Here is a 56,618-nt window from a genome sequence, read left to right as displayed (position 1 = left end):
TCCTCGAAGGGCGACTCTCCGGTGATGAGCGTGTCGAAGACCGGGTCACGCAGTAGTTCCAGGGCAAGCGTGAGGCGGTCGGCCGCGGTGTGCCGAGCGCGCTGTGCGGGCGCCAGAGCCCCGACCTGACTGCTGCGCAGCGTCAGGCGCCGGGTGTGGAAGAGCTCACCGAGCGGCAGGCTCACGGGTTCGTCGCCGTACCAGCTGAGATCCACCAACGTCCCTTCAGCCGCCAGCAGTTCGATGCCTCGGCGTAGTCCCGACCCGGTGGCGCTGGCGTGGAAGACGAGGTCGCAGCCGTCGGCCGCATCGGCCGGCGAGGCGAAGGACAGTCCCAGTGCGGCAGCCACCGCCGCCCGGGAGGGATCGGTATCCACGAGCTGGACGCGTAGGCCGGGAAAGCGGGCCAGCAGGGCGGCCACGCAGCAGCCGACCATGCCTGCTCCCACCACCGCGATCCGGTCACCGATGCGCGGCGGCGCATCCCACAGCGCGTTGAGCGCGGTCTCGACGGTGCCGGCCAGGACGGCACGGCCGGGGGGCACCTCGGCGGGCACAGGAGTGAGGGCCGCGGCGGGAATGTGAAAACGCGTCTGGTGCGGGTGGAGGGAGAAGACCGTGCGGCCGACCAGCTGCGGGGGGCCGTGCTCGACGCGGCCGACGTTGAGATAGCCGTACTTGACCGGCCCGGGGAAGTTGCCCTCCTGGAAGGGGGCGCGCATCGCCGCATACTGGCTTACCGGGACGCGACCTCGGAAGACAAGCGATTCCGTACCCCGACTGACGGCCGAGTAGAGCGTACAAACTGTTGCGTGACCGTCATCAACGCAGGCGGGCAGGCGGGCAGGCGGGCAGGCGGGCAGGCGGGCAGGCGGGCAGGCGGTCGAAATTATCTCGCCTCGGCCTGGAGCTGTTATCCAGAACGAGCGTATGAGGCTCGGCATCGATGATCCTCTGCTAATACGTCCGCTGATGGGTCCCTTCCTCGGAGCGTGATCCTAGGCGATCACATTCGGAGGGAACAGCGACGGCAGGGGAACGGCGCCCGGGTGCGGCCCTCCTGCGAGGGGTGCCCGGGCGCCGGTGGTGGATGCGGGTCAGCTCAGGTCGTAGCGGCCCAGGTTCATGACCTTGTGCCAGGCGGCCGTGAAGTCCCGGACGAACTGCTCCGCCGCGTCGTCGCTGGCGTACACCTCGGCCAGCGCCCGCAGTTCGGCGTTGGAGCCGAAGACCAGGTCGGCGCGGGTGCCCTGCCACCTCGGGCGTCCGGCGGCGTCGCGGCCCTCGAAGAGGGTGGCGTCGTCCGTGACCGGGGTCCAGTCGGTGTCCAGGTCCAGGAGGTTGACGAAGAAGTCGTTCGTCAGGACGCCGGGGCGGTCGGTGAAGACTCCGTAGGGCGTGTTCTGGTAGGTGGCGCCCAGTACGCGCAGGCCGCCGACCAGGACCGTCATCTCCGGGGCGGAGAGGTCCAGCAGGTTCGCCCGGTCGAGCAGGAGGTGCTCGGCGGAGAGGGGGACCCCCTTGGCGACGTAGTTGCGGAAGCCGTCCCAGGCGGGCTTGAGCGCCTCGAAGGACTCGATGTCGGTGGCCTCCTGGGTGGCGTCCACCCGGCCCGGTACGAAGTCCACGGTCGTCTCGTGGCCGCCGTCCCGCGCCGCCTGCTCGACCGCCGCGTCGCCGGCGAGGACGATCAGGTCGGCCAGCGAGACGCGCTTGCCGCCGCTCTGGGCCTCGTTGAACTCGCGCTGGATGCGCTCCAGTTCGCGCAGGACGACGCGCAGTTCGGCCGGCTCGTTGACCTCCCAGCCGTTCTGCGGCTGCAGGCGCAGCCGGGCGCCGTTGCTGCCGCCGCGCTTGTCGCTGCCGCGGAAGGAGGCGGCCGAGGACCAGGCGGTGTAGACGAGTTGGCGGATCGTCAGGCCGGAGGCGAGCACCTGGCGCTTCAGCCCGGCGGCGTCCGCCGCGTCGATCAGCTCGAAGTCCCGTACGGGCAGCGGGTCCTGCCACAAGAGCTCCTCGGCCGGGACCTCCGGGCCGAGGTAGCGCACCAGGGGGCCCATGTCGCGGTGGGTGAGCTTGAACCAGGCGCGGGCGAAGGCGTCGGCGAACTCCTGCGGGTTGTCCTTGAAGCGCCGCGCGATCGGCTCGTAGACGGGGTCGAAGCGCAGGGAGAGGTCGGTGGTGAGCATCGTCGGCTGGTGCCGGACGTCCGGGTCGTACGGGTCCGGTACGGTGCCCGCGCCGGCGCCGTCCTTGGGCCGCCACTGCTTGGCGCCCGCGGGGCTCTCCACCAGTTCCCACTCGTAGCCGAAGAGGATCTCGAAGAAGCTGTTGTCCCAGCTGATGGGGGTGTTGGTCCAGATCCCCTCCAGGCCGGAGGTGATCGTGTCGGGGCCCTTGCCGGTGCCGTAGGCGTTCTTCCAGCCCAGGCCCTGCTCGTCCAGCCCGGCGGCCTCCGGCTCGGCGCCGACGAGGTCGGCGGGGCCCGCGCCGTGGGTCTTGCCGAAGGTGTGGCCGCCGGCGATGAGGGCGACGGTCTCCTCGTCGTCCATCGCCATCCGCTTGAAGGTCTCGCGGATGTCGATGGCGGCGGACAGCGGGTCGGAATTGCCGCCGGGACCCTCGGGGTTGACGTAGATGAGGCCCATCTGGACGGCGGCGAGGGGCTTGTCCAGCTCGTGGTCGCCGCTGTAGCGCTCGTCGCCCAGCCAGGTGGTCTCCGGGCCCCAGTAGACGTCGTCGTCGGGCTCCCAGGCGTCGACGCGCCCGCCGCCGAAGCCGAAGGTGTCGAAGCCCATCGTCTCCAGCGCGACGTTGCCGGAGAGGATCATCAGGTCGGCCCAGGAGAGGCTGCGGCCGTACTTCTTCTTCACCGGCCACAGCAGCCGGCGCGCCTTGTCCAGGTTGGCGTTGTCGGGCCAGCTGTTGAGGGGGGCGAAGCGCTGCTGGCCGGAGCCGCCGCCACCGCGGCCGTCGAGGGTGCGGTACGTGCCGGCGCTGTGCCAGGCCATCCGGATGATGAAGGGGCCGTAGTGGCCGAAGTCGGCCGGCCACCAGTCCTTGGAGGTGGTCAGCACCCCGGCGATGTCCCGCTTGACCTCGGCGAGGTCGAGGGATTCGAAGGCCGCGGCGTAGTCGAAGCCGGCGCCCAGCGGGTTGGCCACGGCCGGGTTCTTGGCCAGGACCTTCAGGTTCAGCTGCTTGGGCCACCAGGGGCGCTCGCCGCCCCGCTCGGTGGGGTACGGGTACTCGTTGCGCCCGTGGACGACGGGGCACTCGCCCTGCGGGTGCTCGAAGTCATCGATGTCCGACATGCTGTTCCTCCGGTGTGAGGCGGGTGTCAGGCGGATGTGATCGGCTCTCTGGCACTTTCCTGGCAGGCGGGGCAGGTGCCCCAGTAGACGACGTCGGCCTCGTCCACCGCGAAGCCGGCCGCGTGCACCGGCTCCAGGCAGGGTGCGTGGCCCACAGCGCAGTCGACGTCGGCGACCGCGCCGCAGCTCCGGCAGACGAGGTGGTGGTGGTTGTCCCCCACCCGGGTCTCGTAGCGGGCCGCGCGCCCCATGGGCTCTATCCGGCGCAGCAGCCCGGCCTCCGTGAGGGCGCCGAGCGCCTCGTAGACGGCCTGGGTGGAGACGGAACCGACCCGCTCGCGCACCCGCGCCGCGACCTGCTCGGCGCTCTGGTGCTGCTCGCCCCGGAGCGCCTCGATGATCGCGGAACGGGCGGAGGTGACCCGCAGCCCGGCTCCGCGCAGGAGCGCGGCGGGGGGGACGGGGTCGGAGGGATCGGTCACGAGGATCACTCAACAACCCAAAGGCGAGAAAGTCAAAGAAATTGTCGTGTCTTGTTTTGGCTCTTGTGCCGGCGGGCGTTTTGGCTCTTGCGCCGGCGGGCGTTTTGGCTCTTGTGCCGGGCGGGCGTCAGTCCTCCCGCGCACCGTCCCCGCCCCCGCCGTGGCGCCGCGCCGCCTCGCGGGCCCGGCTCAGCAGGCTGCGGCGGCTGCTGGGCTCGTCGGCCTCGGGGGTCACCTCGTAGCGGGTGATGTACGCGCTCAGGAACGCCTGCAGGGAGGCCGTCGCCGGGATGGCGATCAGCGCGCCGACCGGGCCCATCAGCGCCGCGCCCGCGATCACCGAGCCGAAGGCGACGGCCGGGTGGATGTCGACGGTCTTCGAGGTGATCTTCGGCTGGAGGACGTAGTTCTCGAACTGCTGGTAGACGATGACGAACCCGAGCACCCACAGCGCCGCCCACGGGCTCACCGTGAAGGCCAGCAGGAACGGCAGCGCACCGGCGAGGTAGGTGCCCACCGTCGGCACGAACTGCGAGACCACGCCCACCCACACCGCCAGCGCCGGCGCGTACGGCAGCCCGAGGATCACGAACAGGATGTAGTGCGCGACCCCGGAGACCAGCGCCATCAGGCCGCGCGAGTAGAGGTAGCCGCCGGTCTTGACGACGGCGATCTCCCAGGCCCGCAGCACCTCCGTCTGGCGCGCGGGCGGCAGTACAGAGCAGATGGCGCGGCGCAGCCGGGGACCGTCGGCGGCGAAGTAGAAGGTGAAGAGGGTGATCGTCAGCAGCTTGAAGAGGCCGCCGATGACGGCCGTGGAGACCGTCCAGACGTTGTCCGCGCTGTTGCGCAGGTAGTTGCGCACCCAGTCGGAGTGGAGGAAGTCGTCCCGCAGCCGGTTCGCGTCGAGCCTGGTGTCGAAGCGGCTGTTGAGCCAGCCCACGGCGGAGTCGATGTAGGCGGGGAAGTTCTCCACCAACTGCCGCACCTGGTCGGCCAGTACGGACCCCAGCAGCCCCACGAAGCCGCCGAAGAAGACCAGCACCCCCAGGAGGACCAGCGCGGTGGCGAGCCCGCGCCGCATCCCGCGCGCGGCCATCCGGTCCACGGCCGGCTCTATCGCCAGCGCCAGGAACCACGCCACCAGGATGTTCAGCAGCAGCCCGAGCAGCTGGTGGAAGGCCCAGCGCGCCAGCAGGAAGCAGCCGTAGAGGGCCAGGGCCAGCACCAGCGCACGCGGCAGCCAGGCCGGCATCCGGTCCCGGAGGGGGGCGGGCGGCCCGGCGGCGGGCCCGGCAGGCGGCCCGGCGGGGGCCCCGGTCTGTTCTTGCTCGTCTTGGTCCGGCACCCGGCAAGTCTGTCAGCCCGGCCCGCGGCCACTGCGGTACGGGCCCGCCGGCCCGCGTTTCAGCAGCCGCCGGGGCCGTCCGCGTCCTGCGTCCGCTCCCGCTCGCAGACGCCCCGCAGCTCCTCGCCCATCCCGTCCATGATCTCCCCCAGCGTCTTCAGCTGCTCCGGGGTCAGCAGGTCGAAGAGGTACCTGCGCACCTCCGTCACATGCCCCCGCGCCGCGGCGTCCAGCACCCGCAGGCCCTCCTCCGTCAGGCGTGCGACCTGGCCGCGGCCGTCGCCGTCGGCGGCGCACCGCACCACGTAACCGGACTTCTCCAGCGCGGAGACCGCGTGCGAGAGCCGGCTGCGCGAGGAGTTCACCTGCTCGGCCAGCTCGCCCATCCGCATGGCCCGGCCCGGCGCCTCGGAGAGCATGACGAGGATCTGGTAGTAAGCAACCGGTATGCCCGAATCACGCCTGAGCTGGCGGTCCAGATGCGCGTTGAAGTCGCGGGAGGCGTGCATGAAGGCGCGCCACACCCGCTGCTCCTCATCCGTCAGCCAGCGGAAGTCACTTTCGGTCATACGCCCAGCATAGCGCCGGTTGAGCTTTCAACAATCTCTTGCTACGGTGGATGAGCGTTCAACAACCGGTCCGAACTCCTGAGACGAGGCCCACCTCATGACCAGCACCCCCGCCAAGATCCCCGGCTACCTCACGGGCACGTGGACCATCGACCCGGTCCACTCCGAGGCCACCTTCACCGTGCGCCACCTGGGCGTCACCAAGGTGCACGGCCGCTTCGACGACGTGGCCGGCACGATCACGACCACGGCGGACCCGCTGGACTCCACGGTCGAGGCGACCATCGTCACGACCTCGGTGAACACCCGCAACGAGGTGCGCGACGACCACGTACGGGGCGAGGACTTCCTCGACGTCGAGAACCACCCGGCGATGACCTTCCGCTCCACCGGCATCCGCGCGCTGGACGACGGCTCCTTCGCCCTCGACGGCGAGCTGAACCTCCGGGGCGTCGCCAGGCCCGTCACGCTCGCCATGGAGCTGGGCGGCTTCGGCGACCACCCGATGGGCGGCAAGGTGGCGGGCTTCGAGGCCACCACCGAGATCAACCGCTCCGACTTCGGCGTGACCGGCGGCATCGCGGGCGCGGCGGTCGGCGAGAAGATCAAGATCACGCTGGACATCGAGGCCGTGTCCCAGGACGCCGCCTGAGGATCGTCCGCCCCTTGAGGGGGGCGGGAGGCGATCGCCTCCCGCCCCCCTCAAGCATGTCCGGATTCCCCCCTGGCCGACAGGGGCCGCCGCCAGCATCCTGGAAAGGTTCCGCTTCACCCGTACCGCGGTTCGCACCTTCCGACCTGTCATGAACAGGACACTCTATGAAGGGAGCGCCGACCATGGCGTGCAGCAACAACTACCTCTGGGCAGGCGAGACCACCTGGTTCTGCTGCGGCGCGGCCTGGGGGCCGTGCGGCAGCGCGGGCGGCGGCGCCTGCGGAAACTGCCGATCCGGCTCCTACCACGGCGCCTGGCCCAACGCCTCGCAGGCCTGCTACGACATCACCCGCCCCGACCTGTGCTCGGGCGAGGGCGGCATCCCGCGACGCGGCTGCGGCTCGGTCATGAAGATCGTCCAGCAGTGCAGCCGCAAGGCGGTCTGCATCACGATCACCGACTGCGGGCCCCGTACCAAGAGCTTCTGCGGCGAGAGCGTCTGCTGCAACGGCGTCTGCCGCACCAACCGCATCCTCGACCTCACCCCGGCCGCCTACTCGGCCATCGCGAGCCTCAGTTCCGGTAAGACCGGCGTCCAGATCTACGAGTGAGGGGCCCGCGATGACTGCCAAGGACTTCGACCGGCGGCGCTTCCTGTCCGCCGCCGCGCTCGGCGGCGCGACGATCGTGGGCGCCACCGCCCTGGGCGGGGTGGACCCCGACGCCGCCTTCGCCGCCCCCTCGCCGCCGCTCGACCCGGCCGTGCCCGCCTCCTCGTTCGTCGAGGGCCGGGTCTCGGCCATCGACGACGGCACCCTGCTGCGGGTCGCCGGCTCCCACGGCGAGCGCACCTCCGTCCGCCTCACCAACGCCACCAGCGTCTGGAAACTGCACCCCGTGCGGCCGGACGCGGTGGAGGTCGGCGACGGGCTCTACGCGCGCGGCGTGGAGATGCCCGACGGCTCGATCGCCGCGGACGCGGTGTGGGTGAACATCGTCAACATCGACGTGGTCATCCGCGGGATCGGCCGCGACCGCCTGGTGCTCGGCCACCACAGCGGCGAGCTGATCGGCCGGCTCTCCCGCGAGCACACCACCGCCTCCTACGCGGGCGGGGCGCTGACCCAGGACCTCTCCCGCGTCCGCATCGGCCAGCACGCCCTGGTGCTGGGCGCCTGGCGGCCCGGCGACGGGGCGATCGACCTGGCCCGGATCACGGTGGGCCACTGATGGCGATGGTGTCCGCGGACGCCCTCGGGCTGGCCGCCGTCCTGCTCGGCGCGCTGCTCGGCGCCACGGGCGGCGCCAAGCTCCTCTCCCCCGCCCCCCGGCTGCGGGGGCAGGCGCTGGACACCGCGCTGGAGCGGGCACTGGGGCGGCTGGACCGCGCCGTGCTCGCCCTGCGGCTGGTCGGCGGCGTGGAGCTGCTCGCCGGGCTGGCGCTGCTCGCCGCGCCGGGGGCCGCCTCCGGCGCGGCGGCGCTCGCGCTGGGGCTGGGCTTCAGCGGCTATCTGGCCTGGGCGAGGGCCACCGCGCCGCAGTCCTCGTGCGGCTGCACGGCGGGTGACGACGCGCCCATCGGGGTACGGGCGTTCTCCCGGGCCGGGCTGGTCGCGGTCGGGGGCGCCGCCGTGCTGGCCGCCGCCACGCCGTGGTGGTCGTACGCGGGCGCGCATCCGGGGTGGGCCCTCAGCCTGCTGGCGCCGGGCGCGGCGCTCGTCGTCGCCGTCCATCGCGACCTGCGGGTGCCCGCGCGCCGGCTGCGGCTGCGGCTGCTCGGCCATCCGCTCGGCGGCGACCCGGCGGCGGTGCCCGTCGAGGGCTCCGTGGAGCTGCTGGAGCGCTCCCTCGCCTGGGACACGCTGAACACCGTCGTGCGCTCCGGGCTGCTGGACCACTGGGAGGACGCGGACGGCTGGCGCTTCCTGCGCTACTCCGGCCTGCACGAGTCCCCGGCCGGGGTGCGGGCGGTGTCCGTGGTCTTCGCGCTCTCCGCCCGTGCGCGGCTGGGCGGCGGGGACCCCGTGGTGCGGGTGGCGATGGTCGACGCGGAGTCGGGGGAGGTGCTGCCGGTCCCGGAGGCGGTGGGGGCGGGCTGAGCCCCGGGGGCGATCGGGTACGGGCGCTACTCGGCGCCCGTACCCGGTCGGATTCGGTCAGACGGCTCCGTTCAGACGGCTCCGCTCACACGGCTCCGCTCACACGGCTACGGCGTCCCCGCGCACCAGGCCGCTGCCCGCCGGGGCCTCCGCCGCGTCGCCGCCCTCGGCGGTGATCGTGTTCGCCTCGTCCACGAAGACCACGCTCGGTACGAGGCCGCGGGCCTGCGCGTCCTCGATCTGGGCGTAGCTGATGATGATCACCAGGTCGCCGGGGGCCACCAGGCGGGCCGCGGCGCCGTTGATGCCGATCACGCCGCTGTCGCGGGGGCCGGGGATGACGTAGGTGGTCAGGCGGTTGCCGTTGTTGATGTCCACCACGTCCACCTGCTCGCCGGGAAGCAGGTCCGCGGCCTCCATCAGGTCCTCGCTGATCGTGATCGAGCCGACGTAGTGCAGGTCCGCCTGGGTCACGGTGGCGCGGTGGATCTTGGACTTGAGCATGGTTCGCAGCATGGGGGTCTCTCCAAGGGGCTCCGGCTCCCTGCCCGGGGGCGGGTCAAGGGCTTTCGACCGTCCAGGGTACGCGCGGGGGATCGGCCGGCGCACCGAGAGACCCGTCACCCCGGCCGTGCCCGACCGGCACCACCGGCCCCGGTTTCGCCACTTCAGCGCGTCCGTGCGGGTGCGATCGGGCGGGCGGGGCGCGGGGGGCGTGTCGATCGTCACCGCGGTTCGGTCCGCGTGAGACCTAGTTGGTCATGAAGTATGACAAGTACGGAAAAAGGCTTCCCGCGCGCCGGGGCATCCTGGCCGGAGCCTTCTGCCTCACCCTCGCCGGGGCGTACCGCCTGGCCACGGAGCCCGACGGCGCTCCCCGCGCTCCCGCGCCCAGCGACCCCAAGCCGGTCGCCGCGCGCGCCGCGCAGGCTCCCGCGGTCAAGCAGCTCTATCCGGGCGGCGCCGCCGGCCGTGTTCCCAACGCCGCGCCGCGGGCCGTTCCCGTGCGGGCCGGTGCGCACCTGACGCTGCGCTCGCCCGGTGCGGCCGGGCAGCGGCTGATGGCGCTGACCTTCGACGACGGGCCGCATCCCAGTCAGACGCCGGCGATCCTGCGCATTCTGCGGCGCTACGACACCCGGGCCACGTTCTTTGTGATCGGGCAGAACATTCCGGCCAATCGGGATGTGCTGAAGGCCGTGGTCGATGATGGGCATGTGGTGGGCAACCACTCGTACACCCATCCGCAGCTGGACCTCATGGGCACCGCCCGGGTGCGGCGGGAGCTGACCCGGACCTGCGAGGTGGTCGAGCGGGAGGTGGGGGCGGGGCCGCGGCTGGCTCGGGCGCCTTATGGGATGTGGGACGCGCGGGGGTTGGGGATCTGCGCCGAGTTGGGGATGGAGCCGTTCCAGTGGAACATCGACACCAACGACTGGGCTGAGCCGGGGACGCACTCCATTACCGCCGCCGTGCTGGGTGGGGCTCGGCCCGGGGCCATCGTGCTGGCGCATGATGGGGGTGGGGATCGGTGGCAGACGGTGGCCGCGTTGGAGTACTACCTGCCGCGGTTGATTGATTCCGGGTACACGATGGTGCAGCCCGTTTGAGGTGGGGGGTCTCTTCGTGTGGGGCGGGGCCTCTCCGCGACAACTCCGAAAAGCCATAGGGATGTACTTGCCATCGGTCGATTTGCTGCTCTGTCGGGGGCCTGCGTTGCGGTACGTCTTTTCGGAGTCGTCGCTCCGGGCCCCTCCCTTGGGTAGGCCGGGTGCGGGTGCGCTCGGGGGCTTCTTCTGTGATGGGTTTCGTCAGAGGGGGCGGGCGGGCCAGGTTAGGAGGCGGGCGCCCAGGGATGCCGTTTCCAGGGTGAAGCGGTGGAGGGGGTCGGTCGGGCTGTAGCCCGTCAGGGCTTTGATGCGGTCCAGGCGGTAGCTCAGGGTACGGACCGACAGGCCCAGGCGGCGGGCCGCCTCCGCGTTGACGTAGCCCGCGTCCGCGTAGACGCGGAGGGTTTCCACCAGGGGTTCCGCGCCGCCCCGTGCGGTGGTCAGGGGACCCAGGACGGTGCGTACCAGGTCCGCCATCGCCTCGCGGTCGCGCATCAGGACCGGGAAGACCAGGAGTTCGGCCGCGCGCAGGACGGGGCCCTCCAGGGCCAGGCGGGCGGCTGTGGTGAGTGCCGCCAGGGCCTCCTCGTAGCTGCGGACGACCCCGGTGGGGCCCGCGTGGCCCCGGCCCAGGGCGACGCGGTGCGCCGGGTGGTAGCCGGCGCCGGGGTTGAGCGCCACGGTGGCGAAGGCCGTGAGGACCGCTTCCTCGCTGCCGGCCGCCACGCAGATCAGGCGGCCCTCCTTGGTCGTCAGCAGGATCTCGCGGTCGCCGAAGCGGCCCAGCAGTTCGCGCTCGATGCGGCGCAGCAGGGGGTGTACGTCGTCGAAGCCCTCCCCTTCGGCAACAGCCACCGCGTGGGCCCTGCCCAGGCGCAGGCCGAAGCGGGTGGCGCGTTCGGCCAGGCGGCCGGGGTCGCTGCGGCCGTAGAGCAGGTCGTCGATGAACTCCCGGCGCTCCGCCTCCTGTTGGCGCACCGCCAGGCGCTGGGCCCGTTCGTGGCCCTCGCCCAGCGCCGCCACCGCCGCCTCCACGGCCGCCAGCACCGCGTCGCCGGTACGGACGCGGTCGGCGGTGGCCGACCGCGCCACGCCGGGCAGTTCCGGCCAGCAGCGGCGCGTCTCGGCCAGGAAGACGCCGATCAGTTCGCGCAGGCCGCAGCCCTCCTCCGCCGCCTGTTCGCCGGTCTCGCGCAGGGCGTCCAGTTCGGGGCGGCGGGGCAGCCGGCCGGTCTCGGAGACCTCGGCCAGCAGCTTGCCGTAGTCGCCCAGGTATCCGGTCCACTGCCCCGCCATGCCCGTCCCCCTTGGCCGGAACCAGGTCATGGGCGGGCCTGCTGCCTGCCGGTTCCTGGACGTCGTGGCGCCAGCCTACGGGGGGCGCCCCGGGAGGGGAACGGGCGTACGGATCTTCGCCCGGCTCAGCCCCTCAGGTCCGCTGCCTGGTCGATCGCCGTCGCCAGTTCGCGGACCTGGGGGTCCTCCAGGCGTGCGGCCAGCTTCTCGGCCCGTGCCGCCAGTTCCGGGAGCGGGAGTGCGCCGGGCAGCTGGGTGGCGGAGGACAGGTCCGAGGCGCCGCGCAGGGCGTGGGCGAAGTGGGCTGCGATGGCGGTGAGTTCCAGGCGCGGGTTGCCGCCGCCCCAGAGCGGGCCGCGCAGGGAGGCCGCCTCGATGTCGCTGGAGTTCTCGTGGGGGGCGCGGGTGCGGGGGTCCAGCCAGCGGACGGTCGCGGTCGCCACGTGGCCCTGCGCTCCGGGGCTCAGGTTGACGGCGTAGAGCGCGGTGACCGTGTGGCCGGGGCCGACCTCGCCGCCGTCCACGCGGTCGTTGCGGAAGTCCTCGTCGGCGACCGCGCGGTTCTCGTAGCCGATCAGCCGGTAGTCCCGCACCGTGGCCGGGTCGAAGCGGACCTGGGCCTTGGCGTCGCGGGCGCGCAGGGTGATGTTGCGCGGGAGCTGCTCGACGAAGACGCGGCGGGCCTGGTCGAGGTCGGAGACGTAGGAGGTGTGGCCGTCGCCCCGGTTGGTCAGGCGCTCCATCAGCTCGTCCCCGTAGTCGCTGCCGACGCCCACGCCGAAGAGGGTGATGCCGTGGTCGCGGCGGGCGGACCCGATGCGCTCCAGGATGGCGTCGGCGTCGGTCTCGCCGGTGTTGGCCAGGGCGTCGGAGAGCAGCACGACGCGGTTGGTGGCGCCGGTGCGGCGGGACTCGACGGCCTCGGCGTAGCCGGTCTCGACGCCGGCCGCGAGGTTCGTGCTGTCGGTGGGCTCCAGTTGCTCGATGGCGGCTCTGATCTCTTCTCTGCCGCCGGCGGTCAGGCGCGTCATCGGCAGTACCGTGCGGGCCTCGTCGCTGAAGGTGACGATGGCCATCGAGTCGTCGGCCCGCAGGTGGCGGGTGGTGAGCCGCAGGGCTTCCCGTACGAGGTCCAGGCGGCCCGGCTCCGCCATGGAGCCGGAGATGTCCACCACGAAGGTGAGCGCGGCCGGTGCGCGGCGGTCGGCGCCGTAGGCGTTGGTGGCGCCCCGGGTGGCGAGGCCCACGCGCATCAGCGTCCACTCGCTCTCGCCGAAGGGGGTGGCCCCGTCGGTGGTCACCGTGAAGCCGTCGCCCTCGGGGCGGGGGTAGTCCTGCCGGAAGCTGTTGACGAACTCCTCGGGGCGGACCGTCCCCGGCTCCGGCAGCCGGCCGTCGGCCAGGGTGCGGCGGGCGTACTGGTAGGAGGCGGTGTCCACGTCCAGGGCGAAGGTGGAGACCAGGTCGGCGGGGACGGACAGGCGTTCGTCCCGGGTGTAGTCGGTGCCTGAGTCGGGGTCGGTGGGGACGTCCTGGTGCGCCTTCTCGGCGCCTGGCGGCAACTGGCCGCTTCCGTCCTTCTGTTGGAGGCTGGGCTTGGCTTTTCCGCTCTTGTCGTCGGCGCCTCCCGCGCCGGCTCCGCAGCCGCTCAGCAGTAGTGCTCCGGCCACCATCGCTCCGGCGATCCTCCGGTACGTCCGCACGTCGCTCTCCCCCTTCGTCCTTCACTTCCGGTCTCGCGCTTGCGGTGGTGTGACGGGCGAGTGGGGCGCGGGGATCCGCCTGGGGGGTTGCGGATCGATCTCGGTGCGGCAACGGGGTGTTACGGGGATGCGCGAGACCCCGCCCGCGCGGCGGCGCGGACGGGGTCGTTCAGGGGGTGTTCTACCTGCCGGCTCTCAACTTGAGGTCGGGAAGCCCAGGTTGACGCCCGCGTCTGCGGGGTCGGGCCAGCGGGTGGTGACCACCTTGCCGCGAGTATAGAAGCGCACGCCCTCGGCGCCGTAGATGTGGTGGTCGCCGAAGAGGGAGTCCTTCCAGCCGCCGAAGGAGTGGAAGCCCACCGGCACCGGGATCGGCACGTTGACGCCGACCATGCCGACCTCGACCTCCAGCTCGAAGCGGCGGGCCGCGCCGCCGTCGCGGGTGAAGATCGCGGTGCCGTTGCCCCAGGCCGAGCTGTTGATCAGCTCGACGCCCTCCTCGTAGGAATCGGCGCGCACCACGCACAGGACCGGGCCGAAGATCTCGTCGCGGTAGGCGTCCATCGCGGGCGTCACGCGGTCGAGCAGGGTCAGGCCGAGCCAGTGGCCGTCCTCCATGCCCTTCACCGTGAAGCCGGTGCCGTCCAGGACCACCTCGGCGCCCTGCTCGCGGGCGCCGCCCACGTAGCCGGCGACCTTGTCGCGGTGCTCGCGGGTGATCAGCGGGCCCATCTCGGAGGCCGGGTCGTCGCCGGGGCCGATCGTGATCTTCTCGGCGCGCTCGCGGATCTTCGCCACCAGCTCGTCCGCGATGCCCCCGACGGCGACCAGCGCGGAGATCGCCATGCAGCGCTCGCCGGCCGAGCCGAAGGCGGCGGAGACGGCCGCGTCGGCGGCGGCGTCCAGGTCGGCGTCCGGCAGGACCAGCATGTGGTTCTTGGCGCCGCCCAGCGCCTGCACCCGCTTGCCGTGCTCGATGCCGCGGCTGTGCACGTAGCGCGCGATGGGCGTGGAGCCGACGAAGGAGACGGCCTTGACGTCCGGGTGGTCGAGCAGCCGGTCGACGGCCGTCTTGTCGCCGTTGACGACGTTGAACACGCCGTCGGGCAGCCCCGCCTCGGCGAGCAGCTCCGCCAGGCGCATCGCCGTGGAGGGGTCCTTCTCGCTGGGCTTGAGCACGAAGGTGTTGCCGCAGGCGATGGCGAGGGGGAACATCCACATCGGCACCATCGCCGGGAAGTTGAACGGCGTGATGCCGGCCACCACACCCACCGGGCGGCGGATCGAGGCCACGTCGATCCGGGTGGAGACCTCGGTGGACAGCTCGCCCTTGAGGAGCTGCGGGATACCGCAGGCGACCTCGACGATCTCCAGTCCGCGGGCGACCTCGCCCAGCGCGTCGCTGTGCACCTTGCCGTGCTCGGCCGTGATCAGCGCGGCGATCTCGTCGCGGTGGGCGACGAGCAGCTCGCGGTAGCGGAAGAGGACGGAGGTGCGCTTGACCAGGGAGGACCTGCCCCAGCTCGCGTACGCCGCCTGGGCCGCGGCGACGGCGGCGTCCACCTCGCCGACCGAGGCGAGGTCCACCTGGGCCGCCTGCGCCCCGGTGGCGGGGTTGAAGACGGGGCCCCGGCGTCCGGAGGTCCCCTCCACGGCCTTGCCGCCGATCCAATGACCGATGCTCTTCATCTACGATCGAACCTCTCACTGCGGAATCCGTCGTCGCACACCATATCCGCCTACGAATTCCTCTGTATAGGGGCCCATGGGCAACGGATACGTGTGCGGTGGGTCGGCATGGCTACGCGACACCACGAGCGGGGGCGCCGCACACCGGCACCGTCCCGGTCTAGTCCCCGGCCCGGGGCGTGTCAACGACGCCCGCCGCCGGGACGCGCTCCCCCGCGCCGGTGCGCACCGCGCTGCCCCTCCTCCCCCGTGCGCCCCACCCGTAACAGTTGTCACCGTTACGCGGGTTCGGTGTCACAGACGCTCGACAGGCCCTGCCTCCGGCCGGGGACCGTCGTTGGCCGGGACAGGCTGCCGGTCATTCGGGCGGGCCGTTCAGGCAGGCCGCCCTGGCAGGTCATTCAGGCAGCTCATTCAGGCAGGAGGTACTCGTGGCTGACCGAAGGCTGTGGTCGTACCGGGATATCGCGGCGTACATCGGCGTGCAGACGGAGACCGTGCGCACCTACCGCAAGCACGGGCTGATGCCGCCGCCGGACACCGTGGAGCACGGCAAGCCGCTCTGGTACGCCGAGACGGTCCGCAGGTGGGTGGCCCAGCGCCCCAGCAACCGGGGGCGCTGGGGCTGAACTGGGACCCGACCGTCGCTGACATCCCGACACCGCCCCGGACCCCCGTCCGGGGCGGTCGGCTTTTCGGCGCCCGCTCCGGGCCGGTGGCGCGACACGGCTCCAGTGGGGCTCCAGAGGCTTTGCGGAATACCCCCTGGGGGTATAGTGTTCTCCACGGCGGAAGCGATCCGCCCCTCTCATCGAAGGAGCCGACCATGAGCGTCACCACCGTCTACCAGGTCAAGGGCATGAGCTGCGGTCACTGCGAGGGCAGCATCACCGCCGAGGTCACCGAGCTCCCGGGCGTCAGCGACGTCAAGGCCGTGGCCGCCACCGGCGAGCTCACCGTGACCTCCGAGGCCCCGCTCGACGAGGCGGCCGTCCGCGCCGCCGTCGACGAGGCCGGTTACGAGCTCGTGGGCCTCGCCTGACCTCCGCTCGCCGCAAGGCCGTTGTTCCGTACCGAAGCCCCATGAAGGAGGCACCGTGTCCAGCCCGTCCACCGCCGCGGCGGCCCAGCAGGTCGAACTCGAGATCGGCGGGATGACCTGCGCCTCCTGCGCCTCGCGGATCGAGAAGAAACTCAACCGCATGGCGGGGGTGAGCGCGACGGTCAACTACGCGACCGAGAAGGCGAAGGTGGCCTTCGAGGAGGGCGTGGCGGTCGGCGAGCTCATCGCCACCGTCGAGAAGACCGGTTACACGGCGGCCCTGCCCGCGCCGCCGGAGGAGGAGAAGGAGAAGGCGTCGGAGGGCGGGGAGGACGGCAAGGACTCCCCGCTCGCCGCCCTGCGCTTCCGGCTGCTGGTCACCGCCGCGCTCGCCGCACCCGTGATCGTGCTCGCCATGGTGCTGGCCTGGCAGTTCGAGTACTGGCAGTGGTTCTCGCTGATGCTCGCCGCGCCGACCGTGGTCTGGGGCGGCTGGCAGTTCCACAAGGCCGCCTGGACCAACGCCCGCCACGGCGCCGCCACCATGGACACCCTGGTGTCCATAGGGACACTGGCCGCCCTGGGCTGGTCGCTGTGGGCGCTCTTCCTCGGCGAGGCGGGCGTTCCCGGGATGCGGCACGGCTTCGACCTCACCGTCTCGCGCGGCGAGGGCAGTTCGCAGATCTATCTGGAGGCGGCGGCCGGCGTCACGGCGTTCCTCCTGCTCGGGCGGTATCTGGAGCAGCGTTCCAAGCGCAAGGCCGGTGCCGCGCTGCGGGCGCTGCTGGAGCTGGGGGCGAAGGACGTCACCGTGCTGCGGGAGGGGCGCGAGGTCCGTATCCCCGTCGGTCAACTCCAGGTCGGGGCGCGCTTCGTGGTGCGGCCCGGGGAGAAGGTCGCGACCGACGGGGTGGTGGTCGAGGGGACCTCCGCCGTGGACGCCTCGATGCTCACCGGCGAGTCCGTGCCGGTCGACGTGGCGCCCGGCGACAGCGTCACCGGCGCGACCGTCAACGCCTCCGGGCGGCTGGTGGTCGAGGCCGTGCGCGTCGGCGGGGACACCCAACTCGCGCGGATGGCACGGCTGGTGGAGGACGCGCAGAACGGCAAGGCCGAGGTCCAGCGCCTCGCCGACCGGATCTCCGGGGTCTTCGTGCCCATCGTCATCGCCCTGGCCCTGGGCACCCTCGGCTTCTGGCTGGGCAGCGGCGCGGGGGCGGCCGCCGCCTTCACCGCGGCGGTGGCCGTGCTCATCATCGCCTGCCCCTGCGCGCTGGGGCTGGCCACGCCGACCGCGCTGCTGGTGGGTACGGGGCGCGGGGCCCAGCTCGGCATCCTGATCCGCGGGCCGGAGGTGCTGGAGTCCACCCGCCGGGCGGACACCGTCGTCCTGGACAAGACCGGCACGGTGACCACGGGGCGCATGACGCTCCAGGACGTGGTCGCCGCCCCCGGAGTGGACCCGGAGCAGCTGCTGCGGCTGGCCGGCGCGCTGGAGCACGCCTCGGAGCACCCGGTCGCGCGGGCCGTCGCGGACGGCGCGATCGAGCGGGTGGGCGAGCTGCCCGTACCGGAGGGCTTCGAGAACGTGGCGGGGCTGGGGGTGCAGGGCGTCGTGGACGGGCACGCGGTGGTCGTCGGGCGGGAGAAGCTGCTCGACGCGTGGGCGGTCCCACTGCCGGCGGGGCTGGCGCGGGCGAAGAGCGAGGCCGAGGCGCAGGGTCGTACGGCCGTCGCGGTGGCCTGGGACGGTGAGGCGCGCGGGGTGCTGGCGGTGGCCGACGCCGTCAAGGACACCAGCCGCGAGGCCGTCGAGCGGCTGCGGGCGCTGGGGCTGACGCCGGTGCTGCTCACCGGGGACAACGAGACGGCGGCGCGGGCGGTCGCCGACGCGGTGGGCATCGAGGAGGTGCACGCCGAGGTGCTGCCGCAGGACAAGGTGGCGGTGGTGCGGGAGCTTCAGGCGCGGGGGCGGGTCGTCGCCATGGTCGGCGACGGGGTCAACGACGCGGCGGCGCTGGCGACGGCGGATCTCGGGATGGCGATGGGTACGGGCACGGACGCGGCGATCGAGGCGGCGGACATCACGCTCGTACGGGGTGACCTGCTGGCGGCGCCGGAGGCGATCCGGCTGGCGCGGCGGACGCTGGGGACGATCAAGGGGAATCTGTTCTGGGCGTTCGGGTACAACGTCGCGGCGTTGCCGCTGGCCGCGGCGGGGTTGCTCTCGCCGATGCTGGCCGGGGCGGCGATGGCGTTCTCCTCGGTGTTCGTGGTGCTCAACAGCCTTCGGCTGCGGGGGTTCCACTGAGGGTGCGGGCTGCTCGCCGGTGTTTGACGGGGGTCGGGGTTCACACCCCGGCCCCCGTCGTCGTGCGTCACGCCGCGCTGCGGGGGCTACGCCCCCGGCCCCCCGAATCGCTGCTTCGCAGCTCTGGCCTCAAACGCCGGCCGGGCTGGTCCGATAGCGGGCTGCGCCTGCGGGCTGGAGGTTGGATCTCACTCCCGGATCCGACCGTCACCGTCCGAGTGCGGGGCGTGATCCAGATCACATGAATTGGGGGGTAACCCTTTCGCGGGGTCGTGGGTCTAAGGGGGTGAGTGTCGGCCCCCGGCGGAGTCGGCACGGTGTCCGGGTGTCTGGGCACGGGGAGCTTTGAGCGGCCCTCCCGTGGTCCGGAAACCCGTCCGTGGGAAAGACACCCGGCCTGGACCCCGTGGGGGGAGTCCAGGTCGGGACGTCAAAGCGCCCCGGCCGGCCCGTGGGGGGATCGGCCGGGGCGCTTCGGCACTCTCTTCAGTGGCCGCGGCCTCAGTGGCCGCGCCGCGCGGTCAGCGCTGCTCGACGGGGACGAAGTCCCGCAGTACCTCGCCGGTGTAGATCTGGCGGGGGCGGCCGATCCGGGAGCCGGGCTCCTTGATCATCTCGTGCCACTGGGCGATCCAGCCGGGCAGCCGGCCGAGCGCGAAGAGCACCGTGAACATCTCGGTCGGGAAGCCCATCGCCCGGTAGATCAGACCCGTGTAGAAGTCGACGTTCGGGTAGAGGTTGCGCTGGACGAAGTAGTCGTCCGAGAGCGCGTGCTCCTCCAGCTTGAGCGCGATGTCGAGCAGCTCGTCGTCCTTGCCGAGCGCCGAGAGCACATCGTGCGCCGCCGCCTTGATGATCTTCGCGCGCGGGTCGAAGCTCTTGTAGACCCGGTGGCCGAAGCCCATCAGCCGGACGCCGTCCTCCTTGTTCTTCACCTTGTTGATGAAGGAGGTGACGTCGCCGCCGTTGGCCTGGATGCCCTCCAGCATCTCCAGCACCGACTGGTTGGCGCCGCCGTGCAGGGGGCCCCACAGGGCGCTGATGCCGGCGGAGATCGAGGCGAAGAGGTTCGCCTGCGAGGAGCCGACCAGGCGCACGGTGGACGTGGAGCAGTTCTGCTCGTGGTCCGCGTGCAGGATCAGCAGCTTGTCCAGCGCCGAGACGACGACCGGGTCCAGCTCGTACTCCGCGGCGGGCACGGAGAAGGTCATGCGCAGGAAGTTCTCGACGTAGCCGAGGTCGTTGCGCGGGTAGACCACGGGGTGGCCGATCGACTTCTTGTAGGCGTACGCCGCGATCGTCGGCAGCTTGGCGAGCAGCCGGATCGTGGAGAGGTGGCGCTGGCCCTCGTCGAAGGGGTTGTGGCTGTCCTGGTAGAACGTCGACAGCGCGCTGACCACGGAGGACAGCATCGCCATCGGGTGCGCGTCCCGCGGGAAGCCGTCGTAGAAGCGCTTGACGTCCTCGTGGAGCAGCGTGTGGTGGGTGATCTCGCCCTGGAAGACGGCCAGCTCGTCCACGGTGGGCAGCTCGCCGTTGATCAGCAGGTACGCGACCTCGAGGAAGGAGCTGCGCTCGGCGAGCTGCTCGATGGGATACCCGCGGTAGCGCAGGATCCCCTGCTCGCCGTCCAGGTAGGTGATGGCGGACTTGTAGGCCGCCGTGTTGCCGTAGCCGGAGTCCAGGGTCACCAGACCGGTCTGGGCACGGAGCTTGCCGATGTCGAAGCCCTTGTCACCGACGGTGCTGTCGACGATCGGGTAGCTGTACTCGCCGTCCCCGTACCGAAGTACTACAGAGTTCTCGCTCACGTCTTTCCTCACCCGACGTATCGTGCCTCTTCTTTGAGGTGCAGTAGAGGTCCATCCTGTGCCCTGACTACCTTCCAGCTTCCCCCATCAGGGCAGGATGTGTGCACTCGGGGTCGCCGGGGACTCAACATAAGGCACTGCGTGCCATCGGTCGGCCATCCTGCCGTGGATCTCCTCCCGGGGGTGCCCGAACACACAAGCTCAGCCGATCCGGAGCCGGTGGGCCAGCGCCGTACCCCTGCGACCTGCGGAAACGGTGCGTACTGCCTGGCCGAGGGCCCGGCGCGAGCCGACCAGCACGACCAGCTTCTTCGCCCTGGTCACAGCGGTGTAGAGCAGGTTTCGCTGGAGCATCATCCAGGCCCCGGTGGTGACGGGGATCACCACCGCCGGGTACTCGCTGCCCTGGGAGCGGTGGATGGTGACGGCGTAGGCGTGGGCCAGCTCGTCCAGCTCGTCGAAGTCGTAGCCGATCTCCTCGTCCTCGTCGGTGTGGACGGTCAGCTTCTGCTCGACGAGATCGAGGGCGGTCACTACGCCGACCGTGCCGTTGAAGACCCCGTTGGCGCCCTTGTCGTAGTTGTTGCGGATCTGGGTGACCTTGTCGCCGACGCGGAAGGTCCGGCCGCCGAAGCGCTTCTCCGCCAGTCCCTCGCGGCCCGGGGTGACGGCCTGCTGGAGGAGTCCGTTGAGCGTGCCCGCGCCCGCCGGGCCGCGGTGCATGGGGGCCAGGACCTGCACGTCGCGGCGCGGGTCGAGGCCGAAGCGGCGCGGGATGCGGTACGCGGCCACGTCGACGGTGAGCCGGCCGGCCGCCTCGGTGTCCTCCTCGGGGAAGAGGAAGAAGTCGGGCAGCCCCTCGGTGAGCGGGGACTGCCCGGCGTTGATGCGGTGCGCGTTGGTGACGACGCCGGACTGCTGGGCCTGGCGGAAGATGCGGGTGAGGCGCACGGAGGGGACGGGGCCCGGCTCGGCCAGCAGGTCGCGCAGCACCTCGCCGGCGCCGACCGAGGGCAGCTGGTCCACGTCGCCGACCAGGAGCAGGTGGGCGCCGGGCGGGACGGCCTTGACCAGCTTGTTCGCCAGGAGGAGGTCCAGCATCGAGGCCTCGTCCACCACCAGCAGGTCGACGGGGAGGGGCCGCTCCTGGTCGTACGCGGCGTCGCCGCCGGGGCGCAGCTCCAGCAGCCGGTGCACGGTGGACGCCTCGGCGCCGGTCAGCTCGGCCAGGCGTTTGGCGGCGCGGCCGGTGGGGGCGGCGAGCAGCACCTCGGCGCCCTTGGCGCGGGCCAGCTCCACGATCGAGCGCACGGTGAAGGACTTCCCGCAGCCGGGGCCGCCGGTGAGCACCGCGACCTTCTCGGTCAGCGCCAGGCGCACCGCCTGGCTCTGCTCGGGCGCGAGGTCGGCGCCGGTCCTCGTACGCAGCCAGGCCAGCGCCTTGTCCCAGTCGACGTCGTGGAAGGCGGGGAGGCGGTCCTCGCCGGTGCGCAGCAGGGCCAGCAGGCGCGAGGCCAGGGAGCGCTCGGCGCGGTGGAAGGGCACCAGGTAGACGGCCGTGATCTCCTCGCCCTCCGCGCCGGGCACCCTCTCCCGTACGACCCCCTCCTCGGCGGCCAGCTCGGCGAGGCAGTCGATGACCAGGCCCGTGTCGACCTGGAGGAGCTTGACCGCGTCGGCGATGAGGCGCTCCTCGGGGAGGTAGCAGTGCCCCTGGTCACCGGCCTGCGAAAGGGCGTACTGCAGACCGGCCTTGACGCGCTGGGGGCTGTCGTGCGGAATGCCGACGGCCTGGGCGATGCGGTCGGCGGTGAGGAAGCCGATGCCCCAGACGTCGGCGGCCAGGCGGTAGGGCTCGTTGCGCGTGACGGAGATGGAGGCGTCGCCGTACTTCTTGTAGATGCGCACCGCGATGGAGGTGGAGACACCGACGCCCTGGAGGAAGACCATGACCTCCTTGATGGCCTTCTGCTCCTCCCAGGCGGCGCCGATCAGCTTGGTGCGCTTGGGGCCCAGGCCCGGGACCTCGACCAGGCGGGCCGGGTCGGTCTCGATGACGTCGAGGGTCTCGACGCCGAAGTGCTCGGTGATGCGGTCGGCGATGCGCGGGCCGATGCCCTTGATCAGGCCGGAGCCGAGATAGCGGCGGATGCCCTGGATGGTGGCGGGCAGGACGGTCGTGTAGTTCTCCACCGTGAACTGCTTGCCGTACTGCGGGTGGGAGCCCCAGCGGCCCTCCATGCGCAGCGACTCGCCGGGCTGGGCGCCGAGCAGCGAGCCGACGACGGTGAGCAGGTCGCCGGCGCCGCGGCCGGTGTCGACGCGGGCGACGGTGTAGCCGCTCTCCTCGTTGGCGTACGTGATGCGCTCCAGGACGCCCTCCAGCACCGCGAGGCGGATCGGCTGGGCGGACGCGGGCTGCTGCGGCATGGCTCGACGGTAGCGGAGGGGGCTGACAGTGCGGCCCGGAAGGGCGGGGGCTGGATTTTTACGGGGCGGTACGGGAGCGGTACGGGGGCAGTACGGGAGCGCGGCGGGGGAAAGCCCTTGCCGGGCGTACAAGCCAAGGGGCCCGGTCGCGATGACCGGGCCCCTTGGCGTTCCCCCTCTGCCAGTCTTCCCCTACCCCCCTGGTACACCCCCCGGGAAGCCTGATGACATATACGACCCGCATCCGCCGCGAAGGGTTGCACGGAATCCGGATGTTATTCATTCGTGATCTGGAGGTCGGCGCAAAGGGGGTGCCCCGGACGTCTCAGAGCACCAACCGCCGGTAGCGCTCGACGGTCTCCGCCAGCACTTCGGCGCCGTCACGCGCCCAGAGCGCGGGGTTGAAGATCTCCACTTCGATCGCCCCGGTGTAGCCCGCCGCGTCGACCTGTTCGCGAAACCGGCGCAAGTCCACGCAGCCGTCGCCCAGTTGGCCGCGCCCCAGCAGCACGCCGGCGGGCAGCGGCGTCACCCAGTCCGCGAGCTGGAAGGCCGCGATCCGGCCCTCCTCCCCCGCCTGCGCGATCCGCGCCGCGACCGTGTCGTCCCACCACAGGTGGTAGGTGTCCACCACCACCCCGACCCGCGCCGGGTCGAAGGGCGCGGCCAGCTCCAGCGCCTGCGCCAGGGTGGAGACCACGCAGCGGTCCGCCGCGAACATCGGGTGCAGCGGCTCGATGGCCAGCCGGACACCGTACTCCCGGGCGTACGGGGCCAGTTCGCCCAGTGCCTCCCCCACCCGGGCGCGGGCGGCGGCCAGGTCGCGGCTGCCGGGCGGGAGGCCGCCGGAGACCAGCACCAGGGTGTCCGTACCCAGGGTCGCCGCCTCTTCCACCGCCCGGCGGTTGTCGGCCAGGGCCGCGGCCCACTCGCCGGGGTCAGCGGCGGTGAGGAAGCCGCCCCGGCACAGGCTCGTCACCGTCAGTCCGGCGGCGCGCATCAGCTTCGCGGCGGCCTCGACCCCGTACTCCTGGACGGGCGCGCGCCACAGCCCCACGCCCGCCACCCCGGCCCTCGCGCAGCCCTCGGCCAGCTCGGGCAGCGACCACTGCTTGAGGGTCTCCTGGTTCAGGCTCAGCCGCTCCGGCCCGCTCACCGCTCCACCCCGTACACCGCCAGCAGGGACGCCATCCGGTGCTCGGCCAGCGCCGGGTCGGGGAACAGGCCGAGGGCGTCGGCGAGTTGGTACGCCCGCGCCAGGTGCGGCAGCGGGCGGGCCGACTGCAGGCCGCCGACCATGGCGAAGTGCGACTGGTGGCCGGCCAGCCAGGCCAGCAGGACCACGCCCGTCTTGTAGAAGCGCGTCGGCGGCCCGAAGAGGTGGCGCGACAGCTCCACGGTCGGGTCGAGGATCGCGCGGAAGGCCGCCGTGTCGCCCGCGTCCAGCGCCCGCACCGCCTCGGCCGCCAGCGGGGCGAGGGGGTCGAAGACCCCCAGCAGGGCGTGGCTGAAGTCCGCCCCGTCGCCGGCGATCAGCTCGGGGTAGTGGAAGTCGTCGCCCGTGTAGCAGCGCACGCCCTTGGGCAGGCGGCGGCGCAGCTCCGCCTCGTGGCCGGCGTCCAGCAGGGAGACCTTCACGCCGTCGACCTTCTCCGGGTGGGCGGCGACCACCTCCAGGAAGGTCCCGGTCGCGGCGTCCTGGTCGGGCGAGCCCCAGTAGCCCGCCAGCGCCGGGTCGAACATCGCGCCGAGCCAGTGCAGGACCACCGGGCGGCGGGCCTGGCGCAGCAGCGTGCCGTAGACGTCGAGGTAGTCCTCCGGGCCCCGGGCCGCGGCGGCCAGGGCGCGGGAGGCCATGAGGACCGCCTGGGCGCCGGTGTCCTCCACGAGGGCGAGCTGCTCCTCGTAGGCCGCCCGCACCTGCGCCAACGTATGGGCGCCGGGGGCGAGTTGGTCCGTACCGGCGCCGCAGGCGAGGTGGCCGCCCACCGCGCGGGCCTCCGCGGCCGAGCGGCGGATCAGCTCGGCGGCCGCGGGCCAGTCCAGGCCCATGCCGCGCTGGGCGGTGTCCATGGCCTCCGCGACGCCCAGTCCGTGGGCCCACAGGTGGCGGCGGAAGGCGAGGGTGGCCTCCCAGTCGACGGCCGCGGGGCCGCTCTGGCCGCCGTCGGCGTACGGGTCGGCGACCACGTGGGCCGCCGCGAGGACGGTGCGCGAGCGGAGGGGGGCGTCGCCGGGCGCGGGGGTACGGGCGGTGCGGGCAGTACGGGCGGCAGTGCGCGGCTCGTACGCGGACAACCCGCCCTGTGCGTCGGGGAGTCGGATCACAGCGTCAGCTCCGGTACGTCCAGCCGGCGGCCCTCGGCGGCGGCCCGCAGGCCCAGTTCGGCGAGCTGGACGCCGCGGGCGCCGGCCAGGAGGTCCCAGTGGTAGGGCTCGTCCAGGGCGACATGGCGCAGGAACAGCTCCCACTGCGCCTTGAAGCCGTTGTCGAAGACGCCGTTGCCGGGGACCTCCTGCCACTGCTCGCGGAAGGAGCCGGCGGCGGGGACGTCCGGGTCCCAGAGCGGCTTCGGGGTCGTCGCGCGGTGCTGGATCCGGCAGCCGCGCAGGCCGGCGACCGCCGAGCCCTCGGTGCCGTCGACCTGGAACTCCACCAGCTCGTCGCGGTGGACGCGCGTCGCCCAGGAGGAGTTGATCTGCGCCACGATCCCGCCCGCCAGGCCGAAGATCCCGTACGCGGCGTCGTCGGCCGTCGCCTCGTACGCCCTCCCCTGCTCGTCCCAGCGGCGCGGAAGGTGCGTGGCGACGTGCGCCTGCACGGTCTCCACCCGGCCGAACAGCCCGTGCAGCAGGTACTCCCAGTGCGGGAACATGTCCAGCACCATGCCGCCGCCGTCCTGCGCGCGGTAGTTCCAGCTCGGGCGCTGGGCGCTCTGCCAGTCGCCCTCGAAGACCCAGTAGCCGAACTCGCCGCGCACGGACAGGATCCGGCCGAAGAAGCCGCCCTCGACCAGCCGCCGGAGCTTGAGCAGGCCGGGGAGGAAGAGCTTGTCCTGCACCACGCCGCTCTTGACGCCCGCCTCGCGCGCCTGGCGGGCGAGTCCCAGCGCGGCCTTGGTGGACAGGGCGGTGGGCTTCTCGGTGTAGACGTGCTTGCCCGCCGCGATGGCCTTCGCCAGCGCCTCCTCGCGGGCGACGGTGACCTGGGCGTCGAAGTAGACGTCGACGGCCGGGTCGGCGAGGACGGCGTCCAGGTCGGTGGAGACGTGCTCCAGCCCGTGGCGTCGCGCCAGCTCCCGCAGCGCGTGCTCGCGGCGCCCGACGAGCACGGGCTCGGGCCACAGCACCGTCCCGTCGCCGAGGTCGAGGCCGCCCTGGGCGCGGATGGCGAGCAGGGAGCGGACGAGGTGCTGGCGGCAGCCCATGCGGCCGGTCACGCCGTTCATGGCTATGCGCACGGTTCTTCGGGTCATGGGCCCTCCCGGGCGGATGAGGATAGAAAGCGCTTACTACGCGTGAGGGGAACGTAGCCGCCGAAGCCCCGGTACGCAATGGGTCCGGCGGTGGACCGCGGCATCCACCCGCATCCACCCGCATCCACCCGCATCTACCCGATCACGGGCCGGGCCAGTACGCTCCTTCCCCACCTGGGGCGGCAGCGTGCGAGACTGCCTGCCACCAGTCGGAAGGGAGCCGGTACACATGGCAGTGACACTCGCGGACGTGGCCGCGCGCGCCCACGTCTCCGCGGCGACGGTCTCGCGGGTCCTGAGCGGGAACTACCCGGTCGCGGAGGACACCCGCGCCCGGGTGCTGCGCGCCGTCGACGAGCTGGACTACGTGGTCAACGGCCCCGCCAGCGCCCTCGCCGCGGCCACCTCCGACCTGGTCGGCGTGCTGGTCAACGACGTCGCCGACCCCTTCTTCGGCATCATCGCCAGCGCCGTGCAGAGCGAGCTGGGCGCGGGCAAGCTTCCCGTGGTGTGCAACACCGGCGGCTCACCGGAGCGCGAGCTGACCTATCTGACGCTGCTGCTGCGCCAGCGCGCCGCCGCCGTGGTGATCACCGGCAGCGCGGTCGAGGGCGGTACGGGCGAGGGCGGCGCCGACGGCGAGCACGCCGAGGCCGTCGCCGCCCGCATCCGCCGCCTCGCGGCGAACGGCACCCGCGTCGTGCTGTGCGGCCGCCCCGCCGCCTTCGCACCCCCCGGCACGGCGCTCACCCTGGAGTTCGACAACACCGGCGGGGCCCGCGCGCTCACCGAGCACCTGATCGCCCTCGGCCACCGCCGCATCGGCTACGTCGCCGGACCCGCGGACCGTACGACGACCCGCCACCGCCTCGACGGCCACCGCGCGGCGCTGGCCGCGCACGGCCTGGACGGCGACGCCGGGCGGCTGACCGTCCACGGCCCGTACGACCGGGGCTCCGGCCACGCGGGGGCGCTGGAACTCCTGCGCCGCGAGCCGGAGTTGACGGCGATCGTCGGCGCGAACGACACCGTGGCGCTGGGCGTCGGCGCGGCGCTGCGCGAGCGCGGGCTGAGCGTGCCGGGCGACGTCTCGGTGGCGGGCTTCGACGACCTGCCGTTCAGCGCGGACATGCTCCCCTCGCTCACCACGGTCGCCCTGCCCCTGCAGGAGGCCGGCGCCCGCGCGGCGCGGCTGGCGCTGGGCCTGGAGGCGGCGCCGGCCGGCGGGGCGGCCGTGCTGCCGTACGAGCTGCGGATCCGCCAGAGCACGGGGCCGCGCCGGTCGTAGCGGCGGCGCGGTCCTTGCCGCCCGGGGTGCCTCTCTGATCCCCTGGGCGCATGCGACTCGCCTTCTCCACGCTCGGCCTGCCCGCCCGCCCGCTGCCCGAGGTGCTGGACCTCGCGCGTGAACACGGCTACCAGGGCGTCGAGTTGCGCTGCGATCCCGAGGAGCCGGTCCACCCGGGCCTGTCGCGGGCCGGGCGCGCCGAGGTGGCGGAGCGGTGCGCGGCGGCCGGGGTGGCGGTGCTGACCCTCGCCGGCTATCCGCGCGTGTGCGCCCCCGGCGACGACGCGCCCGTCCTGGCCGAACTGCGCGCGCTGATCGACCTCGCCCGCGACGTGGGCGCCCCGCACGTGCGCGTCTTCCCCGGCGGCGGCGACTCCTCCGCCGCCGAGGCCGACGCGACGGGGGCGCGGCGGCTGCGGGCCCTCGCGCCGTACGCCGCCGGCGCGGGCGTGCGGATCCTGCTGGAGACCCACGACAGCCACCGCACCGGCGCCGACGTCGCGCGCCTCCTGGACCTGATCGACCACCCGTCCGTCGGCGCGCTGTGGGACGTGATGCACCCGTGGCTGGGCGGGGAGGAGCCCGCCGACACCCTCGCCGCGCTCACCGGCCGGCTCGGCTACGTACAGGTCAAGGACATCGCCTCCCGCGAGGACACCGCGCCGCTGGCGCTCGGCGCGGGGGCGCTGCCGCTCGGCGAGGTGCTGGCGCTGCTCACCGAGGCGGGCTGGGACGGCTGGCTGTGCTGGGAGTACGAGAAGCGCTGGCATCCGCGGGCTCCGGAGCTGGCGGGGCTGCTGGCCCCGGGGCGGGAGCATCTGCTGCGGCTGCTGGCGTACGCGGCGTGAAGTCCTCTGCTACGGGCGGGAGTTGACGCCTTGCTCTCGTCAGCCCGGGCAGGCGCCCCAGCGAGGTCACCGTCACGCCGCCGACCAGGAGCACCGCCGCGCACCAGCGCAGGGGGCTGATCCCCTCGCCGAGGAGCAGCGCGGCGGAGGACATGCCGAAGACCGGGACGAGCAGGGTGTACGGGGCGACGAGCGAGGCCTCGTAGTGCCGCATCAGGTAGCCCCAGGCGCCGAAGCCGAAGAGGGTCGCCACCCAGGCGACGAACAGCAGCACACCCACGCCCGCCCAGTCCAGGCCGCGCAGGGCGGCGAGGTCGGCGTCCCAGCCCTCGGTGAGCAGGGAGAGGGCGAGGAGCGGCAGGACGGGGATGGTGGAGACCCACACCATCCAGTTGAGGGGGTCGGGCGGGGCGGCCTTGCGGGTCACCACGTTCGAGACGCCCCACATCGCGGCGGCGGCGATGACCATGACGAACCCGGCCAGCGGCCCGGAGGCGCCCTCGTCGACCGCCGCGACGGCGACGCCCGCGAGGGCGATGCCCATACCGGCCAGGCGCACCCGGCCGGGGCGCTCACCCAGGACGGCCATCGCGAGAACGGCGGTGAAGACGGCCTGCACCTGCAGCACGAGGGAGGACAGCCCGGCGGGCATCCCGTGGTCCATACCGACGAAGAGGAGCCCGAACTTGGCCACGCCCAGGGCGAGTCCGACGGCGACGACCCACCGGAAGGCGACACGGGGGCGGCCGACGAAGAAGACGGCGGGGAGCGCGGCGGCGAGGAAGCGCAGGGCGGAGAAGAGGAGGGGCGGGAAGTGGTCGAGCCCGAGCTCGATGACGACGAAGTTGACGCCCCAGATCGCCGCGACGAGCACGGCGAGGGCGGTGTGGCGCGGCTGCATGGGTTCCAGGGTCGGGGGTGGGGGGCTTAAGCACCAGCGCGGGTTTGTGTATGTTCGGATTCAGCGGTGCTTACGATTGCTCGGGCTGCGGCCACGCTGCGGGGGCTCCGCCCCCGAACCCCCAATCGGCGCTACGCGCCTCTGGCCTCGCTGCATCCGATAGCGGGCTCCGCCCGCGGGCCGGCCGGGCTGGAGGTTCAGACTCGCCGGGTAGGAACCGGGTGGGAACAAGCAGGAAGGGGATCTCCCCATGCTCGACCTCGGACGTCTGCGTGCCCTGCACGCCGTGCACGTGCACGGGTCCGTTGCCGGGGCCGCTGATGCGCTCGGGTACTCCCCCTCCGCCGTCTCGCAGGCCGTGGCGAAGCTGGAGCGCGAGACGCGGACCGCGCTGCTGGAGCGGCGGGGGCGGGGGGTGGTGCTGACCGATGCCGCGCAGCAGCTCGTCGCCACCACTGCCGAGTTGCTGACCCTCGTCGAGCGCGCGGAGACGGAGCTGGAGGAGCAGCGGGGCAAGCCCTCGGGCCGTCTCAGCATCGCCGCCTTCGCCACTGCGGCCCGTGGGCTGCTCCCGGGCGCGCTGGCGCGCCTGTCCCGCGAACACCCCTCCCTGGACATCCTGTTGCAGGAGATGGACCCGCATCTCTCACCCGGCATGGTGGCGCAGGGGCTGGTCGACCTCGCGGTCTGCCATGACTGGGACATCGCGCCGCTGCCGGCGCCGGAGGGCCTGGAGCTGGAGGTCCTGGGTGACGACACGTGCGAGATCTGCGTCCCGGGCGACCACCCCTTCGCGGCGCGGGAGTTCCTGCGGCGGGAGGACCTGGCCGGTGAGCGCTGGATCTGCCAGCCGCCGGGTTCGGTGTGCCACGACTGGCTGGTACGTACGCTGCGCGCGTCGGGCCACGAGCCCCGCCTCGCCTACGCCGCAGCCGAGTACGCCACGCAACTCGCGCTGGTCGCCGCGGGCTTGGGCATCGCGCTGGTCCCCCATCTGGGCCGGGGCCCGCTGCCGCTCGGCGTGGTGGCCGTCCCCCTGGACCCGGTCCCGGTCCGCCGGGTGTACGCGGTGTGGCGCGCAGGGGCCGCGCGCCGCCCGGCGATCCAGGCGGCGGTGGAGGCGCTGCGCGCGGGGTGGGTGTGACGGGAGGGGCGCGGAAGCGCCGGTCAGACGGCAGATCCGCCGTCGGCCTCACGGGCCCAGGCCAGCAACTCCTCCCCATGAGGCGAGAGCGTGCCCGCGTGCTCAAACGGCGCCAGCAGGTCAACGACCTGCCGTGGCGATGCGGTCGAATCATCGAGGGTCATGCAGGCCAGGAACAGCACGTAGGACAAATCCACGGCTGTGTCCATCTGTGCGGAACGTCCGTGGACCGCCCAACGCAGCTCCAAGGCCCGGCCGAGCCACTGCTTCACTGCCTCTGCCGACTGAGGAACCAGTTGCCCGAGCACCACCAGCCGCTCGTAGGAGATGCTCAGGTCGCGCTGGTACTGCAGGTTGCCGCCATCCGCCGCCACCAACCGCTCCCGGATCTCCAAACCCCGCTCGAACAACCCCCGCGCACGCACCCCCTCCCCCACCTCCCGCGCCAGCTCACCCAACCAGTAGTAGGAGATGCTCAGGTCGCGCTGGTACTGCAGGTTGCCGCCATCCGCCGCCACCAACCGCTCCCGGATCTCCAAACCCCGCTCGAACAACCCCCGCGCACGCACCCCCTCCCCCACCTCCCGCGCCAGCTCACCCAACCAGTAGTAGGAGATGCTCAGGTCGCGCTGGTACTGCAGGTTGCCGCCATCCGCCGCCACCAACCGCTCCGCGATCTCCAAACCCCGCTCGAACAACTCCCGCGCACGCGCCCCCTCCCCCGCATCCCGCGCCAGCTCACCCAACCGGTTGCAGGAGATGCTCAGGTCGCGCTGGTACTGCAGGTTGCCGCCATCCGCCGCCACCAACCGCTCCCGGATCTCCAAACCCCGCTCGAACAACTCCCGCGCACGCGCCCTCTCCCCCACCTCCCGCGCCAGCTCACCCAACCGGTTGCAGGAGATGCTCAGGTCGCGCTGGTACTGCAGGTTGCCGCCATCCGCCGCCACCAACCGCTCCGCGATCTCCAAGTCCCGCTCGAACAACTCCCGCGCACGCGCCCTCTCCCCCGCATCCCGCGCCAGATCACCCAACCGGTTGCAGGAGATGCTCAGGTCGCGCTGGTACTCCAGGTTGCCGCCATCCGCCGCCACCAACCGCTCCGCGATCTCCAAACCCCGCTCGAACAACCCCCGCGCACGCGCCCTCTCCCCCGCATCCCGCGCCAGATCACCCAACCGCTCGTAGGAGACGCCCAGGTCGTGCTGGTACTCCAGGTTGCCGCCATCCACCGCCACCAACCGCTCCATCAACGGCGGCTGCACGAGGCGGACAAGCACCCCGGCGAGCGACCGGTCAGCCCGTCGGTCGACAGTGCCAAGGGCCCGGTCCTCCGCCCGGAGGATCAGCTCGGGAAGCGACTCCGCGAGGGCGTCCACTACCGCGTCCACCGTGGCCCCGTCATACACCGCCATGCGGGCCAGGACATCCAGCGTTCGGACAACCTGGCTGTCCGAGGGAAGGGACAGGACCTGGCGCAGTACGGAGGGACCCAGCATCCTCCGTTCGTGCGCGCCGGGCGGGGTGAGTAGTTCGCGGATGATCAAGGCTTCGCCCAGGCGGTCGGGGCGTAGGGGGTTGAGGTGGAGGGGGCCCTCGTAGCACTGGGCCAGCCACTGGGCCAGGTCGGCGCGCAGGGCCGGGGACTCGCCGCTCTCCGGCTCGGGCAGGAGCCGCAGCAGTGCGTCGGCCTCTTCCGCGTCCGCCGCTCCGGCGAGCGTCATCAGCGCCACGGCCGCGTGCAGCCGCGCCGTTCCGGCCCTCGTCAGCAGCGTGGAGCCGTCGGCGGCGAACGCGCGGGCGGTCACCTGCCAGTACTTCTCCTCGTGGCCGAGCGCCCGTTCCACACCCGGGCGCGCCTGCGTCCTCCCCGGTACGGGGTCGGCGCCCGACACCGCGGCGTCGTACGCCTCGAAGAGCACGTCCAGCGGTGTCGCGTACCGCTCATCGCCGAGGTCGACCGCCGTGGTGGGGGCCGCCGGCGCTTCCCGGTCGTTCCACCTCCGCCAGAAACTCCGCCGCGCCGCCGCGTACAGCTCCTCCCGTTCGTCGGGCGTGAGCCGCGTCGAGGCCACGGGGAACTCCCGGTGGTCCTGCAGGACCTGCGACAGACTGGCCGGCGCGTCGCGCAGCAGCTGGTCGAGGACGTCGCCCGCGCCCGACGCCTTGCGGGTCAGCAGCAGCACCCGGACCGGCGCGAGGTCCGTGGCGCGCTCACGCAGATGCTCCAGGGCGTCGCGGAGGTCGCCGTGGATGCCGTCCTCCGCGTAGTCGACGACGAGCAGCCGCGGTACGGGGAGGGCGCCGAGGCTTCGCCAGCCGCCGTCCGTCAGCAGGCCGGCCGCCCACCCCTGGTTCTGCATCCGCTGGCACAGTTCGACACCGAACCTGGTCTTACCCGCGCCACCCCAACCCGCCGCCTGCGCGGTGCGCATGGCGTGCGGCTGCCGGCACCAGTCGACGGCATCGGCCAGGTCCCGGGCGCGGAAGAGGTAGGGCACCACCCCGAAGTCCGCCCGCAGCAGGTCCGCCGGGCTGGTACGGACGCCCTTCACGAACGTGCCCCAGGGTCGGCTCAGACCCTCGTGCGGATCGGTCGGCCGGGGGCGGCTCAGCACCCGGTTCCATGCCTCGCGCTCGGCAAGGACCGCCTCCCGGTTGGCGGCGCGGAGCTGCGCGGCGTAGGGCGCCAGCTCCTCCGTTCCCGGCTCTCGCGCGAGGTCCACCCGCAGCAGGGCGCGGACCGGGGAGGCCCAGGCGCCGAGGTCGCCGCCCGCGCCACGGGTGACGGAGGCCAGCGCGACCACGGCCCGCCGCTCCGGGCAGACCAGGGGGGCGCCGCTGAGTCCGGGGGCCGCCTGGCCGGCCTTCAGCTTCAGGTAGTCGCCGGTGACTCCCTGGAATCCCCCGATGCCCTCGAAGCGGAAGGAGGCGGCGGAGCCGGCCGGGTCGGTCTCGCCCTCCACCTGCATGAACCCCCAGCCCTGGCAGTCCGCCTCCGAGCCGGGGTCCCCCGGGTCCAGCAGGGCGCACGGATGTTCCACCGCCCGGTCGGCCCGTACCAGCGCGAGGTCAGGGTAGGGCCACGCTCCGCCTGCCTCGGGCGCGCGAGGCGGCGAGGCGGCCACCACCTGCCACCGCGCCTCCGCCAGGCGCACCGAGGGGTCGGCCGCCTCCACGCGGACCACGCGATCGGCATCCGCGCCCGCGCCCGCCACGTGGGCGCAGGTCAGCACCCAGCCGGGGGCGACGAACACCCCCGTGCCCACCGTGCGCCCCCGATCGTCGCGGATCCGCACCACGAACCGGCGCAGCTCCCGGGTGTCGACTCCCCCGGCCATGGACACACCCCCCAGCGCCCTACGCCTGGCCTTCCGCCCTGCGCCAGGTCAACGTCACCTTGAGCGCGGCCTCCGCGCTCCCGTCCACGAGGAGTCCGGTGAGTCGACCGCCCTTGCTGGTGAGCTTGAGCGCGAACTCCACACTGGCCTCTGTCGGGCGGCTGCGCTCCCAGACCTGGTTCAGCTGGTCGGCGATGGCCTGCACGGTGTCGCGGACTCCGTCGAAGGAGAGGCGGTCGCCCAGCGCGACGGGCTGCGGGCCGGTCTGGGCGACCTCCACGTAGAACTCGGTGTCGCCCACCAGCACGGGCAGTTGGTCCATCGTCGTTCCCCTCGACCGTCCAGGACTCTTCAGGATGGTGGCAACAGTACTTAAACGTACGTGAGTTCATCTCGCGATCAGGTGCACCGGCCGTACCAGGGGACACAGCGGCCCCGCACTCTCGGCTTGGCAGCCGCGATGGGCCATCCTGTGCTTCATGCCGATACGACGCACCGTCGCGCTCCTCGCGCCCCTCGCTCTCGTAGCGGTCGTGTCCCTGGCGACCGGCTGCCGTTCCCCGAGTGACGCCTCCTCCCGCCCCACGACCTCCGCCTCGCCGGTCAGGCAGGTCGACGGCGTGACCCTCAACGCCGGTGAGTGCAGCACCCGTAGTCGTACGGGCTTCACGGAGATCGGCTGCACCAGCGAGCGCGCCTACGCCCGGGTCCTCGCCCGCCACCACGGCGAGCGCGGCGGCGGGCCGCGCTGCCCGGAGGTGACGGACTTCGTCCTGGACCTCACCAAGCGCGCCGCCGGCTCCGTCGTCGCCGACCCGGACGGCTACGCCTGCCTGCGCACGCTGGTGCCGCCGCATCCGGGCGATCCGGGCGGGGGCGGGGGCCCGTACACGATCCTCGGCGACTGCGTGTACCGGGCGGAGAAGGGGCGGGTGCGCGAGACGCCCTGCGACGGCTCGGGCGAGCGGCGCCCGCAGTTCCGCATCGTCAAGGCGGCCGGCAAGCGCGCCGAGTGCCCGAAGTCCACGGCCCTGTACGTCACGCTGCCGGGCAGCGCCCCGGTGGGCTGCGCGCGGCGGGTGTGAGACAGGTATGAGGCAGGTATGAGGCAGGTGTGAGGCGGTACGGACGCGGTCCGGGCCCCCGAAGTGCTTCGGAGGCCCGGACCTGTGGAGTCCCAAGTCCCGTCAGTTCAACGGGACTTCACCCTCATCACCGCCGCAGCGACTCCCGCCGCAGCTCGCGCGGGTCGTCGCGGCGCGCGTCGAGCTTCGCGTCGTAGCGGCCCAGCGGCTTCGCGGCGCTGACCGCCGCCTCGCTCAGGCCCGCCCACTGCAGCAGCTTCGCGGTGGCCAGCGCGCGATCGGCCTCCGGCAGCATGGAGATCCGGGCGCCGTGGTTGGCGCCGGGCGCGGTCATGACGTACGAGTCGCGCGCGGTCGGCCCGAAGCGGAAGCGCTCGGCGCCCCAGGGGTCGTTGCCGCCGTAGACGTAGAGCATGTGGTTCGCGCGGGTGCGCACCCAGGTGTCGACGTCGCGCATCGCGGCCGGCTGGAAGACCGTCTCGATCTCGTCGGGGACGAAGTTCGAGGGCGGCTGGTAGCCGTAGCGGGTCAGGCCGTCGAGGTGCGGCAGCCGGATGGTGGGCGCGCCGAGCTGGGTGGACGCCTGGTAGTAGTACGGCGTGTACGGGGCGAGGCCCTGGTCGGTGTAGAAGGACCAGCCGGAGATCGCGTCGATGACGTCGTACAGCTCCTGGTCGGTGGCGGTGGCCGCGACCGGGAGGGAGGCGCAGTCAGCCTCCAGGCTGTACTGCCAGAACGCCCAGGTGAAGTCCAGGACGACGGCCTCGAACGCCTTGTCCAGGCTGCCGACGGTGGAGAAGGTCGCGCCGTTGGCGGCGGCCCAGTCCGCGTACGTCGCCTCCAGCGCCTCGCGGCGGACGAGCGCCTCGCGCTGGATGTTGTCGAGCGTCGCGCGGCACTCGGGGGTGCCGACGGTGGCGAAGAAGTCGTCGTAGGCGGAGTCCTCGGTGTTCACCACGTCGTTGGGTGCGACGTAGGCGGCGACGCCGTCCATGTCCCTGGGGTAGAAGCGCTCGTAGTAGGTGGCGGTCATGCCGCCCTTGCTGCCGCCGGTGGAGATCCAGTTCTTCTCGTAGAGCGGCTTGAGCGCGGTGAAGATGCGGTGCTGGTCGCTGGCGGCCTGCCAGATGTCCAGCTTCGACCAGTCGGCGGGCGCGGGACGCGAGGGCGTGAAGTAGCGGTACTCCATCGACACCTGGTTGCCGTCGACGATCTGCGTGGGCTCGCGGCGCGAGGGGGTGGTGGAGACGTTGTAGCCGCCGGTGTAGAAGACCGTCGGGCGGGCGGCGTCCTTGTGCAGCAGGGTGATGCGCTGCTGGAAGGTGCCCTTGGCCGGGTCGCGGTGGTCGACGGGCTGGGTGTAGTTGAGGACCCAGAAGCAGTAGCCGGTGTAGGGCTTCTCCTCGATCAGGCTCATCCCCGGCACGGCCAGCACGCGGGCCTCGACGGCGTCGCAGTCGGCGCTCGCCGCCTCGGCCGCCCCGGCGGCGGAGGCGGTGGCCCCACCCGCACCGGCGCTGCCTATGAGCACGGCAAGTGCCATGACCCATCTGAGAGTTCTACGCACAGTCTCCCCTTACCTAGCACGTGTTCCACAACAACCCGGCGAACCTAACGGCGCACCACCCCCCTCCGCCAGCCCCCGACCCTCCCGAACCCCAACAACCGGTCCCGAACGTGCCGTCCAGCCCGTCCGTCAGAGCCGATCAACGCAAAAGCACCACCTCCAGCCCGTCCGGCGTTTGAGGACGAGGCGCGAAGCGCCAATACAGCCCGGCCGGCGTTTGAGGCCAGAGCTGCGAAGCAGCGATTCGGGGGCCCGGGGGCGCAGCCCCCGCAGCGCGACGTGACCAGCAACACCCGGTAGACATACCGCCCACGCGAAAGGTAGCTTCCCCCTGAGCAAGCGCTTAGTCGGATGCCCCAGGAAAGGCGGAGCCCCATGCGGCGGACCCTGTACAACGAGGACCACGAGGCGTTCCGGGAGACCATCCGGGACTTCATCGCCGCCGAGGTCGTCCCGTACTACGACGAGTGGCGCGAAGCCGGCGCCGCCCCCCGCGACTTCTACCTCAAGCTCGGCGAGCTGGGCATCTTCGGCATCGAGGTCCCGGAGGAGTACGGCGGCGCGGGCGAGACGTCCTTCAAGTTCTCCGCGATCATCTCCGAGGAGACCGCCCGCGCGGGCGTCAGCTTCGGCGCCTCCGGCGTGCACACGCTGCTCGGCCTGCCCTACATCCTCGCCTACGGCTCGGAGGAGCAGAAGAAGCGCTGGCTGCCCGGCTTCATCTCCGGCGAGATGATGACCGCGCTGGCCATGACCGAGCCCGGCACCGGCTCGGACCTCGCGGGCATGAAGACCACCGCGAAGCTCTCCGAGGACGGCACGCACTACGTCCTCAACGGCGCCAAGACCTTCATCACCGGCGGCGTCCAGGCCGACCGCGTGCTGGTCTGCGCCCGCACCGCCCCGGCCACCCCCGAGGACCGCCGCGGCGGCATCTCGATCCTGGTCGTGGACACCAGGTCCCCCGGCTACGCGGTCGGCCGCAAGCTCGACAAGCTGGGCCTGAAGTCCTCCGACACCGCCGAGCTGTCCTTCACCGACGTGAAGGTCCCCGTCGAGGACCTCCTGGGCGAGGAGGGCAAGGGCTTCTCGTACCTGACCCACAACCTCCCCCTGGAGCGCCTGGGCATCGCGGCCGGCGCCTACGCGCAGGCCAAGGCCGCGGTCCGCTTCGCCACCGAGTACGTCAAGGACCGCACGGTCTTCGGCCGCACGGTCGCGGAGTTCCAGAACACCAAGTTCGTCCTCGCCGACTGCAAGACCGAGGTCGACGCCATCGAGGCCTTCGTCGACAAGGCGATCGAGGCGTACGACGCGGGCGAGCTGAGCGTGGCGGACGCCGCCGAGGTGAAGCTCTTCGCGACCGAGCGCGCGGCGGTCGTCATCGACAAGTGCCTGCAGCTGCACGGCGGTTACGGCTACATGAACGAGTACCCGATCGCCCGCCTGTACGCCGACACCCGCGTCACCCGTATCTACGGCGGCACCAGCGAGGTCATGCGCTCCATCATCGCCAAGTCGATGGGCCTGTGACCGGGGCCGCTCCCGCTCCCCGTACCACCTCTGCGATGATCGCCCCATGAGCGAGGAACTCCACGCCCTGCTCGATCTGCTCGACCTTGAGCGGATCGAGCAGGACATCTTCCGCGGCCGCTCCGGGGGCCCGGTCGTCGTGCCGCGCGTCTTCGGCGGGCAGGTCGCCGCGCAGGCGCTGGTCGCGGCCGGGCGCACGGTCCCGGCGGACCGGCCGGCGCACTCCCTGCACTCGTACTTCCTGCGTCCCGGTGATCCGGCCGTGCCCATCGTCTACTCGGTGGACCGCATCCGCGACGGGCGCTCCTTCGCCACCCGGCGGGTGGTGGCGGTGCAGCACGGGCAGCCGATCTTCCACCTCTCCGCCTCCTTCCAGGCGGCGGAGGAGGGGATGGAGCACCAGGAGCCGATGCCGGCGGCGCCCGATCCGCTGACGCTGCCGACGGCGGAGGAGGTGCTGCCCGCCCACGCCGACCGCTTCGTGCACCCCAGCGTCGCCCAGCGGATCCTGGAGGCGCGGGCGGCGATCGACCTGCGCTATGCGCAGGAGCCGCCGTTCGTCACGGCCGGGGAGCCGCGCGAGCCGCGCTCGCAGGTGTGGTTCCGCACCAACGGCAAGGTCGCGGGCGCGGCGGACACCCCGCTGACGCACCTGTGCCTGATGACGTACGTCTCGGACATGACGCTGCTGGACTCGGTGCTGCTGGCGCACGGGCGCGGCGGCTGGGCGGTCGGCGACGTGGTGGGGGCGAGCCTGGACCACGCGATGTGGTTCCACCGGCCCTTCCGGGCGGACGACTGGCTGCTGTACGACCAGGAGTCGCCGACGTCGCAGGGCGGCCGGGGGCTGGCGCAGGGGCGGATCTTCACGCGGGACGGGCGGCTGGTGGCGTCGGTGATCCAGGAGGGCGTGATCCGGGTGCCGCGCGGGGGCTGAGGTCCCGTACGCCGCAGGGGTACGGGTGCCGGGTCCCTCGCGAGGGGCCCGGCACCCGTGCGTCGCGGGACGTTACAGCCCCGCCGCCGCCAGCAGGTAGGCCGCCATCGGCCCGTAGTGGCGCGAGTCCGCGACATGGTCGTCCAGCGGTACGGCCACCTGCACCGCGCCCTCCGCCTCGCCGAGGAAGAGCGCGGGGTCGTTGGTGTCGGCGAAGCCCACCGCGTCGATCCCCCGGGCGCCCGCCGCGCCCGACCAGCCGTGGTCGGCGAGGACGAACTCGGGCCGCTCCTCCTCGGGCAGCGCGTCCAGCACCGCCCACATCGGCTCGGGGGCGTGCGTGTGCCGCAGGCTCGCGCCGCGCTCCAGCACCGCGACCGGGCCGACCTGCTGGACCAGTCCGTACGACTCGTCCGAGCCGCGCCCCACCCACAGCCCCTCCGGTACGGACACCAGCGGGCACCCCGCCGCCGCCAGCCCCTCGGCCAGCGCGCGGTGGGCCTCCAGCAGCGCGCCGGGGTGGCCGGTGGCGACCAGCACCCGGCGCCGCGCGCCGGCGGCCTTGCGCAGGGCGCGGGCCATCCGGTCCAGGCCGTCGACGGTCAGTTCGGGGTCGATCGTGTCGGCGCCGGTGCGGTGCGCGGGGTCGGGGCTGACGCCGACGCGCTCGGCCATCAGCGCGAGCACCCGCTCCTCGCTCCAGCGCTCGTGCAGGTCCTCCAGGCCGAAGAGGAAGCGGCGGTTGCCCGCCGCCAGCTCTCGGTAGTGGTCGAGGTTGTTCTCGCGGGGGGTGGCGACGTCGCCGGCGATGCGGGTCCGTACGAGGTGGTCGATGAGCTCGGCGCGGCCGGGTGCTTCGGATGCTGTCGACATGTGGCCATTCTCACCCGCCCGTAGCCCGTACGGGTGACGCTCTGGCCACGGGGGCGAAAACAGGGCGGGCGCCTCGTGCACCGCGTACAGGTGGCGGAGGTCGCCCCGCCGCCTACGCTCGACAGCATGAGCACCTCCAGCGCGCAGCCCCAGCCGACCGGTCCCGCCTCCCCCGTGGGCCCGGTGGACTCCTCCCGCATCCCCCGCTACGCGGGCCCGGCGACCTTCGCCCGGCTGCCCCGGCTGGACGAGGTGGGCCGCACCGACGTCGCGGTCGTCGGCGTGCCCTTCGACTCGGGCGTCTCCTACCGGCCCGGCGCGCGCTTCGGCGGCAACGCCATCCGTGAGGCGTCGCGGCTGCTGCGCCCGTACAACCCGGCGCAGGACGCCGCGCCCTTCGCGCTGGCGCAGGTCGCGGACGCCGGGGACATCGCGGTCAACCCGTTCAACATCAACGAGGCCGTCGAGACGGTCGAGGCGGCGGCGGACGAGCTGCTCGACACCGGCGCCCGGCTGATGACGCTGGGCGGCGACCACACCATCGCGCTGCCGCTGCTGCGCTCGGTCGCCAGGAAGCACGGCCCCGTCGCGCTGCTGCACTTCGACGCGCACCTGGACACCTGGGACACCTACTTCGGCGCGGAGTACACCCACGGCACCCCCTTCCGCCGCGCGGTGGAGGAGGGCATCCTCGACACCTCCGCCCTGTCCCACGTCGGCATCCGCGGGCCGCTGTACGGCAAGCAGGACCTGACCGACGACGAGAAGCTGGGCTTCGGCATCGTCACCTCGGCGGACGTCTACCGCCGCGGCGCCGACGAGGTCGCCGACCAGCTGCGCCAGCGCATCGGCGACCGCCCGCTGTACATCTCCATCGACATCGACTGCCTGGACCCCGCCCACGCCCCCGGCACCGGCACCCCCGAGGCGGGCGGCATGACCTCCCGCGAGCTGCTGGAGATCCTGCGCGGCCTGTCCTCCTGCAACCTGGTCTCGGCGGACGTGGTGGAGGTCGCCCCGGCCTACGACCACGCGGAGATCACCTGCGTGGCGGCCTCGCACACGGCGTACGAACTCACGACGATCATGTCCCGCCAGATCGCGGCGGCGCGGGAGGGCTGAGCCGCTGCCGGGCGGCGGCGGGTCCCGTACACACTCAGGAGCGCCTGAGCACGTCCTCCAGGAAGCGGACCGTCTCCTCCGCCGTCATCGACGCGGCGGAGAGGCGGTCCATCACCGCCATGTAGTGCTCGACGTCCTCGCGCTTGTCGAGGTAGAGGGCGCTGGTGAGCTGCTCCAGGTAGACGATGTCCGGCAGGTCCGGCTCGCGGAAGCGCAGGATCGACACGGGGCCGCCCGAGGAGGCCAGGCCGCCGACCTCGAAGGGCGCCACCTGGAGGGTGATGTGGGGGCGCGCGGCCGCCTCGACCAGGTGCTCCAGCTGGGCGCGCATCACCTCGGGGCCGCCCTGGGGGCGCCGCAGCGCGGACTCGTCGACGACGAACCAGAGCTTCGGCCCGCCCTCCCGGTGCACGCTCTCCTGGCGCCGCATCCGCAGCTCGACCTTGCGCTCTATGGCCCGCGCGGAGCCGCGTGCCCGGCCCAGCGCGGCGACCGCGCGGGCGTAGTCGGGCGTCTGGAGCAGGCCGGGGACGAACTGGACCTGGTAGTTGCGGATGACCGCCGCGGCCTCCTCCAGGCCCAGCACCGTCTCCAGCCAGCTCGGCATCACGTCGCCGTACTGCTGCCACCAGCCGGGGGTGGTCGCCCGCCGCGCCAGCTCCAGGTACTCCTCCCGCTCGGCGGGGTCCGTGACGCCGTAGAGCGCCAGCAGGTCGCGGACGTCGCGCTCCTTCTGGCCCACGCGCCCCAGCTCCAGCCGGCTGATCTTCGCGTGCGAGGCGCGGATCGCGTCGCCGGCCGCCTCCCGGGTGATCCCGGCGGCCTCGCGCAGCCGCCGCAGCTGGGTGCCCAGCACGATGCGCAGCACCGTGGGGCCGCCGCGGTGCTGCGCATCGTGCTGCTGGACATAGGGGCCGCGGGGCGCCGCGGGCTCCGGGATCGCTGCCGTCACGGGGCCAGTGTGACACCGGGCGGGTTGCGCCGTACAGCTTTCCCGCAGCTGCGCACGTGGCCGCGGTACGCAGGCCGTCGGCGGTCAGCCGGGGCGCGCCGCCAGATCGTCGAAGTCGCCGTCGCGGGCGCCCTGGAGGAAGGCGGCGATCTCGCCGCGGGTGTAGAGGAGCGCCGGGCCGTCCGGGAAGCGGGAGTTGCGCACCGCCACCCGGCCGTCGGGCAGCGGCGCCAGCTCCACGCACTCGCCGTCCGGGTTGCTCGCCGCGGCCTTGCGCCAGACGGCGCCGGTCAGCGCGGTCGCCGGCACGCCGTTCTCCTGGCCGCCCCCGCCCCCTTCCGGACCGTCGCCCGGCAGGTCAACTCGCCTGTGGTACATCCCCGTTACGCTCCCCGGTCGTCAGCCCCGCGCGCGGGGGTGCCCGTTCCCCGGGACCCCGCGCCCCTACCCGCTGTGCTTGCAGCTGAAATTGCAGATGTGCTTGCAGCGGTAAGTGCACATCCTTCAGGATGGCTACGCAAGCCTGCTCACCCAACACCACTTCGCCGCGCGGGAGTCCGGGATGACAGCGATCGCACCACCCGGGTCCCAGACCGGCCCGGCATCCCCCCGCGCCGACGTGTGGGCCGACACCTCCGAGTACGCGGCGTGCACGCTGGAGGCGCAGCCCTGGTCCCCGCGGGTGGCCCGGAGCTTCACGCGCACGACGCTGCGCGCCTGGGGGCTGGCCCCGCTCAGCGCGGACGTGGAGCTGGTGGTGCACGAGTTCGTGGTGAACGCCCTCTCGCACGGCATGGGCCAGGTCTGGTCCGAGCCCGCGCCGCATCCGGTGATACTCGGCCTCTTCCGCGACGGCGACGCCCTGCTGTGCGCGGCCTTCGACCCGGGCGTGCGCCAGCCGCGGCCGCTGCGGTCGGCGGTGGGGGCGCAGCCTGGTCCGTACGGGAGCGGTGCCCGCCGGGCGGGGACGCCGGACGCGCACGCCCCGCTCGCCGACAGCGGCCGGGGGCTGCAGCTCGTCGCCGCCGTCAGCCGCTGCTGGGGCTGGACGGTGCCGGGTCCGGAGGGCAAGGCCGTCTGGGCCGCCTTCGCCACCACCCCGCCGTCGCCCGCGCTGGCCGCGCGCCTGCTGGCGGTGGCGGAGATCTTCACCGGCCGCGAGCGGCCCCGGCTGATCACGGCGCCGCCGCTGGCCGCCTGAGAGCGGCCGCACGCCCCGCCGTCCGCACGCCCCGCCGGTCCTACGTCCTGCGGCCTCGGTCGCATTGCCTACCTGCCCTGTGAAACAAATCCCTGCTCATCCGGGTTGTCAGACGTGGCGTCTACGGTGGACGCCACGGCTTGACGACTCGGAGGTGGCTGGTGGCAGCGGAGCGAGACGGCGCCGTGCACGCGGGGGACGGCGAAGGCTGGGCACGGCGGCTGACGCGCTACTGCCTGCGCTACCGCCGCACCATGCTGCTCTCCCTCGGCGCCTCCCTGGCCGGTATGGCGATCATGGGCCTGGTCCCGCTGATCCCGAAGCTGATCATCGACGACGTGATCGTCGGCGGCGACCGCCCGCTGGCGCCCTGGGCCGGGCTGATGGTCCTGGCGGCCGTGGTGGTCTACGGGCTGACGTACGTGCGGCGCTACTACGGCGGCCGGCTCGCCCTGGACGTGCAGCACGATCTGCGCACGCAGATGTTCGACGCGATCACGCGCCTGGACGGCCGCCGCCAGGACGAGCTGTCCACGGGGCAGGTCGTCGCCCGCGGCACCACGGACCTGCAGCTGGCGCAGGGCCTGCTCTTCATGGTCCCGATGATGATCGGGAACGTGCTGCTGTTCGCGGTCTCCCTGGTCGTGATGTTCGTCCTGTCCCCGCTGCTGACGGTGGTCGCGCTCACGGTGGCCCCGCTGCTGTGGTGGATAGCCAACCGCAGCCGCACCCGCCTCTTCCCCGCCACCTGGTACGCCCAGCAGCAGGCCGGTGCGGTGGCCTCCGTCGTGGACGGGGCCGTCGGCGGTGTGCGGGTGGTGAAGGGCTTCGGGCAGGAGGCGCAGGAGACGGGCAAGCTGCGCGACGTCGGCCGCACGCTCTTCGCGGCCCGGCTGCGCACGGTGAAGCTGAACGCCCGCTACACCCCGGCGCTGCAGGCCGTCCCCTCCCTGGGCCAGGTCGCCATGCTGGCGCTGGGCGGCTGGATGGCGGTGCGCGGCCAGGTCACGCTGGGCACCTTCGTCGCCTTCTCCACGTACCTCGCCCAGCTCACGGGCCCGGTGCGGATGCTGGCGATGATGCTCACGGTCGGCCAGCAGGCCCGCGCGGGTGTGGAGCGGGTCTTCGACCTGATCGACACCGAGCCGGAGGTCGAGCAGCGCCCCGACGCCCGGGAGCTGGCGGCGACGGCCGACGCGGTGGTGGAGTTCGACGACGTCACCTTCGGCTACGACCCGGAGCACCCGGTGCTGCGCGGCTTCTCGCTGCGCATCGAGCCCGGCGAGACGGTCGCCGTGGTGGGCTCCTCCGGCAGCGGCAAGTCCACGCTCTCGCTGCTCCTCCCCCGCTACTACGACGTGGACGCGGGCGCGGTGCGCGTCGGCGGCACGGACGTGCGCGAGCTGACGCTGCCCTCGCTGCGGGCGGCCATCGGCATGGTTCCGGAGAACAGCTTCCTGTTCTCCGACTCCGTCCGCGACAACATCGCCTACGGCCGCCCCGGCGCCACCGAGGAGGAGATCCGGGCCGTGGCCCGCGCCGCCCAGGCCGACGGCTTCATCCGGGAGCTGTCCGACGGCTACGACACGGTGGTCGGCGAGCAGGGCCTGACCCTCTCCGGCGGCCAGCGCCAGCGCATCGCCCTGGCCCGCGCGATCCTCACCGACCCCCGGCTGCTGCTGCTGGACGACGCGACCTCGGCGGTGGACGCCCGCATCGAGCACGAGATCCACGAGGCCCTGCGCTCGGTGATGGCCGGCCGTACGACCCTGCTGATCGCCCACCGCCTCTCCACGCTGGCCCTGGCCGACCGGATCGCCGTGCTGGACGCGGGCCGGCTGGTGGACGTGGGTACGCACGAGGAGCTGGAGGCCCGCTGCCCGCTCTACCGGCGGCTGCTGACCCACCCCGACGAGCTGGCGAACATCGAGCGCGACCCGGCGGGGCGGGCCTTCGCCCAGGAGGCGGCGGACAGCGCTTCGGACCTCAACGCGGGCCTCGCCGCCGACATCGACGCGGACCTCGCCGCCGATATCGAGGACGCCCCGGCCGGGGGCGTCACCCCCGGGCTGTGGGTGCGCAAGGACGGCTCGGGCGCGAAGGCGGGCGGCGGGGTCAACACCACCGCCTCCGCCGGCGACCCCTCGGGCTTCGCCGGGATGCTGGCCAGCTCGCCGGGCTCGCCCGAGCTGCTGGCCAAGGTCGCCGCGCTGCCCCCGGCCACGGACACCCCGGACGTGGACGAGGCGGGCGCCGAGCGCGCCGAGGAGTCGTACGGGCTGCGGGAGCTGCTGCGGGGCTTCCGGCTGCCGCTGGCCCTCGCGCTGACGGCCGTCGCCCTGGACGCCGTCGCCGGCCTGCTGCTGCCGGTCCTGATCCGGCACGGCATCGACGAGGGCGTGACCCGGCTGTCGCTGGGCGCGGTGTGGGTGGCGACGCTGCTGGCGCTCGCGGTGGTCGTCAGCCAGTGGGGCGCGCAGATCGCCGCCGCCCGCCTGACCGGGCGCACCGGCGAGCGCGTGCTGTACGCCCTGCGCGTGAAGATCTTCGCGCAGCTGCAGCGGCTGGGGCTCGACTACTACGAGCGCCATCTCACCGGCAAGATCATGACGCGGATGACGACGGACGTGGACGCGCTGTCGACGTTCCTGCAGACCGGCCTGGTCACGGCGGTGGTCAGCCTGCTCACCTTCTTCGGCATCCTGGTCGCCCTGCTGGTCATCGACGTGCAGCTGGCGCTGGTGGTCTTCGCGACGCTGCCGCCGCTGCTCGTCGGCACCTGGTTCTTCCGCCGGCAGAGCGTCAAGGCGTACGAGCTGGCGCGCGAGCGGGTCAGCGCGGTCAACGGCGATCTGCAGGAGTCGGTGGCCGGGCTGCGGATCGTGCAGGCGTTCCGCCAGGAGTCGGGCGGCGCGGAGCGCTTCGCGCAGCGCTCCGACGGCTACCGCAGCGCGCGGGTGCGCGGGCAGTGGCTGATCTCCGTCTACTTCCCCTTCGTGCAGCTGCTGGCCACGCTCGCCGCGGCGGGCGTGCTGGTGGTGGGCGCCGGGCGGGTGTCGGCGGGGACGCTGACGGCCGGTGCGCTGGTGGCGTACCTGCTCTACATCGACCTGTTCTTCGCGCCGGTCCAGCAGCTCTCGCAGGTCTTCGACGGCTACCAGCAGGCGGCGGTCTCGCTGCGGCGCATCCAGGAGCTGCTGCGGGAGGAGACCTCCACCCCGCCGGCGGCCGATCCGCGCCCGGTGCGCGCACTGCGCGGCGAACTGTCCTTCGAGGGCGTGGAGTTCGGCTACGCGGGCGCCGGGGACAGCGCCCTGTCCGGCCTGGACCTCACCATCCCGGCGGGTCAGACGGTCGCCTTCGTCGGCGAGACGGGGGCGGGGAAGTCGACGCTGGTGAAGCTGGCGGCGCGGTTCTACGACCCGACGGCCGGCGCGGTGCGGGCCGACGGCCGGGACCTGCGCGAGCTGGACCTCACGGCCTACCGGCACCGGCTGGGGGTCGTGCCCCAGGAGTCCTACCTCTTCCCCGGCACGGTCCGCGACGCCATCGCCTACGGCCGCCCCGACGCCACCGACGCCGAGGTGGAGGCCGCCGCGCGGGCGGTGGGGGCGCACGACATGGTGGCCACGCTGTCCGGCGGCTACCTGCACGAGGTCACCGAGCGCGGCCGCAACCTCTCCGCCGGCCAGCGCCAGCTCATCGCGCTGGCCCGCGCGGAGCTGGTGGACCCGGACATCCTGCTGCTGGACGAGGCCACCGCGGCGCTCGACCTGGCCACGGAGGCGCTGGTCAACCAGGCGACGGACCGGCTGGCGCGCAGGCGCACGACGCTGGTGGTGGCGCACCGGCTGACGACGGCGGCGCGAGCGGACCGGGTGGTGGTGCTGGACCACGGCCGGGTGGTCGAGGACGGCACCCACGACGAGCTGCTGGCCCGCGGCGGACGGTACGCGCGCCTGTGGCGGACGTACATGGGCGAGCGGGAGACGTCCGGGGTCTAGGGAGGGCTCGCATCCCGTGGCGTCGCGATGACCCGCCTCCCGGGCCCGGGAGGCGGGTCGCGCACCGTAGCAGGGTCCGCCCTCCTCCACGGTGCGTAACCCCAACCCGCCTTCTTCCGTTGGGGGTTCGTGGGACGGTCGTGGGACCGGCCGGTGGACGGAGGCGGGAGGCACCGTGATCAAGGGCATCGACGTCAGCAACCACCAGGCGGACTTCCCCACCGCCGGTTTCGACTTCTGCTTCGTCAAGGCCACCGAGGGGCGGACCTACACCGACCCCCGGCAGGGCGACCACGTGCGGCGGGCGCGCGAGGCCGGGATGGTCCTCGGCTTCTACCACTTCCTGTGGCCCGGCAACATCGCCGCGCAGGCGCGGTACTTCGTCGAGAGGTGCGCCTCGCACCCCGGGGACGTCCTGGCCTGCGACTGGGAGCGCACCGGCTCCGGCAGCGCGGCGACCTCCGCCGAGAAGGACGCCTTCCTGCGCGAGGTCAAGCGGCTGCGCCCCGGCCACCGGGTGCTGCTCTACTGCAACACCGACTTCTGGCTCAACCGCGACACCGGCTCCTTCGCGGGCGACGGCCTGTGGATCGCGCACTACGGCGCCCGCGCCGGGTCGCCGGGGATCAAGGCGCCGTGGCTGATCCACCAGTACACGTCGAGTCCGCTCGACACGAACGTCGCGCAGTTCGCCTCACGCGGGGCGATGCGCACCTGGGCCGAGGAGGCTGCGGAGATGGCACTGACGGACGCGGACGCCAAGCGGGTCTGGACGGTGGACTTCGTCCAGGCGCCGGCACCGAGCGCGGACAACCCGACCTGGGCGCCGTCCAGCTACCTCCGCGACACGAACCTGCGCACCCGCGATCTGCAGGCGCGGCTCAAGGACCTGGGCCAGGTCGAGCTGAGCGACGAGCAGGTCGGCGCCCTCGCGGCGGCGCTCGCGGAGCATCCGGCGCTGGCGGAGCAGATCGCGGAGAAGGTCGCCGCGAAGCTCGCGGCGCGGCTGGCGTCGTAAGGGCCGGTCCGTACGCGGGCCCGGCCCGTACGCGCGCCGGATCCGTACGGAACCTCAGCCCGCCGCCGCCTCGAACGCCCCCCGTGCCAGCCGGTGCAGCAGCGCCGCCGTCTGGTCGCGGCCCGGGAGGGAGGCGCGCGGGGAGAGGTGCGGCGTGGAGTTCAGCAGGCCGAAGACCGCGTGCACGGTCGTGCGCGCGCTCGCCTCGTCCAGCGCCGGGTGGACCTCGCGCACGGCGGTGACCCACAGCTCCACGTACTGCCGCTGGAGCTGGCGCACCAGCTTGCGGTCCTCCTCGCGCAGCCGGTCCAGCTCGCGGTCGTGCAGCACGATCAGCGGCCGGTCGTCCAGCGCGAAGTCGATGTGCCCGCTGATCAGCGCGTCCAGCAGCTCGTCCCCCGACGCCTCCGCGACCCGGTGGCGCCCCGCGGCGAGCAGCCGCTCGCTGATGCCCACCAGCAGTTCGGCGAGCATCGCGTCCTTGCCGGGGAAGTGCCGGTAGAGGCCGGGGCCGCTGATGCCCACCGCGGCGCCTATCTCGTCCACGCCCACCCCGTGGAAGCCGCGCTCGGCGAACAGGCGCGCCGCCTCGCTCAGGATCTGCGCGCGCCGGGTGGTCGCGGGAGCCTTGGTGTTCATGGATCCATCCTAGACAGGCCGGTTAATGCTCGTTAACCTGACGGCAGTACGTTAACGCTCATTAACCGATCTGCGTAAGGGGTTCCCTGGTGGACCAGGACGCACCCGTTCTCGGCAGCGCCGCCGATCCGGCGTCCGAGGCGTGGTCGGCCAACGAGGCGGCGCACCGCGCGCTCGTCGGCCGACTGCACGAGAAGCTGGCGGCGGCCCGCGAGGGCGGCGGCGAGCGGGCCCGCGCCCGGCACACCGCGCGCGGCAAGCTCCTCCCGCGCGAGCGCGTCGACACCCTCCTGGACGCGGGCTCGCCCTTCCTGGAGCTGGCCCCGCTCGCGGCCCACGGGATGTACGGGGACGCGGCGCCGGCCGCCGGGGTGATCGCCGGCATCGGCCGGGTCGCCGGGCGGGAGTGCGTGGTCGTCGCCAACGACGCGACCGTCAAGGGCGGCACGTACTACCCGATGACGGTGAAGAAGCACCTGCGCGCCCAGGAGGTCGCGCTGGAGAACCGCCTGCCGTGCGTCTACCTGGTCGACTCCGGCGGCGCCTTCCTGCCCATGCAGGACGAGGTCTTCCCCGACCGCGAGCACTTCGGCCGGATCTTCTACAACCAGGCCCGGATGTCCGGCGCGGGCATCCCGCAGATCGCCGCCGTGCTGGGCTCGTGCACGGCCGGCGGGGCGTACGTGCCGGCGATGTCCGACGAGGCGGTCATCGTCCGCGGCCAGGGCACGATCTTCCTCGGCGGCCCGCCCCTGGTGAAGGCCGCCACCGGCGAGGTCGTCACGGCCGAGGAGCTGGGCGGCGGCGAGGTCCACTCCAAGGTCTCCGGCGTCACGGACCATCTGGCGGAGGACGACGCGCACGCGCTGCGGATCGTCCGCGACATCGTCGCCACGCTGCCCGACCGCGGGGCGCTCCCGTGGTCGGTGCGGCCGGTGGAGGAGCCGAAGGTCGACCCGGCGGGGCTCTACGGGGCGGTGCCGGTCGACTCGCGCACGCCCTACGACGCGCGGGAGATCATCGCGCGGCTGGTGGACGGCTCGCGCTTCCAGGAGTTCAAGTCCGAGTTCGGTACGACGCTGGTGACGGGCTTCGCCCGCATCCACGGCCACCCGGTGGGCATCGTCGCCAACAACGGCATCCTCTTCGCCGAGTCCGCCCAGAAGGGCGCGCACTTCATCGAGCTGTGCGACCAGCGCGGCATCCCGCTGCTCTTCCTGCAGAACATCTCCGGCTTCATGGTCGGCCGCGACTACGAGGCGGGCGGCATCGCCAAGCACGGCGCCAAGATGGTCACCGCCGTGGCCTGCACCCGGGTGCCGAAGCTGACGGTGGTGGTCGGCGGTTCGTACGGGGCGGGCAACTACTCGATGTGCGGGCGGGCGTACAGCCCGCGCTTTCTGTGGATGTGGCCCAACGCGAAGATCTCCGTGATGGGCGGCGAGCAGGCCGCCTCGGTGCTGGCCACCGTCAAGCGCGACCAGTTGGAGGCCCGGGGCGAGGAGTGGCCGGCGGACGCCGAGGAGGCGTTCAAGGCGCCGGTGCGCGAGCAGTACGAGACGCAGGGCAGTGCCTACTACGCCACGGCCCGCCTGTGGGACGACGGTGTGATCGACCCGCTGGAGACCCGGCAGGTCCTCGGTCTCGCCCTGACCGCCTGTGCCAACGCCCCGCTCGGTGAGCGCGGCTTCGGCGTCTTCCGGATGTGAGTGGATGATGTTCGAGACAGTTCTGATCGCCAACCGCGGCGAGATCGCGGTCCGCGTCATCCGTACGCTGCGCCGGCTCGGCGTGCGCTCGGTCGCGGTCTTCACCGACGCGGACGCCGACGCCCTGCACGTGCGCGAGGCGGACACGGCCGTGCGTATCGACAGCTACCTGTCGGTGGAGGAGCTGCTGCGCGCCGCCGCGCTGGGCGGCGCGCAGGCCGTCCACCCCGGGTACGGCTTCCTCGCCGAGAACGCCGCCTTCGCGCGGGCCTGCGCCGGCGCCGGGGTGGTCTTCCTCGGGCCCTCCGCGCAGGCCATCGAGCTGATGGGCGACAAGATCCGGGCCAAGGAGACGGTCTCCGCCGCGGGCGTGCCCGTCGTGCCCGGCTCCTCGGGGAGCGGCCTGAGCGACGCCCAACTCATCGCCTGCGCCCGGGAGATCGGCGCCCCGGTGCTGCTGAAGCCCTCGGCGGGCGGCGGCGGCAAGGGCATGCGGCTGGTCCGGGACTTCGGCTCCGGCGACGCCGTGCTGGCCGAGGAGATCGCGGCGGCCCGGCGCGAGGCGCGCTCCTCCTTCGGCGACGACACGCTGCTGCTGGAGCGGTGGATCGACCGGCCCCGGCACATCGAGATCCAGGTCCTGGCCGACACCCACGGCAACGTCGTGCACCTCGGGGAGCGCGAGTGCTCCCTGCAGCGCCGCCACCAGAAGATCATCGAGGAGGCGCCGTCGGTCCTGCTGGACGAGGCCACGCGCGCCGCGATGGGCGAGGCGGCGGTGCAGGCGGCGCGCAGCTGCGGGTACGTGGGCGCGGGGACGGTGGAGTTCATCGTCCCGGGCGGCACCGTGCCCCGCAGGGGGCGAACCCCCGCACCCCCGGTGTCCGCGTACTACTTCATGGAGATGAACACCCGCCTGCAGGTGGAGCATCCGGTGACGGAGCTGGTGGTCTCCATCGGCGGCGCGCCCCCCGGGCTGGACCTGGTGGAGTGGCAGCTGCGGGTGGCTTCCGGTGAGGAACTCCCCTTCCGCCAGGCGGACATCAGCCTGGTCGGGCACGCGGTCGAGGCGCGGATCTGCGCGGAGACGGCGCGGGTCAGCGGGGACCACGTGGACTTCCTGCCCTCCGCCGGCACGGTGCGGCTGCTGCGCGAGCCCTCAGGTGCCCGTGTCGACTCCGGGCTCTACGAGGGCTGCGAGGTCGGCACGTCCTACGACCCGATGCTGGCCAAGGTCATCGCGTACGGGCCGGACCGGGCGAGCGCGCTGCGGCGGCTGCGGGCGGCGCTGGCGGACACGGTGATCCTGGGCGTGGACACCAACACCGGGTTCCTGCGGCGGCTGCTGGCCCACCCTGCCGTCGTCTCGGGGGAGTTGGACACCGGGCTGGTGGACCGGGACGCGGCCTCACTGGTCCCGGCCGAGGTCCCGGCGGAGGTGTACGGGACGGCGGCGCTGCTGCGGCAGGAGGAGCGCAGGCCCTCCGCCGCCGGCTGGACGGACCCGTTCTCGGTGCCGGACGGCTGGCGGCTCGGGGGCGTCCCCGCGCCCGTCGTGCACCACTTCCGCGTGCCGGGGCACGAGGCGGTCGAGGTCCGTACGGTGCCCGGTACGGGCCGCCTGACACGGGCGGCGGACGGCACGGTCGTGGTGGAACTGGGGGGCGTGACCCACCGGTTCACCGCGGCCCGTACCCCCGAGGGCACCCTGCTGGGCCGCGACGGCGACACCTGGTCCCTCCTCGACCACGACCCGGTGGCCGAGCTGCTGAGCGGCGCGGGCGCGGCCTCCGGGGCGGACGCGCTGACCGCGCCGATGCCGGGGACGGTCACGGTGGTGAAGGCCGCCGTGGGCGAGCGCGTCGAGGCCGGGCAGAGCCTGCTGGTGGTGGAGGCGATGAAGATGGAGCACGTCATCGCCGCCCCCCACGCCGGGACCGTCACCCAGCTCGGGGTGAGCGCGGGCACGACGGTGGCGATGGACCAGGTGCTGGCGGTGGTCCAGCCGGACGCCTCGGAGGAGTCGGAAGCGGAGGCGTCGACGTGAGCCTGCCCATGACGTTCCCCGCCGAGGGGCTGCCCGCCCGGGTCCGTATCCACGAGGTCGGCGCCCGCGACGGACTGCAGAACGAGAAGCGGCAGGTCCCCACCGACGTCAAGGCGGAGTTCATCCACCGCCTCGCCGCCGCGGGCCTGACGACGATCGAAGCGACGAGCTTCGTACGCCCCGAGTGGGTGCCCCAACTGGCCGACGCGGAAGACCTGTTCCCCCTGCTGTCCGACCTCCCCGGCGTCGACCTCCCCGTCCTGGTGCCCAACCTGCGCGGCCTGGAGCGCGCCCGCGCCCTCGGCGCCTCGCGTATCGCGGTCTTCGCCAGCGCGACGGAGACCTTCGCCCGGCGCAACCTCAACCGCACGGTGGCCGAGTCGCTGGAGATGTTCGCCCCGGTCATCGCGCGGGCGAAGGAGGCCGGCCTGCACGTGCGCGGCTACCTCTCGATGTGCTTCGGCGACCCCTGGGAGGGCCCGGTCGCGCCCGCGCAGGTCGCCGCGGTCTGCCGCGAACTCCTCGCGACGGGCTGCGACGAGCTGAGCCTGGGCGACACCATCGGCGTGGCGACCCCGGGCCATGTCGAGGCGCTGCTACGGGAGTTGACGGCCACCGGAGTCCCCGTCGACCGCCTCGGCGTCCACTTCCACGACACCTACGGCCAGGCCCTGGCCAACACGCTCGCCGCGCTGCGGCAGGGCGTCACCACCGTCGACGCCAGCGCGGGCGGCCTCGGCGGCTGCCCGTACGCCGAGAGCGCCACCGGCAACCTCGCCACCGAGGACCTCGTGTGGATGCTGCGGGGCCTCGGCATCGAGACCGGCGTCGACCTCGACCGACTGGCCGCCACCAGCGTGTGGATGGCCGGACACCTCGGCCGCCCGAGCCCCTCGCGCACCGTGGCCGCCCTCGCTTCGAACCTCACCCCCTCCCACGTCGCCCCCTCCCACAAGGAGTCCTGACATGACCCTCGACCACCGCCTCTCCCCCGAGCTGGAAGAACTCCGCCGCACGGTCGAGGCGTTCGCCCACGACGTCGTCGCCCCGAAGATCGGCGACTACTACGAGCGGCACGAGTTCCCCTACGACCTCGTGCGCGAGATGGGCCGGATGGGCCTGTTCGGGCTGCCCTTCCCCGAGGAGCACGGCGGCATGGGCGGCGACTACCTGGCGCTCGGCCTGGCGCTGGAGGAGCTGGCGCGCGTCGACTCCTCGGTGGCGATCACGCTGGAGGCGGCGGTGTCGCTGGGCGCGATGCCGATCCACCTCTTCGGCACGCCGGAGCAGAAGGCCCGGTGGCTGCCGAAGCTGTGCTCGGGCGAGATGCTGGGCGCCTTCGGCCTCACCGAGCCGGACTGCGGCTCCGACGCGGGCGGTACGCGCACGACGGCGCGGCTGGACGAGGCGGCCGACGAGTGGGTGGTCAACGGCTCGAAGTGCTTCATCACCAACTCGGGTACGGACATCACGGGGTTCGTCACGGTCACGGCCGTGACGGGCACCCGCGAGAACGGCAGGCCCGAGATCTCCACGATCATCATCCCGTCCGGCACTCCCGGCTTCACCGTCGCGCCCGCGTACTCCAAGGTCGGCTGGAACGCCTCCGACACCCACGAGCTGTCCTTCGACGAGGTCCGCGTCCCCGCGGCGAACCTCCTGGGCGAACGCGGCCGCGGCTACGCCCAGTTCCTGCGCATCCTGGACGAGGGCCGCATCGCCATCGCCGCGCTGGCCACCGGGCTGGCGCAGGGCTGCGTGGACGAGTCGGTGGCGTACGCCAAGGAGCGCCACGCCTTCGGCCGTCCGATCGGCGCCAACCAGGCCATCCAGTTCAAGCTGGCCGACATGGAGCTGAAGGCCCACACCGCCCGCCTGGCCTGGCGCGACGCGGCCTCCCGCCTGGTCCACGGCGAGCCGTTCAAGAAGGAGGCGGCCCTCGCCAAGCTCCACTCCTCCACCATCGCGGTCGACAACGCCCGCGAAGCCACCCAGATCCACGGCGGCTACGGCTTCATGAACGAGTACCCGGTGGCCCGCATGTGGCGCGACTCGAAGATCCTGGAGATCGGCGAGGGCACGAGCGAGGTCCAGCGGATGCTGATCGCCCGCGAGTTGGGACTGCCGGAGGCGTGATCCCCTCGGCCGTACGGCCCGCGCGCCACCGTCATGGCGGTGGCGCGCGGGCCGTGGCTTCGGCGGCGGACGTTCTGGCGGCCGTGGGATGTGACGAAGACCTGGCGATTGTGTTCCTGGCCGACGACGTCACCATATGGACTTCGTCGGGTTCGCACACGCGCGCAGCCGAGGCGGCCGACGGGGCACTCCGACCGGCATAGACCTGCACGGCCGGGCACTGTCCGCCACCACATCCATACAGCCTGAGGTACTTGGGTATCATTACCTCAGGAGGTGGAAGTGATGACAGCAGTTCGACAGTCGCCACTGAAGGTGGATCCGGAGACGGACCAGCTGATCAGTCAGGGTGCGCATTTTCTGGGCCTGACAAAGAAGGACCTCGTCGCCGCAGCAGTGCGGGTCTATCTGGAGCAGCGGCGCGAGGACCTCAGAATCGGCATGGTCGAAGCGCTTCGGGTGCTCGACGGATCGCTCAAGTCAGACGTGATGCTGCTGACCGGACTGACCGCCGACGAGATCGACGCGATCGGCGGGATCGACGAGTGACAGAGTTCGTCCCGATGCATCCGGCCCGCCCCACTCTGCGCTGCCTGTAGGAGGATCTCGGCCTTCCGGTTCCACCGGCCACCACGCCGCTGGACACAGTCGACCACCCTCTGATCGCCAAGTCGGCGGAGCAGTTCGCGGAGACCGGAACCAAGCAGGAACGCATCCGCGCCATTGATGACCAGGCGTTGTTCAAGGTCAAGGTGCAGCGCTGGCGTGGAGCTGTCTGGGCAGACGCGGACCTGCCATGGCTGGTGGCAGCCGGAAAAAGGGAGGGTGGTTCGGGCGGCGATTTCTACGCCAGATTGGAGGCGGCGGGCAGAGCCGCCCGTGCGCAGTACAACGGCACCCATCCCCAAGCATTGAAGACTTCCACCTTCACCACACACCTGCTGCCGACACGCAACGATCACATCCGGTATCGCGCCGAAGCAGGTGTCCGCTTCATCCGTCGGCTGCGCACCACCCTGCGGGAGCTGACGCGGTCCACTCTGCGAGACGGCCGCGAGCACACCGTCGACTTCGACACCTTCACTCTGGAACTGCAGGTCCGTGCCGACGACGGCCACGAGACCTATCTCGCGGTACGGATCGCCGGTTCCGTACCACCGAATCTCACCACTCTCGTCCTTCATAACGTCCCCGGCTGCGAAGCGGAAGGCTGGTATCCGGAATACGCCCTTCCCGAGAGGGAGTTGCTACCGGCGGAACAGGCCTGGTCCAACATCATGGACCCGCACGCAGCGGCCGTCGTACTCGGCGATGTGAGCTGACGCGCGGCGTCGGAAGGGAGCCGCTCACTCCCTCAGGTGCGCCAGCACCGCGTGCATCGCCGTGCGCAGGCCCGCGCGGAAGGTGTCCGTCGGGTCCTGCGTCTCGTAGCCGTGGTGGGCCTCGGGCAGGTCGATCACCTCGATCGCGGCCTCGCACTCCTTCGCCGCGCTCAGGAACTCCTCGACCGTCGCGGCGATCTCGGGCAGCGCCCACGACTGGCTGCTGACGGGGGACATGACGAAGGGCCGATCCGCTCTCGCGGATCGGCCCTTCGTTATCTGGGGTGAGTGACGGGACTTGAACCCGCGACTTCCTGGACCACAACCAGGTGCTCTACCAGCTGAGCTACACCCACCACGACCTGTGTTTTTCGCACCGGCCAGAAAGAAGTGTACAGGGTCCTCGGGGGTGCTCGCCTCCCCGTAAGGCGGAGGCGGGCGTCACCCTCCCCGCAGCCCCGTCAGGCCCCAGTCAGGGCTCCCGCCAGACCCCCGCCAGTCCCCCGTCACGCCTCCGGCCGGCGTGCCGCGATCGCCCGCGCCGTCTCGGAGTCCGGGCCCGGCGGCGGGACGAAGACCGCGTCGCGGTAGTAGCGCAGCTCCGCGATCGACTCGCGGATGTCCGCCAGGGCGCGGTGGCCGCCGGCCTTCTTGGGGCTGTTGAAGTACGCCTTCGGGTACCACCGGCGCGCCAGCTCCTTCACCGAGGAGACGTCCACGATCCGGTAGTGCAGCCAGTCCTCCAGCTCGGGCATGTCCCGGGCGAGGAAGCCCCGGTCCGTGCCGACGGAGTTCCCGCACAGCGGCGCCTTTCCCTGCTCCGGTACGTGCGCGCGGATGTACGCCAGCACCTGCTCCTGCGCGTCCGCCAGCGTCGTTCCCCCCGCCAGCTCGTCCAGCAGGCCGGAGGTGGTGTGCATCTGCCGCACGATCTTCGGCATCGTCTCCAGCGCCTCGTCCGGCGGGCGGATCACCACGTCCACGCCCTCACCGAGCACGTTCAGCTCGGAGTCCGTCACCAGGGCCGCCACCTCGATCAGCGCGTCGTTCTCCAGGGAGAGCCCGGTCATCTCGCAGTCGATCCACACCATCCGGTCGTTCATGGACCCAACCCTA

The 56,618-nt window shown here is 72.7% G+C and carries 46 protein-coding genes, 1 tRNA gene and 2 pseudogenes (1 of these 49 running past the window's edge); 24 read left to right on the top strand and 25 right to left on the bottom strand.

Annotated elements, in window-relative coordinates:
* The 5 genes from ACFQLX_RS18460 to ACFQLX_RS18440 all read right to left on the bottom strand — a co-directional run.
* A protein-coding gene (locus ACFQLX_RS18460) for a zinc-dependent alcohol dehydrogenase (RefSeq protein WP_386416575.1) crosses the window boundary here: on the bottom strand, window positions 1-944 show its 5' portion. The gene continues 79 nt to the left of window position 1, outside the view; 944 of the gene's 1,023 nt are visible here — the first part of the coding sequence; the start codon lies at window positions 942-944; the stop codon falls past the left edge of the window.
* A 153-nt stretch (window positions 945-1,097) separates the two neighbouring features.
* Window positions 1,098-3,314, bottom strand: a complete 2,217-nt coding sequence (gene katG, locus ACFQLX_RS18455; RefSeq protein WP_386416574.1) for a catalase/peroxidase HPI — start codon at window positions 3,312-3,314, stop codon at window positions 1,098-1,100.
* A gap of 26 nt (window positions 3,315-3,340) precedes the next feature.
* Window positions 3,341-3,796: a Fur family transcriptional regulator gene (locus tag ACFQLX_RS18450; protein WP_386416571.1), complete on the bottom strand. Its 456-nt coding sequence runs from the start codon at window positions 3,794-3,796 to the stop codon at window positions 3,341-3,343.
* Between the two features lie 127 nt (window positions 3,797-3,923).
* Window positions 3,924-5,051 (bottom strand): AI-2E family transporter, encoded by a 1,128-nt coding sequence (locus ACFQLX_RS18445; protein WP_386416629.1) that lies wholly within the window; start codon window positions 5,049-5,051, stop codon window positions 3,924-3,926.
* Window positions 5,052-5,203: 152 nt separating this feature from the next.
* Window positions 5,204-5,713: a MarR family winged helix-turn-helix transcriptional regulator gene (locus ACFQLX_RS18440; protein WP_386416569.1), complete on the bottom strand. Its 510-nt coding sequence runs from the start codon at window positions 5,711-5,713 to the stop codon at window positions 5,204-5,206.
* Window positions 5,714-5,810: 97 nt separating this feature from the next.
* Between ACFQLX_RS18440 and ACFQLX_RS18435 the strand changes: the two genes are divergently transcribed.
* The 4 genes from ACFQLX_RS18435 to ACFQLX_RS18420 all read left to right on the top strand — a co-directional run bounded on the left by ACFQLX_RS18435 (window position 5,811) and on the right by ACFQLX_RS18420 (window position 8,467).
* Entirely contained in the window at window positions 5,811-6,365 is a 555-nt protein-coding gene (locus ACFQLX_RS18435) for a YceI family protein (RefSeq protein WP_386416567.1), read from the top strand.
* Window positions 6,366-6,550: 185 nt separating this feature from the next.
* The gene (locus ACFQLX_RS18430; protein ID WP_386416565.1) at window positions 6,551-6,979 is read left to right on the top strand and encodes an RlpA-like double-psi beta-barrel domain-containing protein; all 429 of its coding nucleotides are present in this window, start codon (window positions 6,551-6,553) and stop codon (window positions 6,977-6,979) included.
* 10 nt (window positions 6,980-6,989) lie between these two features.
* Complete coding sequence (locus ACFQLX_RS18425) at window positions 6,990-7,598, top strand: cell wall protein (protein WP_386416564.1); 609 nt, start codon at window positions 6,990-6,992, stop codon at window positions 7,596-7,598.
* Complete coding sequence (locus tag ACFQLX_RS18420; protein ID WP_386416562.1) at window positions 7,598-8,467, top strand: MauE/DoxX family redox-associated membrane protein; 870 nt, start codon at window positions 7,598-7,600, stop codon at window positions 8,465-8,467. The genes ACFQLX_RS18425 and ACFQLX_RS18420 overlap by 1 nt, the downstream gene beginning before the upstream one ends.
* Window positions 8,468-8,566: 99 nt before the next feature.
* On the opposite strand, the gene panD is transcribed toward ACFQLX_RS18420, so the two are convergent.
* Window positions 8,567-8,983 (bottom strand): aspartate 1-decarboxylase, encoded by a 417-nt coding sequence (gene panD / locus ACFQLX_RS18415; RefSeq protein WP_386416559.1) that lies wholly within the window; start codon window positions 8,981-8,983, stop codon window positions 8,567-8,569.
* A gap of 245 nt (window positions 8,984-9,228) precedes the next feature.
* Here panD and ACFQLX_RS18410 point away from each other — a divergent pair, with 245 nt between their 5' ends.
* Window positions 9,229-10,077: a polysaccharide deacetylase family protein gene (locus tag ACFQLX_RS18410; RefSeq protein ID WP_386416557.1), complete on the top strand. Its 849-nt coding sequence runs from the start codon at window positions 9,229-9,231 to the stop codon at window positions 10,075-10,077.
* 201 nt (window positions 10,078-10,278) lie between these two features.
* Here the strand turns inward: ACFQLX_RS18410 and ACFQLX_RS18405 are convergent, their stop codons facing one another.
* From ACFQLX_RS18405 to ACFQLX_RS18395, 3 genes are all read right to left on the bottom strand, one after another.
* Entirely contained in the window at window positions 10,279-11,373 is a 1,095-nt protein-coding gene (locus ACFQLX_RS18405; protein ID WP_386416554.1) for a PucR family transcriptional regulator, read from the bottom strand.
* Between the two features lie 125 nt (window positions 11,374-11,498).
* A complete protein-coding gene (locus tag ACFQLX_RS18400; RefSeq protein WP_386416627.1) occupies window positions 11,499-13,046 on the bottom strand; it encodes a vWA domain-containing protein in 1,548 nt (515 codons plus the stop codon).
* A gap of 225 nt (window positions 13,047-13,271) precedes the next feature.
* Entirely contained in the window at window positions 13,272-14,765 is a 1,494-nt protein-coding gene (locus ACFQLX_RS18395; protein ID WP_386416551.1) for a CoA-acylating methylmalonate-semialdehyde dehydrogenase, read from the bottom strand.
* Between the two features lie 431 nt (window positions 14,766-15,196).
* Between ACFQLX_RS18395 and ACFQLX_RS18390 the strand changes: the two genes are divergently transcribed.
* From ACFQLX_RS18390 to ACFQLX_RS18380, 3 genes are all read left to right on the top strand, one after another.
* Window positions 15,197-15,394, top strand: a complete 198-nt coding sequence (locus tag ACFQLX_RS18390) for a helix-turn-helix transcriptional regulator (protein WP_386416550.1) — start codon at window positions 15,197-15,199, stop codon at window positions 15,392-15,394.
* Window positions 15,395-15,591: 197 nt separating this feature from the next.
* Window positions 15,592-15,807, top strand: coding sequence for a heavy-metal-associated domain-containing protein (locus ACFQLX_RS18385; RefSeq protein WP_386416547.1), 216 nt, complete (start codon window positions 15,592-15,594; stop codon window positions 15,805-15,807).
* 112 nt (window positions 15,808-15,919) lie between these two features.
* Entirely contained in the window at window positions 15,920-18,118 is a 2,199-nt protein-coding gene (locus ACFQLX_RS18380; protein WP_386416624.1) for a heavy metal translocating P-type ATPase, read from the top strand.
* 521 nt (window positions 18,119-18,639) lie between these two features.
* Here the strand turns inward: ACFQLX_RS18380 and ACFQLX_RS18375 are convergent.
* The 5 genes from ACFQLX_RS18375 to ACFQLX_RS18355 form a co-directional block, all read right to left on the bottom strand.
* A complete protein-coding gene (locus tag ACFQLX_RS18375; protein WP_386416545.1) occupies window positions 18,640-19,929 on the bottom strand; it encodes a citrate synthase in 1,290 nt (429 codons plus the stop codon).
* A gap of 201 nt (window positions 19,930-20,130) precedes the next feature.
* On the bottom strand, window positions 20,131-22,359 hold the full coding sequence (gene recD2, locus ACFQLX_RS18370) for an SF1B family DNA helicase RecD2 (protein WP_386416542.1): 2,229 nt from the start codon (window positions 22,357-22,359) through the stop codon (window positions 20,131-20,133).
* 325 nt (window positions 22,360-22,684) lie between these two features.
* The gene (locus ACFQLX_RS18365; RefSeq protein ID WP_386416540.1) at window positions 22,685-23,515 is read right to left on the bottom strand and encodes a sugar phosphate isomerase/epimerase family protein; all 831 of its coding nucleotides are present in this window, start codon (window positions 23,513-23,515) and stop codon (window positions 22,685-22,687) included.
* A complete protein-coding gene (locus ACFQLX_RS18360; protein WP_386416537.1) occupies window positions 23,512-24,687 on the bottom strand; it encodes a dihydrodipicolinate synthase family protein in 1,176 nt (391 codons plus the stop codon). The genes ACFQLX_RS18365 and ACFQLX_RS18360 overlap by 4 nt, the downstream gene beginning before the upstream one ends.
* Window positions 24,684-25,835, bottom strand: coding sequence for a Gfo/Idh/MocA family protein (locus ACFQLX_RS18355; RefSeq protein WP_386416536.1), 1,152 nt, complete (start codon window positions 25,833-25,835; stop codon window positions 24,684-24,686). Before ACFQLX_RS18355 ends, ACFQLX_RS18360 begins: the two co-directional genes overlap by 4 nt.
* 229 nt (window positions 25,836-26,064) lie before the next feature.
* On the opposite strand from ACFQLX_RS18355, the gene ACFQLX_RS18350 reads away from it, so the two are divergent.
* Window positions 26,065-27,123, top strand: coding sequence for a LacI family DNA-binding transcriptional regulator (locus tag ACFQLX_RS18350; RefSeq protein WP_386416533.1), 1,059 nt, complete (start codon window positions 26,065-26,067; stop codon window positions 27,121-27,123).
* A gap of 50 nt (window positions 27,124-27,173) precedes the next feature.
* Window positions 27,174-27,839, top strand: a pseudogene (locus ACFQLX_RS18345) (sugar phosphate isomerase/epimerase family protein); the annotation flags it as partial.
* On the opposite strand, the gene ACFQLX_RS18340 reads toward ACFQLX_RS18345, so the two are convergent.
* Window positions 27,838-28,872, bottom strand: a complete 1,035-nt coding sequence (locus ACFQLX_RS18340; RefSeq protein WP_417846518.1) for an EamA family transporter — start codon at window positions 28,870-28,872, stop codon at window positions 27,838-27,840. The pseudogene ACFQLX_RS18345 and the gene ACFQLX_RS18340 sit on opposite strands and share 2 nt — an antisense overlap.
* Before the next feature lie 250 nt (window positions 28,873-29,122).
* On the opposite strand from ACFQLX_RS18340, the gene ACFQLX_RS18335 reads away from it, so the two are divergent.
* The gene (locus ACFQLX_RS18335) at window positions 29,123-30,016 is read left to right on the top strand and encodes a LysR family transcriptional regulator (protein ID WP_386416528.1); all 894 of its coding nucleotides are present in this window, start codon (window positions 29,123-29,125) and stop codon (window positions 30,014-30,016) included.
* A gap of 23 nt (window positions 30,017-30,039) precedes the next feature.
* On the opposite strand, the gene ACFQLX_RS18330 is transcribed toward ACFQLX_RS18335, so the two are convergent.
* Both ACFQLX_RS18330 and ACFQLX_RS18325 read right to left on the bottom strand, forming a co-directional pair.
* On the bottom strand, window positions 30,040-33,357 hold the full coding sequence (locus ACFQLX_RS18330; protein ID WP_386416527.1) for a tetratricopeptide repeat protein: 3,318 nt from the start codon (window positions 33,355-33,357) through the stop codon (window positions 30,040-30,042).
* 19 nt (window positions 33,358-33,376) lie between these two features.
* The gene (locus tag ACFQLX_RS18325) at window positions 33,377-33,679 is read right to left on the bottom strand and encodes a CU044_2847 family protein (protein WP_386416525.1); all 303 of its coding nucleotides are present in this window, start codon (window positions 33,677-33,679) and stop codon (window positions 33,377-33,379) included.
* 157 nt (window positions 33,680-33,836) lie between these two features.
* On the opposite strand from ACFQLX_RS18325, the gene ACFQLX_RS18320 reads away from it, so the two are divergent.
* Window positions 33,837-34,442: a hypothetical protein gene (locus ACFQLX_RS18320; protein WP_386416523.1), complete on the top strand. Its 606-nt coding sequence runs from the start codon at window positions 33,837-33,839 to the stop codon at window positions 34,440-34,442.
* Window positions 34,443-34,569: 127 nt separating this feature from the next.
* Here the strand turns inward: ACFQLX_RS18320 and ACFQLX_RS18315 are convergent, their stop codons facing one another.
* Complete coding sequence (locus ACFQLX_RS18315; protein ID WP_386416521.1) at window positions 34,570-36,009, bottom strand: S28 family serine protease; 1,440 nt, start codon at window positions 36,007-36,009, stop codon at window positions 34,570-34,572.
* Window positions 36,010-36,384: 375 nt separating this feature from the next.
* On the opposite strand from ACFQLX_RS18315, the gene ACFQLX_RS18310 reads away from it, so the two are divergent.
* Complete coding sequence (locus ACFQLX_RS18310) at window positions 36,385-37,542, top strand: acyl-CoA dehydrogenase family protein (protein ID WP_386416519.1); 1,158 nt, start codon at window positions 36,385-36,387, stop codon at window positions 37,540-37,542.
* 46 nt (window positions 37,543-37,588) lie between these two features.
* Complete coding sequence (locus ACFQLX_RS18305; protein WP_386416518.1) at window positions 37,589-38,479, top strand: acyl-CoA thioesterase; 891 nt, start codon at window positions 37,589-37,591, stop codon at window positions 38,477-38,479.
* 72 nt (window positions 38,480-38,551) lie between these two features.
* On the opposite strand, the gene ACFQLX_RS18300 is transcribed toward ACFQLX_RS18305, so the two are convergent.
* Window positions 38,552-39,352, bottom strand: coding sequence for a phosphatase (locus ACFQLX_RS18300; protein ID WP_386416516.1), 801 nt, complete (start codon window positions 39,350-39,352; stop codon window positions 38,552-38,554).
* 126 nt (window positions 39,353-39,478) lie between these two features.
* On the opposite strand from ACFQLX_RS18300, the gene speB reads away from it, so the two are divergent.
* Complete coding sequence (speB, locus tag ACFQLX_RS18295) at window positions 39,479-40,474, top strand: agmatinase (RefSeq protein ID WP_386416515.1); 996 nt, start codon at window positions 39,479-39,481, stop codon at window positions 40,472-40,474.
* A 34-nt stretch (window positions 40,475-40,508) separates the two neighbouring features.
* Here speB and ACFQLX_RS18290 read toward each other — a convergent pair whose 3' ends face one another.
* Together ACFQLX_RS18290 and ACFQLX_RS18285 are read right to left on the bottom strand one after the other, a co-directional pair.
* Window positions 40,509-41,426 carry a helix-turn-helix domain-containing protein gene (locus tag ACFQLX_RS18290; protein ID WP_386416514.1) on the bottom strand — a complete coding sequence of 306 codons (918 nt, stop codon included), beginning with the start codon at window positions 41,424-41,426 and terminating at the stop codon, window positions 40,509-40,511.
* Between the two features lie 84 nt (window positions 41,427-41,510).
* Window positions 41,511-41,804, bottom strand: a complete 294-nt coding sequence (locus tag ACFQLX_RS18285; RefSeq protein ID WP_386416511.1) for a DUF397 domain-containing protein — start codon at window positions 41,802-41,804, stop codon at window positions 41,511-41,513.
* Between the two features lie 184 nt (window positions 41,805-41,988).
* Here ACFQLX_RS18285 and ACFQLX_RS18280 point away from each other — a divergent pair, with 184 nt between their 5' ends.
* The 3 genes and pseudogenes from ACFQLX_RS18280 to ACFQLX_RS18270 form a co-directional block, all read left to right on the top strand.
* Window positions 41,989-42,627, top strand: coding sequence for an ATP-binding protein (locus ACFQLX_RS18280; protein WP_386416508.1), 639 nt, complete (start codon window positions 41,989-41,991; stop codon window positions 42,625-42,627).
* 254 nt (window positions 42,628-42,881) lie between these two features.
* Window positions 42,882-46,631, top strand: coding sequence for an ABC transporter ATP-binding protein (locus ACFQLX_RS18275; protein ID WP_386416622.1), 3,750 nt, complete (start codon window positions 42,882-42,884; stop codon window positions 46,629-46,631).
* A 175-nt stretch (window positions 46,632-46,806) separates the two neighbouring features.
* A pseudogene (locus ACFQLX_RS18270) lies at window positions 46,807-47,358 on the top strand (glycoside hydrolase family 25 protein); the annotation flags it as partial.
* A 345-nt stretch (window positions 47,359-47,703) separates the two neighbouring features.
* Here the strand turns inward: ACFQLX_RS18270 and ACFQLX_RS18265 are convergent.
* Window positions 47,704-48,288, bottom strand: coding sequence for an SACE_7040 family transcriptional regulator (locus tag ACFQLX_RS18265; protein WP_386416506.1), 585 nt, complete (start codon window positions 48,286-48,288; stop codon window positions 47,704-47,706).
* Between the two features lie 89 nt (window positions 48,289-48,377).
* Between ACFQLX_RS18265 and ACFQLX_RS18260 the strand changes: the two genes are divergently transcribed.
* From ACFQLX_RS18260 to ACFQLX_RS18235, 6 genes are all read left to right on the top strand, one after another.
* Window positions 48,378-49,997: a carboxyl transferase domain-containing protein gene (locus ACFQLX_RS18260; RefSeq protein ID WP_386416505.1), complete on the top strand. Its 1,620-nt coding sequence runs from the start codon at window positions 48,378-48,380 to the stop codon at window positions 49,995-49,997.
* 7 nt (window positions 49,998-50,004) lie between these two features.
* A complete protein-coding gene (locus ACFQLX_RS18255; RefSeq protein WP_386416621.1) occupies window positions 50,005-52,044 on the top strand; it encodes an acetyl/propionyl/methylcrotonyl-CoA carboxylase subunit alpha in 2,040 nt (679 codons plus the stop codon).
* Between the two features lie 8 nt (window positions 52,045-52,052).
* Entirely contained in the window at window positions 52,053-53,009 is a 957-nt protein-coding gene (locus tag ACFQLX_RS18250) for a hydroxymethylglutaryl-CoA lyase (protein WP_386416619.1), read from the top strand.
* A 1-nt stretch (window position 53,010) separates the two neighbouring features.
* A complete protein-coding gene (locus tag ACFQLX_RS18245) occupies window positions 53,011-54,180 on the top strand; it encodes an acyl-CoA dehydrogenase family protein (RefSeq protein ID WP_386416503.1) in 1,170 nt (389 codons plus the stop codon).
* Between the two features lie 285 nt (window positions 54,181-54,465).
* Complete coding sequence (locus ACFQLX_RS18240; RefSeq protein WP_386416617.1) at window positions 54,466-54,729, top strand: hypothetical protein; 264 nt, start codon at window positions 54,466-54,468, stop codon at window positions 54,727-54,729.
* A gap of 188 nt (window positions 54,730-54,917) precedes the next feature.
* Complete coding sequence (locus ACFQLX_RS18235; RefSeq protein WP_386416501.1) at window positions 54,918-55,502, top strand: hypothetical protein; 585 nt, start codon at window positions 54,918-54,920, stop codon at window positions 55,500-55,502.
* 24 nt (window positions 55,503-55,526) lie between these two features.
* Here the strand turns inward: ACFQLX_RS18235 and ACFQLX_RS18230 are convergent, their stop codons facing one another.
* From ACFQLX_RS18230 to orn, 3 genes are all read right to left on the bottom strand, one after another.
* Entirely contained in the window at window positions 55,527-55,739 is a 213-nt protein-coding gene (locus ACFQLX_RS18230) for a hypothetical protein (RefSeq protein ID WP_386416499.1), read from the bottom strand.
* Between the two features lie 43 nt (window positions 55,740-55,782).
* Window positions 55,783-55,858, bottom strand: a tRNA-His gene (locus ACFQLX_RS18225).
* A 150-nt stretch (window positions 55,859-56,008) separates the two neighbouring features.
* On the bottom strand, window positions 56,009-56,605 hold the full coding sequence (orn, locus tag ACFQLX_RS18220; protein WP_386416498.1) for an oligoribonuclease: 597 nt from the start codon (window positions 56,603-56,605) through the stop codon (window positions 56,009-56,011).
* Window positions 56,606-56,618: the final 13 nt, after the last annotated feature.

The sequence above is a fragment of the Streptomyces polyrhachis genome, assembly GCF_042663125.1.
GTDB classification, from domain to species: Bacteria; Actinomycetota; Actinomycetes; order Streptomycetales; family Streptomycetaceae; genus Streptomyces; species Streptomyces polyrhachii.
Note: the sequence above shows the minus strand (reverse complement) of the source record. Positions and strands in the feature narration are given on the sequence as shown.

Coding starts and splice junctions, on each gene's coding strand:
- ACFQLX_RS18420 (WP_386416562.1), top strand. CDS start 7,598: ATGGCGATGGTGTCCGCGGACGCCCTCGGGCTGGCCGCCGTCCTGCTC.
- panD (WP_386416559.1), bottom strand. CDS start 8,983: ATGCTGCGAACCATGCTCAAGTCCAAGATCCACCGCGCCACCGTGACC.
- ACFQLX_RS18430 (WP_386416565.1), top strand. CDS start 6,551: ATGGCGTGCAGCAACAACTACCTCTGGGCAGGCGAGACCACCTGGTTC.
- ACFQLX_RS18335 (WP_386416528.1), top strand. CDS start 29,123: ATGCTCGACCTCGGACGTCTGCGTGCCCTGCACGCCGTGCACGTGCAC.
- ACFQLX_RS18305 (WP_386416518.1), top strand. CDS start 37,589: ATGAGCGAGGAACTCCACGCCCTGCTCGATCTGCTCGACCTTGAGCGG.
- ACFQLX_RS18435 (WP_386416567.1), top strand. CDS start 5,811: ATGACCAGCACCCCCGCCAAGATCCCCGGCTACCTCACGGGCACGTGG.
- ACFQLX_RS18410 (WP_386416557.1), top strand. CDS start 9,229: ATGAAGTATGACAAGTACGGAAAAAGGCTTCCCGCGCGCCGGGGCATC.
- ACFQLX_RS18280 (WP_386416508.1), top strand. CDS start 41,989: ATGACAGCGATCGCACCACCCGGGTCCCAGACCGGCCCGGCATCCCCC.
- ACFQLX_RS18230 (WP_386416499.1), bottom strand. CDS start 55,739: ATGTCCCCCGTCAGCAGCCAGTCGTGGGCGCTGCCCGAGATCGCCGCG.
- ACFQLX_RS18340 (WP_417846518.1), bottom strand. CDS start 28,872: ATGCAGCCGCGCCACACCGCCCTCGCCGTGCTCGTCGCGGCGATCTGG.
- speB (WP_386416515.1), top strand. CDS start 39,479: ATGAGCACCTCCAGCGCGCAGCCCCAGCCGACCGGTCCCGCCTCCCCC.
- ACFQLX_RS18400 (WP_386416627.1), bottom strand. CDS start 13,046: ATGGTGGCCGGAGCACTACTGCTGAGCGGCTGCGGAGCCGGCGCGGGA.
- ACFQLX_RS18325 (WP_386416525.1), bottom strand. CDS start 33,679: ATGGACCAACTGCCCGTGCTGGTGGGCGACACCGAGTTCTACGTGGAG.
- ACFQLX_RS18350 (WP_386416533.1), top strand. CDS start 26,065: ATGGCAGTGACACTCGCGGACGTGGCCGCGCGCGCCCACGTCTCCGCG.
- ACFQLX_RS18275 (WP_386416622.1), top strand. CDS start 42,882: ATGCTGCTCTCCCTCGGCGCCTCCCTGGCCGGTATGGCGATCATGGGC.
- ACFQLX_RS18310 (WP_386416519.1), top strand. CDS start 36,385: ATGCGGCGGACCCTGTACAACGAGGACCACGAGGCGTTCCGGGAGACC.
- ACFQLX_RS18355 (WP_386416536.1), bottom strand. CDS start 25,835: ATGACCCGAAGAACCGTGCGCATAGCCATGAACGGCGTGACCGGCCGC.
- ACFQLX_RS18405 (WP_386416554.1), bottom strand. CDS start 11,373: ATGGCGGGGCAGTGGACCGGATACCTGGGCGACTACGGCAAGCTGCTG.
- ACFQLX_RS18300 (WP_386416516.1), bottom strand. CDS start 39,352: ATGTCGACAGCATCCGAAGCACCCGGCCGCGCCGAGCTCATCGACCAC.
- recD2 (WP_386416542.1), bottom strand. CDS start 22,359: ATGCCGCAGCAGCCCGCGTCCGCCCAGCCGATCCGCCTCGCGGTGCTG.
- ACFQLX_RS18245 (WP_386416503.1), top strand. CDS start 53,011: ATGACCCTCGACCACCGCCTCTCCCCCGAGCTGGAAGAACTCCGCCGC.
- ACFQLX_RS18330 (WP_386416527.1), bottom strand. CDS start 33,357: ATGGCCGGGGGAGTCGACACCCGGGAGCTGCGCCGGTTCGTGGTGCGG.
- orn (WP_386416498.1), bottom strand. CDS start 56,605: ATGAACGACCGGATGGTGTGGATCGACTGCGAGATGACCGGGCTCTCC.
- ACFQLX_RS18385 (WP_386416547.1), top strand. CDS start 15,592: ATGAGCGTCACCACCGTCTACCAGGTCAAGGGCATGAGCTGCGGTCAC.
- ACFQLX_RS18380 (WP_386416624.1), top strand. CDS start 15,920: ATGACCTGCGCCTCCTGCGCCTCGCGGATCGAGAAGAAACTCAACCGC.
- ACFQLX_RS18395 (WP_386416551.1), bottom strand. CDS start 14,765: ATGAAGAGCATCGGTCATTGGATCGGCGGCAAGGCCGTGGAGGGGACC.
- katG (WP_386416574.1), bottom strand. CDS start 3,314: ATGTCGGACATCGATGACTTCGAGCACCCGCAGGGCGAGTGCCCCGTC.
- ACFQLX_RS18440 (WP_386416569.1), bottom strand. CDS start 5,713: ATGACCGAAAGTGACTTCCGCTGGCTGACGGATGAGGAGCAGCGGGTG.
- ACFQLX_RS18265 (WP_386416506.1), bottom strand. CDS start 48,288: ATGAACACCAAGGCTCCCGCGACCACCCGGCGCGCGCAGATCCTGAGC.
- ACFQLX_RS18285 (WP_386416511.1), bottom strand. CDS start 41,804: ATGTACCACAGGCGAGTTGACCTGCCGGGCGACGGTCCGGAAGGGGGC.
- ACFQLX_RS18255 (WP_386416621.1), top strand. CDS start 50,005: ATGTTCGAGACAGTTCTGATCGCCAACCGCGGCGAGATCGCGGTCCGC.
- ACFQLX_RS18240 (WP_386416617.1), top strand. CDS start 54,466: ATGACAGCAGTTCGACAGTCGCCACTGAAGGTGGATCCGGAGACGGAC.
- ACFQLX_RS18250 (WP_386416619.1), top strand. CDS start 52,053: ATGACGTTCCCCGCCGAGGGGCTGCCCGCCCGGGTCCGTATCCACGAG.
- ACFQLX_RS18425 (WP_386416564.1), top strand. CDS start 6,990: ATGACTGCCAAGGACTTCGACCGGCGGCGCTTCCTGTCCGCCGCCGCG.
- ACFQLX_RS18320 (WP_386416523.1), top strand. CDS start 33,837: ATGCCGATACGACGCACCGTCGCGCTCCTCGCGCCCCTCGCTCTCGTA.
- ACFQLX_RS18445 (WP_386416629.1), bottom strand. CDS start 5,051: ATGCCGGCCTGGCTGCCGCGTGCGCTGGTGCTGGCCCTGGCCCTCTAC.